Here is a 56,826-nt window from a genome sequence, read left to right as displayed (position 1 = left end):
ACGAGCGATCATCGAAGTCTGGCCAGCACGCAGCCATACGCGCGGGTCATAGTATTTCTTGTTCGGCTGATCTTCGCCTTTCGGGTTGCCCAGCTGACCTTGCAGATACGCTTCGTTTTCTTTGTAGTAGTTCAGAACACCTTCCCAGGTTGCCCATTGGGTATCGGTATCGATGTTCATTTTCACTACGCCGTAGCTTACGGAGTCTTTGATTTCCTGAGCAGTAGAACCGGAACCGCCGTGGAAAACGAAGTTCAGGCTGTTGTGCGGCAGGTTGTGTTTCTTAGAAACATAGTCCTGAGAATCACGCAGAATGGTCGGGGTCAGAACCACGTTACCCGGCTTGTAAACGCCGTGTACGTTACCGAAGGAAGCGGCAATGGTGAAACGCGGGCTGATTTTGCTCAGTTCAGTGTACGCGTAATCAACGTCTTCCGGCTGGGTGTACAGAGCAGAAGCGTCCATGTGGCTGTTGTCCACGCCGTCTTCTTCACCACCGGTGCAACCCAGTTCGATTTCCAGAGTCATGCCAATTTTGGACATGCGCGCCAGGTATTTGGAGCAGATTTCGATGTTTTCGTGCAGAGACTCTTCAGACAGGTCAATCATGTGAGAAGAGAACAGCGGTTTACCGGTAGCCGCGAAGTGTTTTTCACCCGCGTCCAGCAGACCGTCGATCCACGGCAGCAGTTTCTTCGCGCAGTGGTCAGTGTGCAGGATAACCGGCACGCCGTAGTGTTCAGCCATCTGGTGAACGTGATGCGCGCCAGAGATAGCGCCCAGGATTGCCGCGCCCTGAGGTACGTCAGTTTTCACGCCTTTACCCGCGATGAAGGACGCGCCGCCGTTGGAGAACTGAACGATGACCGGTGCTTTAACTTTTGCAGCGGTTTCCAGAACAGCGTTGATGGAATCAGTGCCCACGCAGTTAACTGCCGGCAGAGCAAAATTGTTTTCTTTTGCTACCTGGAACACTTTCTGTACGTCATCACCAGTGATCACGCCTGGTTTTACGAAATCAAAAATTTTAGACATGTTTCGTTGTCCTGTATCGTCGGGCTTTGGGAAAAAACACGGGCCGCCCTGAATGTCAGATCGGCGATAAATCAACGGGCAGGAATCCCTGCCCGTAACGATTACTTCTTAGCGCGCTCTTCGAGCATCGCTACGGCTGGCAGAACTTTACCTTCCACGAATTCGAGGAATGCGCCGCCGCCAGTAGAAATGTAGGAAATTTTGTCAGCAATGCCGAACAGGTCGATTGCCGCCAGGGTGTCGCCGCCGCCAGCGATGGAAAACGCTTCGCTATCAGCGATGGCATTCGCCACGATTTCAGTCCCTTTACGGAAGTTCGGGAACTCAAACACGCCAACCGGGCCGTTCCACAGAATGGTTTTGGCATTCTTGAGGATTTCAGCCAGCTGCTGAGCGGAAGCATCGCCGATATCCAGGATCTGCTCGTCTTCTTTCACGTCGTTAACGGATTTCAGAGTCGCCGGTGCGGTTTCGGAGAACTCGGTGGCAACGCGAACATCGGTCGGAACCGGGATATCGCAAGTGGTCAGCAGACGTTTTGCTTCGTCAACCAGGTCAGCTTCGTACAGGGATTTACCGACGCTGTGGCCCTGAGCGGCAACGAAGGTGTTGGCGATACCGCCGCCGACAATCAGCTGGTCAGCGATTTTAGACAGGGAATCCAGAACGGTCAGTTTGGTAGATACTTTAGAACCACCAACGATAGCCACCATCGGACGAGCCGGTTCTTTCAGCGCTTTACCCAGCGCATCCAGTTCAGCGGCCAGCAGCGGGCCTGCGCACGCAACATCAGCAAATTTGCCGATACCGTGGGTAGAAGCCTGCGCGCGGTGCGCAGTACCAAAGGCGTCCATCACGAATACGTCACACAGGGCGGCGTATTTTTTAGACAGCGCTTCGTCGTCTTTCTTTTCGCCTTTGTTAAAGCGAACGTTTTCCAGAACCACCAGCTCACCTTCGGCCACGTCAACGCCGTCCAGGTAATCTTTGACCAGGCGAACCGGGTTAGACAGTTTGTCTTTCAGGTAGTTAACAACCGGCAGCAGAGAGAATTCTTCGTTGTACTCGCCTTCGGTAGGACGACCCAGGTGGGAAGTTACCATCACTTTCGCGCCCTGTTTCAGAGCCAGTTCGATGGTCGGCAGAGAGGCGCGGATACGCGCGTCGCTGGTCACTTTCCCTTCTTTAACAGGTACGTTCAGATCCGCACGGATAAAAACGCGTTTCCCGGCCAGATCCAGATCGGTCATCTTAATTACAGACATGGTGAATCCTCTCAATGATGCTTAAAGTTTTGTCGACGCTGACGCGTCGAGCCTGAAACCAACTGCGGCCATCGCTAACGTGGTGTCGAGCATCCGGTTAGCAAAGCCCCATTCATTATCGCACCAGACCAGCGTCTTGATCAGGTGGGCGCCACTAACCCGGGTTTGCGTGCCATCAACAATGGCGCTGTGCGGGTCGTGGTTAAAATCTATCGAGACCAACGGTGATTCCGTATAGTCAACTATACCATGAAATGCACCTTGTGCTGCTTTTTGCAGCAACTGGTTGACTTCACTGGCTTTTACTGGTTTTTTCACCGTTACGCTTAAATCGATCGCCGTCACATTAATGGTTGGAACGCGCACGGCAATCGCCTCAAAACGGTCGTTAAACTGCGGGAATATACGCGTAATGCCTGCCGCCAGTTTTGTATCTACCGGGATAATCGACTGGCTGGCCGCGCGCGTGCGCCGCAGATCGGAGTGATACGCGTCGATCACCTGCTGATCGTTCATCGCGGAGTGGATCGTCGTGACGGTACCAGACTCGATGCCGTAAGCATCATCCAACAATTTAATGACGGGAATTATGCAATTCGTGGTACAGGATGCGTTTGAGACAATACGATGTTCCGCACGCAGTTCATTCTGGTTCACGCCAAAAACGACGGTGGCGTCAAGATCGTTGCTGCCCGGATGAGAAAAGAGCACTTTCTTCGCGCCAGCGGCAATATGCGCCTCGCCATGCTCCCGGTTGCCATATACGCCCGTACAATCCAACACGACATCCACGCCCAGTTCGCGCCACGGCAGATCCGCCAGCGTTCGTTCATGCAGAATACGAATGACGTCGTCGCCGACAAAAAGCTGCTCGCGCTCGTGGCGAACCTCCCATGCAAAACGCCCGTGGCTGGTATCGTATTTCAACAAATGCGCCATGCCTGCGGCATCCGCCAGCTCGTTGATGGCCACCACGGTAATTTCCGCGCGACGTCCGGATTCATACAAAGCACGAACCACGTTACGTCCGATGCGACCAAAGCCATTAATCGCTATGCGTACGGTCATAGGTCTCCTGCAAGGCTATCCCGATTCAGATGAGGCTGACAGAGTAATGCAGCTCATCGTCGAGTAAAACCTCACCTGTCGCAAACTGCGACTGATTGGTTAATTGTCGAACATTTAATTAACTGAAACGCTTCAGCTAGAATAAGCGAAACGGGGAATAAAAGGAATGTTTGTCCAGTCGAAGAAGACAGTTATCTGACCTGCATCACATTTCATGGCCGCTTACGCTGCAATTTATTCCATATTTAAGAATCACCAGTACATCCGTCAGATCTTTTCATCGTCGCGTCACAAATACTGATTTATATCAGAAAGCGCTGTCGCCAGCGTCTATATTATCAGCGCCACGTCCGAGTCTCGGAGTCCTGTAACGATGACTGTATCTCACCACAATGCCTCTACAGCGCGCTTTTACGCGCTTCGTCTGCTTCCCGGCCAGGAAGTGTTTTCCCAATTACACGCCTTTGTGCAACAGAACCAATTACATGCCGCCTGGATTGCAGGGTGTACCGGCAGTCTGACCGACGTTGCGCTGCGTTATGCCGGGCAAGAAGCGACCACATCGCTCACCGGCACGTTTGAAGTTATCTCGCTAAACGGCACGCTTGAATTGACCGGCGAGCATCTGCATCTCGCGGTATCGGATCCCTACGGGGCCATGCTCGGCGGCCATATGATGCCAGGGTGTACCGTGCGTACCACGCTGGAACTGGTTATCGGCGAGCTGCCAGCGCTGACGTTCAGCCGTCAACCGTGCGCCATTTCCGGTTATGACGAACTGCATATTTCTTCCCGTTAATTGACGACTCTTTAAGAGGTACTTTATGGCGCGTCGCCCGTTTTCCAGCCAGTCTCTGGTGCTGATTGTCATCGCTATTGCCATCAATATGATTGGCGGACAGCTTATTAGCATGTTGAAGCTGCCTATTTTTCTCGACTCGATCGGCACCTTAATTAGCGCGGTACTGTTAGGGCCGTTCATCGGCATGTTGACTGGGCTTCTGACCAACTTGCTGTGGGGGCTGCTTACCGACCCTATCGCTGCCGCGTTTGCCCCGGTAGCGATGGTTATCGGTCTGGTCGCCGGGTGGCTGGCGCGCGCAGGCTGGTTTCGTACCCTGCCCAAAGTGATCGTCAGCGGGGTCGTCATTACGTTGGCGGTGACGCTGGTCGCCGTACCGCTTCGTACCGCGCTTTTTGGCGGCGTTACCGGTAGCGGCGCTGATTTGTTCGTCGCCTGGATGCATTCAATGGGCCAAAACCTGGTGGAGTCAGTCGCGATTACCGTCATAGGCGCTAATCTGGTCGATAAAATTCTGACGGCGATCATCGTTTGGGTGCTGCTGCGTCAGCTACCGTTACGTACGACACGGCATTTTCCTGCGATGTCAGCCGTACGCTAAATGCATCCGTTTACCTCGTTAACCTTATGGGCGTTGGCGGCCTGCACCACGCTGCTACTCCCTGCGCAGACCGTGCTCCCGGTTTATAGCGCGGCGGCCTTCCTCTGTCTGCTGGCGCTGAAATCAACGCGGCGGCGGGCGAAGTATGTCGCCTGGCTGATGCTGTCTTTAGGGTTTGGGCTATGGCTGGTACATGGCGGTTGGCTAACGGAATGGATAAGCGGGCAGCCTTGCGATCCGCAGCGCTGGATATATGCCGTTACGCTATGGCTACGCCTGCTGGCGATCGTGTCGACGTCGCAGCTATGGATGCAGTATGTGCCGGTTCAGCGGTTTATTCGCGCCCTGTTCGCTTCACGTTTGCCGCCCGGCATCGCTTACCTGTTCGCTGGCCCGCTGCTGGTCGTCGAACAGCTCAAACGACAACTGACGATCGTTCATGAAGCCCAGCGCGCGCGTGGCGTACCGCTAGATGAAGGCTGGTATCAGCGGCTACGGGCAATGCCTGCGCTGATCGTGCCGCTTACGCAAAATGCGCTTAACGATCTGACAATACGCGGCGCGGCGTTGGATATGCGGGGGTTTCGGCTGCATCGAGCCCGAACCACGCTGTGGGCGCCGAAAGATAGCATGTTACAACGGGTTGCGCGGTATGGCATGGTACTGCTAATACTGGCGGAAGCGGGAGTGTGGATATGGTTACGTTAGAGCAGTTTCGTTATCTTCCGTCCGATGCGACACGCCCGCCGGCATGTTTTGATTTCCACTATTCAACACCCGGAATAGTGGCGATAGTCGGCGATAACGGCAGCGGAAAAAGTACGCTGGCGCAACTGATGGCTGGCTGGTATCCGGATTATCTTCCCGGTGATATTGACGGCACAGGCTTACTGCTTGGCGTCCCTATCGGGCAGCTCCCGCTGGTAGAACAGTCGCCCACCATCCAGTTGGTGCAGCAATCGCCTTATTTACAGCTTTCCGGCTGTACCTTTAGCGTAGAGGAAGAGGTGGCGTTTGGCCCGGAGAATCTCGGCCTCCATGAAGCGGAAATTCTACGGCGCATTGACGAGGCGCTGACTCTGACAAACTGCCAGTCGTTACGCCATCGCCATCCCGGCACGCTCTCCGGCGGCGAAACGCAGCGGGTAGTGATTGCCAGCGCGCTTGCCATGCAGCCCAGGCTATTAGTTCTTGATGAAGCCTTCAGTCGGCTGACGTCAGCGGCCACCGGGATGCTGCTGGAACGGCTACAACAGTGGGCGCTGGAACGTCATTCTCTCATTGTGCTTTTTGAGCGTAACCATTTTCCTTTTCTGACGCGATGCCAGCGGGTATGGCAATTGCGCGACGGAGCGCTAACCCCATTATGTTGACGTTAAATCAGGTCGCTTATCGCTGGCCGGATGCCGCAGCCGACTGTTTGCACGCTATCTCGCTTGAACTTCGTGACGGCGAATGGCTGGCGTTGACCGGCGATAACGGCGCGGGAAAATCAACACTGTTACGGATTATGGCCGGCCTGCTTTCCCCCACTTCCGGCTCGGTAACGCTTAATGGAGAGCCGATTGCGCAGCTTAAAAATCGTCAACGCGCCGCCGCTATCGGCGTACTCTTTCAGGAAGCGGAAAACCAGATTTTCCACAGCAATGTCGCGCAAGAGGTCGCTTTTGGGCTGAAACTACAACGCTTATCGGCAGAGGAAATTTCACGGCGCACGCAGGCCGCGCTGCGGTTATGCCAGCTAACGGACGTCGCCGAGGCGCACCCGCTTGATCTGCACGCCGCACCGCGCCGGATGGTGGCGGTCGCCAGTCTGGAGGCGATGGCGCCGCCTGTGTTATTGCTGGATGAACCCAGCCGGGATTTTGACGCCCACTGGCTAACCGTATTTGAACACTGGCTGGCGACATGCCGGGCACGGGGAACCAGCGTCGTGGCGATTAGCCATGACGCTGCGTTTACCCGGCGTCATTTTTCACGGGTGGTACGGCTGGAAAACGGCAGGTTGTCAAAGGGAGAATAAAAAACGGGTCGCCGAAGCGACCCGTTTTATGCCGTATTAAGGATTACAGCAGTGCTTTCGCTTTGGCGATCACGTTGTCCACCGTGAAGCCAAACTCTTCAAACAACAGCTCTGCCGGGGCGGATTCACCGAAGGTGGTCATCCCGACAATAGCGCCGTTCAGGCCGACGTATTTGAACCAGTAGTCAGCGATACCCGCTTCAATCGCTACACGCGCAGAGACGTCCTTCGGCAGCACGGATTCACGGTAAGCCGCATCCTGCTTGTCGAATGCGTCGGTAGACGGCATGGAAACCACGCGCGCCTTCACGCCTTCGGCAGTTAGTTTTTCGTAAGCGGCAACCGCCAGCTCAACCTCTGAACCGGTCGCAATGAAGATAATCTGCGGCTGGCCCGCACAATCTTTCAGTACGTAACCACCGCGGGCGATATTCGCCAGTTGCTCTTCAGTACGTTCCTGCTGCGCCAGGTTCTGACGGGAGAGGATCAGCGCGGTTGGGCCATCCTGACGCTCTACGCCATATTTCCACGCCACCGCGGATTCCACCTGGTCGCACGGACGCCATGTGGACATGTTCGGCGTTACGCGCAGGCTTGCCACCTGCTCGACCGGCTGGTGCGTCGGGCCATCTTCGCCCAGACCGATGGAGTCGTGGGTATAGACCATCACCTGACGCTGTTTCATCAACGCTGCCATACGCACTGCGTTACGGGCATATTCGACGAACATCAGGAAGGTGGAGGTGTACGGCAGGAAACCGCCGTGCAGGGCGATACCGTTGGCGATAGCGGTCATACCGAATTCGCGCACACCGTAATGAATGTAGTTACCTGCGGCATCTTCGTTAATCGCTTTCGAACCGGACCACAGGGTCAGGTTAGAAGGTGCCAGGTCAGCGGAGCCGCCGAGGAATTCCGGCAACAGCGGACCGAAGGCTTCGATGGCATTCTGGGACGCTTTACGGCTGGCGATTTTGGATGGATTCGCCTGCAGTTTAGCGATGAACTCATTCGCTTTCGCATCGAAGTCAGCCGGCATGTCGCCTTTCATACGACGAGTGAATTCAGCAGCTTCCTGCGGGAAGGCTTTCTCATAAGCCGCGAATTTCTCATTCCATGCGGATTCTTTCGCCTGGCCGGCTTCTTTCGCATCCCACTGGGCGTAGATTTCAGACGGGATTTCGAACGGCGCGTATTTCCAGCCCAACTGTTCGCGGGTCAGCGCGATTTCCGCGTCGCCCAGCGGCGCGCCGTGGGAATCGTGGGTACCCTGTTTGTTCGGCGAACCGAAACCGATGATGGTTTTGCACATCAGCAGGGACGGTTTGTCAGTCACGGCGCGAGCTTCTTCCGTGGCGCGTTTAATGGCGTCGGCATCGTGACCGTCAATGCCACGGATAACGTGCCAGCCGTAGGCTTCAAAACGTTTCGCGGTGTCATCGGTGAACCAGCCTTCAACATGACCATCGATAGAGATACCGTTGTCATCATAGAACGCGATCAGTTTGCCCAGTTTCAGAGTACCAGCCAGAGAGCACACTTCGTGAGAAATGCCTTCCATCATGCAGCCGTCGCCCATAAAGACGTAGGTGAAGTGGTCAACGATATCGTGGCCAGGACGATTAAACTGCGCCGCCAGAGTTTTCTCGGCAATCGCCATCCCGACGGCGTTGGCAATACCCTGACCCAGCGGGCCAGTAGTGGTTTCAACGCCAGCGGTGTAGCCCACTTCCGGGTGACCAGGGGTTTTTGAATGTAGCTGACGGAAATTCTGCAGCTCGGACATCGGCAGGTCATAACCGGTGAGGTGCAGCAGGCTGTAAATCAGCATTGAGCCGTGGCCATTGGACAGCACGAAGCGGTCGCGGTCGGCCCAGGACGGGTTGGTCGGGTTGTGGTTCAGGAAATCACGCCACAGGACTTCGGCAATGTCAGCCATACCCATCGGGGCACCCGGGTGACCGGATTTGGCTTTCTGTACTGCGTCCATGCTCAGCGCACGAATAGCATTGGCAAGCTCTTTACGTGAGGACATTTTGACTCCAGATCGGATGTTGAAAGGCCATGCCCGTAACGACTTGACGACAGCGCGTTTTGGGCTACGCCGGAAAATTTGCCAACAATTTACCCCAAGCCGCGCGTCATGTACATGGAACATCCTTTTACCGCTTCAGAAATCTCTGGATCGTGCTCGTATGTTGCGCAATTAGCTAACTTGCCTGCCATGCTTTTCTTTATACTTAACCCAGGCGCTAATTCATCTGCAACGAGCGCATTTCAAAATAATATTAATTCGTATGGAAGAGAAAAATGAAAATTCGCGCTTTACTGCTTGCTTTGGGCATGGCGACGGTGCTGACCGGTTGCCAGAATATGGACTCTAATGGACTGCTTTCTTCGGGCGCTGAAGCTTTTCAGGCCTATACGTTAAGCGATGCGCAGGTAAAAGCGTTGAGCGATCAATCCTGTCAAGAGCTCGACAGCAAAGCGAAAATCGCGCCGGCGAGCAGCGAATACGCTAAACGACTGGCAAAAATTGCCGCTGCGCTGGGGGATAACATTAACGGCCAGCCGGTGAACTATAAGGTTTACGAGACGAAAGACGTCAACGCGTTTGCCATGGCGAACGGTTGTATTCGCGTCTACAGCGGACTGATGGATATGATGACCGACAACGAAGTTGAAGCCGTGATCGGCCATGAAATGGGCCATGTCGCGCTGGGTCATGTAAAGAAAGGGATGCAGGTCGCGCTGGGCACTAACGCCGTGCGCGTCGCGGCGGCATCGGCAGGAGGCGTTGTCGGCAGCCTGTCGCAATCACAGCTTGGCGATCTTGGCGAAAAACTGGTGAACTCGCAGTTCTCCCAGCGTCAGGAGTCCGAAGCGGATGATTATTCTTACGATCTGTTGCGCAAACGCGGTATCAGTCCGGCAGGACTTGCCACCAGCTTTGAGAAACTGGCAAAACTGGAAGCGGGTCGTCAAAGCTCGATGTTCGACGATCACCCGGCGTCCGCCGCACGCGCACAGCATGTGCGCGATCGTATGAGCGCGGACGGGATCAAATAATCCCCGAACAGTGCCGGATGGCGGCGTGGACGCCTTATCCGGCCTACAAGCATCAATCAGCTGTAGGCCGGATAAGCGCAGCGCCATCCGGCAAAACAACTTACTCGCCTTTCTTCGCCGCCTGGATATAGAGCATTTCTAATGCCAGCGTCGCGGCCGCCAGAGCGGTGATCTCCGACTGATCGTAAGCCGGCGCGACTTCCACTACATCCATACCGACAATGTTCAGATCTTTCAGACCGCGTACCAGTTTAATGGCGCGATCGGAGGTCAAACCGCCGATCACCGGCGTACCGGTGCCAGGCGCAAACGCCGGGTCCAGACAGTCGATATCAAAGGTCAGATAGACCGGCATATCGCCGACGATCTGTTTCACCTGAGCGAGAATATCATCCACGCCGCGATCGTTGACCTGGCAGGCATCCAGCACGGTAAAGCCATTGTCTTTGTCAAACTCAGTACGAATACCGATCTGTACCGAATGATGCGGATCGATCAGGCCTTCTTTCGGCGCGGTGTAGAACATCGTGCCGTGATCGAATTCGCAGCCGTTAGCGTAGGTATCGGTATGCGCATCAAAATGTACCAGCGCCATTTTGCCAAAATGTTTCGCGTGGGCGCGCAGCAGCGGCAGCGTGACGAAGTGGTCGCCGCCGAAAGAGAGCATACGCTTGCCTGCAGACAGCAGTTTTTCAGCGTGCGCCTGTAATTTTTCACTCATCTCACGGGCATCGCCAAACGCATACACCAAATCGCCGCAGTCCACGACGTTCAGGCGCTCGCGCATGTCAAAACTCCACGGGAAACGGTGATGTTCCCAGGCGAGGTTGGTCGACACCTGACGGATCGCCGCCGGGCCATGACGGCCGCCAGCGCGACCGGACGTTGCCATATCAAACGGTACGCCAGTGATCACCCAGTCGGCATCGCTGTCATACGGCTGGAAGTTCATTGGCAGACGTAAAAAACCAAACGCATTAGAAACCAGTGAGTTATCGTACTGATGACCTAAGGTGCTCATGGCAAAAACCTCTTCTTAGTCAATATAAAAAAACCCTCCCGCGTCGTTAGGCCCGACGAGGAAGGGTTTGAATTTGTTTACGGCTCAAAGTTTACTCTGACAGACCGCATTATTGAAGTCAGTTTAGCCAGGTACAGTAGACAACGCCCGAAAAAAATATATATCCAGCGCAAATCAGTAGGCTCATACGTCCATCGCGGTCAGTTAAGAGGCCTTAGGGAGTTGCCGCTGTAAAAACTCAAGCACTAATGCGTAAAACAGCGGTGTTTTCCCCGGCGTCTGGAAAATGGCGTGACCGCTACCGGGAATGAGGGTCATCTCCGCCTGAGGCAGCAGCCGGTACAGCTCGGTAACTTCTTCAACGGTGAAAAATTCATCCCGGTCGCCGTCCAGTAATAGCACAGGAATGTGGATTTTTTTCACCTCTTCTTCCGTCAGCGATGTGGGCGTTGTCCACATTGGCCAGACACCTTCGAGAAACGTGCGCCAGTAGTCTTTTTGCTCTGGATGATGCATGTTCTGATAAAATTTAACCATCCCGGGCGCATCCGAAGCCATTTTATCCAGATCTCGATCCGTCAATTGCCCCTAAGGCATTCCTTTACCATAAAAAATTTCCATCCCCTGCATGTAATGGGTCGTAGCAAAGCGATGCGTTGCGCCGCCGACGATAGCAGCGCGCGCTAGATCCGGGTATCGGCTGGTTAACTTCAGAACGACCATGCCGCCATCGCTGTAACCCATCACCAGCGGTTTTTCCAGCTTCAGCGCTTTAACAAAAGCCGCCATATCTTCCGTCATCAGATCATAGCTAAACGTTCCTTGCGGGTTATTGGTTAATCCATGTCCACGACTGTCCGGCATGATGACGCGAAAATATCGAGATGCCTCTTTCGCTAATCCCTGCCAACTTTTCGCCGTCAGACCACCACCGTGAATCAACAGCAGCGGAGGCCCCTCGCCCTCTTCAACGTAATGAATTTTGATACCATTCGCTTCCACAAATTTATCTTTGTCCATCGTTGTTGCTGAAGCATTTATTAAAAATATAATATTGATAATAAAAATAAATGCTAATTTAAAAATATGATTCATAACACCTCGCCAATCACTTTCCGTGTAAAAGACCATATTATTCAGATTGAACAAAAATAACATCAAAATCGATTTGTATCATTTTCACTTATTTACCGGGGAGACCCCGCATCCTCTTTTTACAGAACGTAAAAAGCCTTTCCGCGATTAGCCTCAACGCGAAAAGGCTCTGAAGTCAGAAAAGTGCCACCTTATTCATTCTGGCTGTAATTCAGGATGACTTGAAGGTCTCTTCCTGAATTGCATTTGGCGCTTTCTTTATTCCTTCGTCTGACAGGGCAAGCTTGACTCGCTAAATGCCGTGGCCGGAATTTTCACAATCGCTTTTTTAACCGGCGCAGGTTTACCACGCGTACAAAGCGGACGGTGGATCTGGTTGGGATAAAAAAGCGCGAAATCGCCAGGATTTAATGTAACGAACTGCTCATTAGCGACACATTCAGGAAAGATGATGTCATCAGGAAGATGCTCAAGCTCCTTTATCCTGGTATCAATTTTGTTGGAATAGCCAATCTCCTCATAACCGCTTAGTAAAATCTGAACATCGATATATTTTTTATGAAGTTCAGCTTTGCGGTTTAACGAAGAGTGTGTTTCTCCTTCGCTTATCATAAGAAATGACTCCGGGAAAGAAAGTTCATATCTACCAGCAGGCTGATCTTCAGCTATCTTCACCGCTTCGATGATAAGTTTTTTAATAATGTGGTTAACGTAAGGTAATAAAGTAAGCTGCTCTATATTTCCATATAGCATACTATAGTTATCCTAAATAATGGTCGTGATTATAATTATCAGCCAATCAGGTACTGGTAAATACCTTCAGCCACAGGAATACCTTCTTTTAAACATTTTTCTTTATAGGCGATTTGCGGATCGTTTGGCGCCAGCACTTTATCAACACCGGGCATCGGTTTTACAGCCCTTAGCTCATTGACCATTGTGCTCATTATTGAGGAAAACAGCGGATTGCCCAACATCTGCGGATCAATAACGATAACCAGACTCGCTAACTTGCGCATCTTGTCATAGTCGCCATACATCCGAACAATATGGTTGCTAAAGTTTGCCCCCATCAGGACGCCCGTGAGCGCATCAATCGCCAGGGCAATACCAGAACCTTTGTGTCCGCCAAAGGGCAGCAGATTTTCAATTTTATGCGGATCGGTAGTGATATGTCCCTCTTTATCCAGCGCCAGACCATGACCTATTGGTTTCCCGGTTTCTTTGGCGTGCAGAATTTTACCAAACGCAATGGCGCTGGTCGCCATATCGACGATCATCGGATGGCTGTCTTTAACGGGGAAGCCGAAGGCGATTGGGTTAGTCCCCAGAAAGCGCTCCGCGCCGCCATACGGCGCAACGCAGGTATCCGTTTGCGTCATGGCGATAGCCACCATTCCCTGGCTTGTCGCCTGCTCAATGAACCACGAGAGCGCGCCGCAATGGGACGTATTTTTGACGCTGACGAAGCCCAGCCCCGTCTCTCTCGCCAGACTAATAGCGTGGTCTGTCGCCTTTATCAGCGCGCAGTGCCCCATTCCATCATCAGAGTCCAGAATAGCGACAGAAGGCGAAATCTGTTCGATGCTGAATGTTGCTTTTGGATTGAGCCCGCCTGCGTTCAGGCGGGTACAATAGTGCTCTACGCGAATAACGCCGTGGGAGTGAACGCCGGTAATATCGGCATGAACCAAAACGTCGGCTACCTGCTGCGCCGTTTGCGCGTCAAGGCCCGCCTGGGTGAGTTTATTAAACGCCAGCGCTTTCAATTCATTTTCTTTGACTAATATTGTTGACATAACTATCCCGCTATTAAAATTTGATAACGCCTTTAACCAATTTTTTGTTTTCTACCACGTTCTTCTGGTACTGGTTGCCGAACGTATAGAAATCGAATTCCTGGTTTTTCATCATTGTTTCGCTAATAGCGCCCTGAGCCATTAGCTCAATGACACATTCGAAGTCTTCCCGCGTCGCGTTACGACTGCTCAATAGCGTGGTCTCTTTTTTATGGAAGGTCGGATCGTCAATGACGAGCTCGCCGATATATAGCCCGATGAAGACGATTTTTCCGCCGTGAAGAATCAGATCAACAGCGCGGCTCATGGAGGATTTATTGCCGGTGGCATCAAGCACAATGCCGGCTAATTCACCGGAGAAACAGGCTTTCAGCACATCAATATAGTCGTCTGACGACGGATCGAGCGTTGCAACGCCTACCTTTTCGGCGACCAGACGACGGCGTTCGGCGTCAATATCAGCTACCGCGACGCGAGCGCCTTTGGCTTTTGCTATCGCGGCGGCGGCCAGCCCAATCGGCCCGGCGCCGACCACCACAATGTTTTGCTGCGGCTTCACGTCAGCGCGGCGTACTGCGTGGGCGCTGATGGCGAAACACTCAACCAGCGCGCCCGCGCTGTCGGTGAGGTTATCCGACAGTTCAACCAGATTTTGTTCACGAACGGCCAGATATTCGCTAAAGCCGCCGTCCTGGTGAACGCCATACAGCGAGACGTTCTCACAGCAGTTGGTTTTTCCTTCCCGGCAGGCTGCGCAAGCGCCGCAAGGAATACAGGGAATAACGCTATAGCGTTGGCCGACCTTCGCCGTGCTGCACGATTTACCCAATATTTCCGCCACGCCGCAAATTTCATGACCCAGCACGCGCGGATAGGCAAAAAAGGGCTGGCGACCGGCAAACGCATGGATATCGGTGCCGCAAATACCAACCGCTTTAATTTTTAACAGTACTTCATCGTCTTTTAAATGAGGAATATCTCTTTCAATGTATTCGATATTTCCCGGATTATTACAGATAAGCGTTTTCATACTTAACCCTTTGAAGATAAACGGTGAATGGTGGCCGTGACGCCATGTAACTCAATATGGTTAAAGGCCTGCTGAATGTCGTTTAAAAAGTCTGCGTTGTCGCCGGCCAGCGTTCCAAAGATGCTATTTATCTGCAGCAAAGACAGCGCTTGTTCCCATCGCGTGTTTTTATTTTTAATAGCCGCATTGAAGGTATCATTGAGCGGGTCGGCCACACTCTGCCCCTGAGAGAGTGTATTAATGACGTAATGGAGCCAGCCCGCAATCAGCGTCGCTAACGCCCTGCCCTTAACGCCGCGCGCCTGAAGCGTCAGATAAGGATCGACGGCCCGCTGAGGCAGCTTCTGAGAACCGTCCATCGCAATCTGTCCGGTCTTATGTTTAATGTTCGGGTTGCTGAATCGCTCAATGAGCAACTGCGCATATTGATGTACATCTACCGCCAAATTCGGGCGCAGCGATTTTGCCTGCTCTTCCGTCATTAAATGATGTACGGCGGTTTTAAAAGCGTCGTCTTCCATGCACTGATAGATAAACTCATATCCAGCCAGGCTGCCGTTATAGGCGAGAAACGAATGGCTGCCATTCAGCATACGAAGTTTCATTTCTTCATAGGGAAGCACGTCCGAGACGAACATCGCCCCTGCTTTATCCCAGTCAGGACGACCGGCAACGAAATTATCTTCGATAACCCACTGACGGAAATCCTCGCATACGATGCCGCAGGGATCGGCAAAACCGATCTGGTCTTTAATCATGTCAAATTGCTCTGGCGTCATTGCCGGCACGATGCGATCGACCATGGTGCCAGGAAAGGTGACATGCTTCGCTATCCAGGCCGCCAGTTGCGGATCGAGATTATCGGCAAACGTAACGATCGCCGTTTTGGTCAAATGACCGTTTTCCGGAATGTTATCGCACGACAGTACACTAAACGGGGGAAGCCCTTGCTGGCGGCGTATCCGTAGCGCTTCGACGATCAGTCCGAGTGCTGAGCGGGGATGTTCAGGATCGGCAAGATCGTGTTTGATGAGCGGATGGCTGAGATCGAGCGTTCTGGACCGTGGATCGGTGCAGTAACCTTTTTCCGTTATCGTCAACGAAACAATTTTTACCTGCGGCTCAGTCAGCTTCTCGATCGCCGCCTGAATACCTGACTTCGGCGTATGCAACGCGCCGGTGATGGTACGAACCAGGCGACTATTGATGGCGCTGGCTGACGTTTCCACCACTGAAAACAGCCCCTGTTGCGCATTTAGCGCATCCACCAGCTCCGCATCGCCGAACAGATTCAGTTCAAAAATCCCCCAGCGGTTGCCGGTTATCTCATTCGTGAGATCGTTATAAACCGCCTGATGACCACGGTGAAAGGCGCCAAATCCAATATGTACGATGTTGGCTTCCATTCCCTGACGTGAATAAGTCGTTTTGAATTGGTGCCTTGCGGCGTCTAACTGGCGAGCTATGGTGTCCATGAATTTTTCCCACTCCTGTTTTGTTTACCAATTCTGCTTAAACAGCATACCAAAATCCGTGAATATGATCACACTCACGGCACCGGGTTCTTCACCCTGGTATGCTGACTAATAGCCAATGAATAAAAATAATTTATTTATCAATTGGTTATAAAATACGCTTGTCAGGATAAATTTTACGATTCACAAAAGCGTGATTTTGATTAGAAAAATCGGCCACGAATTGGCATACCACCCACACAACTGCAATCATTAAACACCATGAAAAACAATACCTTATTGAATAGCACGCCCGCTGCGAGCGTATATGTCACGCATGATTGGTTCAATAATTACCCGAAATACAGCAAACCAAATCTGATAATTTGTCTAGTGAATTAATGAACTCAATTTATTATCAGCATCAACGTTAACCTAAGAACATCAGTTACGGTTTTGATCATCCGGGTCGCTGCTAAAGCGATGAGGAGTGAGCCGCCTTTAGACGTAATTGGCAAATTAATCCATTGATTGAACACAGGAAAAAATTGATGAAGACGCAGATTAGGCACGTTGAAACAAAGCTTTCAAAGCCCCTCTGGCCAAGGTCTTAGTTGACGCAAAACATGGCATAATAGCCATTTCGAACTGGTAACCACGACGATTACGCTGGAAGACGGTTCAACTGGCACCGGATATTCCTATACCGGCGGAAAGGGAGGGTATGCAATTAAAGCGATGTTCGACCACGATCTTGCCCCGGTACTGTCAGGGAAAGAGGCGCTGCGATTGACGATATCTATGACTTTATGGAATAGCATATTCACTATGTGGGTCGCGGAGGCATCGCATCGTTTGCGATGGATATCGCTCTTTGGGATTTGAAAGGCAAACGTGAAAAACTGCCGCTGTGGAAAATGGCTGGCTGAAGGCGGCGCGTCTGTCGACGAATGGCGGTCGTTTGGTATGCTCGCTCGGTATGCAGGAATTACACGTCAGACTGGTTTCCGCATTCGAGACTGGCTGACTGGAAGTTCACAGCTTCCCGATCGATCAATATACCAAACATCCGCTGGTGGACGACAATTATCGCGCCGTGGCACCGGACACCTACGGCATTGGCGTAGAGTTTGACTGGGATAAGCTGAGCGTTTACGAAGCCTGATTCCCTCTCTCCGGGCTTGTTTTTGGCGGCAGGCCCGGTTAATCGCTGACAAAAATGTCATCCGCCTGAAAATAGCCGTCAGGTGGCGAAGAAAAAATCATCAAAATCTTCCAGCGAATCATCCTGTTGGAAGATTTTTACCAGCTCATTTTTACTGTTTTCAAGATGGGTCCACGAGGCCTGTCTGGCCTGCTCAGCATCGCGTTTTTGCAATGCAAGGAAGATACTACGGTGATCTTCCACCCATTTCATTCTTAACTCTTTCTTATGTAAATACTTATAGTTTAACTGCTTCCAGCGCGGATTTTCGGTCCTGACAGCCCGCCACAGCTCGGCAGATTGTTTCATTAATACACGATTTTGCGTGGATTCCGCGATGATATTGTGGAACTGACGATCCAGTTCTTCAAATTTGTCGCTGTCGCCGCCAATCTGCTTTTCCTGCTGCTCAATAATACGTTTAAGCTGCTTAAGCTCATTAAATCTTATTTGCGTAGCGGCAAAACCGGTGATGTTACTTTCGATAACCTGCCGGGCCTGTAGCAATTCAAAGGGGCCAATGTCTGAGTAAGGCAAGAGCGCTTTTTGATTGATTTTTTCCAGACTATCAATAAAGTAAGTGCCTGCGCCTTGCTTAACCTCTACCACCCCCTTCAGCTCAAGCATAATAATCGCCTCACGAATCGTCGTGCGGCTGGTTTGAAAACGCTCGCTGAGTTCTCTCTCCGCCGGAAGTCGCTCGCCAGCTTTAAATACCCCTGAATAGAGTAGTTCTTCTATTTGCAGCCCTATATCAAAATAGCGCCGCTTGGTTAAAATTTGTTCCATGCACATACCTATGTAGACAGCAATTGCTCCACTTGAGGGTAGTGTAAACAAATCCTAATGTTTATGGTAAACAATTTCCCTGCCAGAGAGTGGTCGTTTCTTTCCCGCAACCTACGGCTATGCGCGTCACACAGTCCTTCCCCACCAGACTCGGCAGGAAAGGCGCTAATTCCCATAACGCATATTTGACGTTTGATGCCGGGTTTATTTGCGGCAGGGCGGCGGCGCATACCCGTTGTTGTCCGCCGGGAAAGCCTGCGAGGAACAAGGCGGTAGCGTATTTGTTGCTTTACCCTGCAATGCAAAAGCGGCAAAGCCGATGACGCCGATGTTGCGTACATCGCCCTGCGCGGAGTGGGCCGCATAAGCGTCAGCTACGTCGGCGAACTGGAATGCCGCCTCAGTGTGTTTATCTTTGCGAAACCCTTTAATCGCCAGTGAATCGCCGGCGTTAACAATATAGCCATGATGATTCAGCGAGCCTGCTTTTCCGTTCAACACGTCCAGGCCATCAACCGTTGCGACGATTTCGTAATTGGTATCATGACTGTAATTACGAATATATAACTGATAGTTCATCCCTGATCTTGCAGGAATACTATATTGCCATTGTCCCATTGATGCGTTGTAGCGACGAGTAATTGGAATCGAATTAAAATTAGCGTCGCGCACAGCATATTCAAGATCGCTGATACGTATACTATAAACTTTATCGTAACCTGACGGATATTGAGTGGAGTAATTTATTATCACCATTTCGGCAGGTTCTCGCTCGGCACGTTCTACCGAAACGCTTTGTACCGATGAATGCACGTCGCCGCCCCAGGCGGTGCCGACGTCGGATGAAGAGCCATTATTAGATTGCATTCCGCTGGAACAACCGCCTAACAGCAAAAACAAGCCAACAATGACGGCATTAAATTTAAATTTGCTCATACTTAACCCCCTTTTTAATTATTAGGGGGATTGTAGGCCCATAAAATTACATAGAGAAGCGGCACCGCTGATAATTAAGAATTTATAAAATATAAAAGGGTCGATTTAAATAATTAAATCGACCCACAAGCGGAATACTCTTAATTACTCATCTTCAAGATAAGTATAACCGTACAGTCCCGCTTCAAATTCCTCAAGGAACTGCTGCTGCAACGCATCGTCCAGATCCGTCTGTTTTACCTGGTCGCGGAAATGCGTTAACAGCGTTTTTGGATCCAGTTGCACATATTGCAGCATATCCGCAACGGTATCGCCTTCGTCCGACAGCTCAACCTCGACGCTACCATCCGGGAAGACAAACACGTCAACCGCTTCAGTATCGCCAAACAGGTTGTGCATGTTACCGAGGATCTCCTGATAGGCGCCGACCATAAAGAAGCCGAGCATCGGTGGATTCTCTGGATCGTATTCCGGCATCGGCATCGTCGTGGCGATACCGTCGCCATCGATATAGTGGTCAATAGCGCCATCGGAATCACAGGTTATATCCAGCAGCACGGCACGACGTTCCGGTACCTGATCTAACCCTTCCAGCGGCAGCACCGGAAAGAGCTGATCGATTCCCCACGCGTCCGGCATCGACTGGAACAGCGAGAAGTTGACGTACATTTTGTCCGCCATCCGCTCTTGCAGTTCGTCGATAATCGGGCGATGCGCACGGTTTTGCGGGTCCAGTTGCTTCTGCACTTCATGGCACATGCTGAGATAAAGTTGCTCCGCCCAGGCGCGCTCCTGCAAACTAAACGCGCCGGAAGAGTAGCCGATATGAATATCGTGCAGATCCATTTGGCTATCATGCAGCCACTCACGCAGCGAGCGGCGGGTGCCAGGTTTATGCATCTCCTGCCAGGTTTCCCACAGATTTTGCAGCGCGCGCGGCGCATCTTCAGCAGGGGCAGTCGGATCCGTGTATTCGTTACGCTCCACACCGATAATGTTAGAGACCAGTACCGTATGGTGCGCAGTGACGGCGCGGCCAGACTCGGTAATCACCGTCGGATGCGGTAAACCATGCTCTTCGCAGGCATCGCCAATCGCCCAGATGATGTTATTGGCATATTCGTTCAGGCCATAGTTCACCGAACAGTCGGACTGCGAGCGGGTACCTTCATAATCCACGCCCAGACCGCCGCCCACGTCGAAGCACTGGATATTAACGCCCAGCTTATGCAGCTCAACATAGAAACGCGCGGACTCGCGCACGCCGGTCGCGATATCGCGAATGTTCGCCATCTGCGATCCCAGGTGGAAGTGCAACAGTTGCAGACTGTCCAGACGCCCGGCGTCACGCAGGGTCTCCACCAGTTGCAGCACCTGGGTCGCCGCCAGGCCGAATTTTGATTTTTCGCCGCCGGAGGATTGCCACTTACCGGACCCCTGAGAGGCCAGACGCGCACGCACGCCCAGGCGAGGAACCACATTCAGGCGCTCGGCCTCTTCCAGCACAATCGCGATTTCAGACATCTTTTCGATGACCAGATAAACCTTATGGCCCATCTTCTCGCCAATCAGCGCCAGCCGAATGTATTCACGGTCTTTATAACCATTACAGACGATCACGCTACGGGTCATGCCGGCATGCGCCAGCACCGCCATCAATTCCGCTTTTGACCCCGCTTCCAGCCCCAACGGTTCACCGGAATGGATAAGGGACTCGATCACGCGGCGATGCTGATTGACCTTAATCGGATAAACGAGGAAGTAGTCGCCGTTATAACCGTAAGATTCACGCGCACGCTTAAACGCCGCGTTAATTGAACGCAAACGGTGTTGCAGGATCTGCGGGAAGCAGAACAGCGCCGGCAGACGCTGACCTTGCGCTTCGCGCGCTTTCACCAGTTTGGCAAGATCGACACGCGCTTCCGGTACGTCGGGATCGGGGCATACGCTAATATGGCCCAGCTCGTTGACGTCGTAGTAGTTATTGCCCCACCAGGCAATATTGTAAGTGCGCAGCATCTTGCTGGCTTCCTGGGAGCTCATTGCAACCTCCTGCATGGAGCGTAGTACACCCTGTTCGCCTGCTGACGAAGGCGAACCCATAGACATGTCGTCAGACATAGCGAACCTCAATTTTTATTAGCAAGTGTAAAACAGTTGACTACTATCGCAATCCGAAGACGCGATAACAACCCATAGACAAGCGGATTTTCCAGCAGATAGCGCTGATGCTCCGCCTGCGCGACCGGTTTCTTTTTCATATCATTGTAAACACGTAACCGAACTCACAGATAACGGTTCGGCGAAACCACGAGAAAACTCTTGCGTTAACAAGAGCGCCCTTGTTCAGTCTTCAGCGCCATTGCCGGCTCTGGAATCCTGAGAAGCGCCGAGATGGGTATAACATCGGCAGGTATGCAAAGCAGAGATGCAGATTGCGGGGGACATGCGCGCACCAGAACGATGCGACAGATTCAGCAGAATACAACGGTTCATTATCTCGTATCACCTCCACGGCCGCCTCGTAAGACGAACCCACAAGCCAAAGCAACGTTTTAACCCGGCTGGAAGTGGCGACACGAAGAAAACGTCGTGTGCTTTTGTATGAGCCGCGCGTCGCGTTTTATACCCAGAACGCAGAAAAAAAGCAAAGCATAAATGCGCATAATGTCAGCATTATCAGAAACGTTTATCGCCTGATTTTGACCGACATTGCGACGGCCTTCAAAAAAAGCTGGAAATTGGGCGAAGAAGTGACCTAAAATAGCCGTCCAGATGTTAATCCATCCATACTGATTAACACTCAGACTGCCAGTGTCAGCGACCTTCAGACTCATGGTAGAATCTTCTGTCATGACTATTCCGCACAACAGTTTGAGCTAACTAAATTCTCCTTAGGTGAAATTAAATATGGCAAAACACCTTTTTACGTCTGAGTCCGTATCAGAAGGGCATCCTGACAAAATTGCAGACCAAATCTCTGATGCCGTGTTGGACGCTATCCTGCAACAGGATCCGAAAGCACGCGTCGCCTGTGAAACCTACGTTAAAACCGGCATGGTTTTAGTTGGCGGTGAGATCACCACCAGCGCCTGGGTCGATATCGAAGAGATTACCCGTAATACGGTGCGCGAAATTGGCTATGTGCATTCCGACATGGGCTTTGACGCCAACTCTTGCGCGGTACTGAGCGCAATTGGCAAACAGTCTCCGGATATCAACCAGGGCGTTGACCGCGCAGACCCGCTGGAACAAGGCGCGGGCGACCAGGGCCTGATGTTTGGCTACGCGACAAATGAAACCGACGTACTGATGCCTGCGCCAATCACCTACGCGCACCGTCTGGTACAGCGTCAGGCTGAAGTGCGTAAAAATGGCACCCTGCCATGGTTGCGTCCGGATGCAAAAAGCCAGGTCACTTTCCAGTATGACGACGGCAAAATCGTCGGTATCGACGCCGTGGTTCTCTCTACGCAGCACGCAGAAGATATCGACCAAAAATCGCTGCAAGAAGCGGTGATGGAAGAGATCATCAAACCCATTCTGCCGTCTGAATGGTTAAATACGTCCACTAAGTTTTTTATCAACCCAACCGGTCGTTTTGTTATCGGCGGCCCGATGGGCGATTGTGGTCTGACCGGTCGTAAGATCATTGTTGATACCTACGGCGGTATGGCGCGTCACGGCGGCGGCGCCTTCTCCGGTAAAGATCCGTCTAAAGTTGACCGTTCTGCAGCTTACGCTGCGCGTTATGTCGCGAAAAACATCGTGGCGGCAGGTCTGGCGGATCGCTGTGAAATCCAGGTCTCCTACGCTATCGGCGTAGCGGAGCCGACGTCCATCATGGTGGAAACGTTCGGTACTGAAAAAGTGCCTGCTGAACAGTTGATTCTGCTGGTGCGCGAATTCTTCGACCTGCGCCCGTACGGCTTGATTCAGATGCTGGATCTGCTGCACCCGATCTACAAAGAAACTGCGGCTTACGGCCACTTCGGTCGCGAAAACTTCCCATGGGAAAAAACCGACAAAGCGCAACTGCTGCGCGATGCTGCCGGTCTGAAATAATCGCCCGCGCCTGACGCTGTTTTTCAGCCAGGTAAACCATACCGTACTTATCAAGGCCAGCGCCCTGCTGGCCTTTATCATTGCTGATACACGCAACGTTATCAGATATTCCAGCGTGAATTTATACTGACCTTTTTGTGATGCGCAGCACAATCCACTCTCCCCTTTCGTTTCTTCGACTACACTTTTTATCATTCAGTTTCAGTCATCATGAAAGCGGTTACATTCATTTTCATTAAGAACTGACCGCCTCACTATCGGTATGCTAATTCTACGATGAAAATATTACATAATTTTTCAACTTTGTCTGAATACCAGGCGATTGATATGGTTATAAGATTATTAAAACTATTATTTTTCAGATAATTAAATAATCACCGAGATAAATAGTAGTGTAAACGATTACACCATTGTGATTAGCCTCACATCTTTTTACGGCGTACTCACCTACTCTTAACATCGATAAAATTGCTAACCCAACCGGAGGGCATAATGCCTGACAATAAAAAACAAGGGCGTTCCAACAAGGCCATGACATTTTTTGTCTGCTTTCTTGCAGCCCTGGCAGGATTACTTTTTGGCCTGGATATCGGCGTTATCGCCGGTGCTTTACCCTTCATTACCGACGAGTTTCAGATTACCGCACACACTCAGGAATGGGTGGTCAGCTCCATGATGTTTGGCGCGGCCGTCGGCGCTGTCGGCAGCGGCTGGCTCTCCTTTAAGCTGGGTCGTAAAAAAAGCCTGATGATCGGCGCTATCCTGTTCGTCGCCGGTTCGCTGTTCTCCGCTGCGGCGCCTAACGTTGAAGTCCTGATTATTTCTCGCGTGCTGCTGGGTCTGGCCGTCGGCGTCGCTTCCTACACTGCACCGTTGTACCTGTCCGAGATCGCGCCGGAAAAAATTCGCGGCAGTATGATCTCAATGTACCAACTCATGATCACCATCGGGATTCTGGGCGCTTATCTGTCAGATACCGCGTTCAGCTACAGCGGCGCATGGCGCTGGATGCTCGGCGTGATCATCATCCCGGCCATTCTGCTGCTGATCGGCGTCTTCTTCCTGCCGGACAGCCCGCGCTGGTTTGCGGCAAAACGCCGCTTCCATGATGCTGAACGCGTCCTGTTGCGCCTGCGTGACACCAGTGCGGAAGCAAAACGTGAGCTCGATGAAATTCGCGAAAGTTTGCAGGTTAAACAGAGCGGTTGGGCGCTGTTCAAAGAGAACAGCAACTTCCGCCGCGCCGTGTTTCTTGGCATTTTGTTGCAGGTCATGCAGCAATTTACCGGGATGAACGTCATCATGTATTACGCGCCGAAAATCTTCGAACTGGCGGGGTACACGAATACCACGGAGCAGATGTGGGGCACCGTTATTGTTGGTCTGACTAACGTGCTGGCAACCTTCATCGCTATCGGCCTGGTTGACCGCTGGGGCCGCAAGCCGACCCTGACGCTGGGCTTCCTGGTCATGGCGATTGGTATGGGGATTCTGGGTACGATGATGCACATCGGCATCCATTCGCCGTCTGCGCAATACTTCGCTATCGCTATGCTGCTGATGTTCATCATTGGATTTGCGATGAGCGCTGGTCCGCTGATTTGGGTACTGTGCTCCGAAATCCAGCCGCTGAAAGGCCGCGATTTCGGCATCACCTGCTCCACCGCGACCAACTGGATCGCCAATATGATCGTCGGCGCAACGTTCCTGACCATGCTGAACAATCTGGGTAACGCCAACACCTTCTGGGTCTACGCTGGCCTGAACGTGCTGTTTATCCTGCTGACCCTGTGGCTGGTGCCGGAAACCAAACACGTTTCGCTGGAACACATTGAACGTAACCTGATGAAAGGTCGTAAACTGCGCGAAATCGGCGCCCACGACTAATCCCTCCACGCTTCCTCCTGCCACAGGAGGAAGCGTTTTTCTTGCAGTCCCTCTTCCGTCGCACTATTCTCTGCCGCTATGAAAACCCCTCGTCTCCCTATCGCTATCCAGCAGGCCGTGATGCGCCGTCTGCGGGAAAATCTCGCCCAGGCGAACCTCAAGCTCGATAGACATTATCCGGAGCCGAAACTGGTGTATACGCAACGCGGCACCTCGGCGGGCACCGCCTGGCTGGAGAGCTACGAAATCCGCCTCAACCCGGTGTTACTGCTGGAAAACATCGACACCTTTATAGCAGAGGTCGTGCCGCATGAACTGGCGCATCTGTTGGTGTGGAAGCACTTCGGACGCAAGGCTCCGCATGGCAAGGAATGGAAGTGGATGATGGAAAGCGTGCTGGGCGTTCCGGCCAGACGTACTCATCAATTTGCGCTGCAATCCGTACGGCGCAACACCTTTCCCTACCATTGCCAATGCCAGCAACATCAACTCACCGTCCGCCGTCATAATCGGGTAGTACGCGGCGAAGCGGTTTATCGTTGCGTTCACTGCGGCGAACCACTGGTCGCCGGGTAGTTTCCCGAAACGTCCGGGAACTTTCCTGAGCGGACTGATTGCATACAGACACAACTTTCGTTACGTTGCGGGCTCGTTTTGCTATGGAGTGTGCAATGTACCGTAATTTTTCTTTTGCCGCTGCGTTGCTGGCCGCAGCGTTTTCAGGCCAGGCCCTGGCCGATGGCATTAACAATTTTTCTCAGGCCAAAGCGGCGAGCGTCAAAGTCAATGCCGACGCGCCCGGCAGCTTTTACTGCGGGTGCCAAATCCGCTGGCAGGGTAAAAAAGGCGTCGTAGACCTGGAGTCCTGCGGCTATAAGGTGCGTAAAAACGAGAATCGCGCCAGACGCATTGAGTGGGAGCACGTTGTCCCCGCCTGGCAATTCGGTCATCAGCGCCAGTGCTGGCAGGACGGCGGGCGAAAAAACTGCGCTAAAGACCCGGTCTACCGCAAAATGGAAAGCGATATGCATAACCTGCAACCCGCGATTGGCGAAGTGAATGGCGATCGCGGCAACTTTATGTATAGCCAGTGGAACGGCGGCGAAGGTCAGTACGGGCAGTGCGCCATGAAAGTAGATTTCAAAGCGAAGCTCGCCGAGCCGCCCGCCCGCGCCCGTGGCGCAATCGCCCGCACTTATTTTTATATGCGCGACCAATACCAACTGAAACTTTCCCGCCAACAAACGCAGCTTTTTAACGTCTGGGATAAGCAGTACCCCGTTACCGCCTGGGAGTGCGAGCGCGATGCGCGTATCGCGAAGGTCCAGGGTAATCATAATCCCTATGTGCAACGCGCTTGCCAGGCGCGAAAGAGCTAACCTACACTAGCGGGATTCTTGTTAACCCATGCCCTGGATAGCCAAACGCCGGGGCCATGACGCGGATTTTTTTATTATGCGTATTCCCCGCATTTATCACCCTGAATTGTTGACGTCCGGTACGCAGATTTCGTTATGCGAAGATGCGGCCAACCATATTGGTCGTGTACTGCGCATGGGAGCGGGACAAGCGTTACAGCTGTTTGACGGCAGTAATCAGGTATTCGATGCTGAAATCATTAGCGCCAGTAAGAAAAGCGTTGAAGTGCAAGTGATGAAAGGCGAAATCGACGATCGTGAATCGCCGCTACATATCCATCTGGGCCAGGTGATGTCGCGCGGTGAAAAAATGGAATTTACTATCCAGAAATCGATCGAACTAGGTGTAAGCCTCATTACGCCACTGTTCTCTGAGCGCTGCGGCGTTAAACTGGATAATGAACGTCTGAACAAAAAGCGCCAGCAGTGGCAAAAGATCGCCATCGCCGCCTGCGAACAATGCGGGCGTAACCGGGTGCCGGAAATTCGCCCGCCGATGGCGCTGGAAGCCTGGTGCGCCGAGCAAGATTCCGGGCTGAAGCTCAATCTTCATCCGCGCGCCCATGCCAGCATCAACACTCTGCCGCTGCCGGTTGAACGCGTCCGACTGCTGATCGGCCCGGAAGGCGGGCTGTCGGCGGACGAAATCGCGATGACCGCGCGCTATCAGTTTACTGATATTCTGTTAGGACCTCGCGTTCTGCGTACTGAGACAACCGCGCTCACCGCCATTACCGCGCTACAGGTGCGTTTTGGCGACTTAGGATGAAGCGTTAACGGAGAAAATAATGATCAAGCTCGGCATCGTGATGGACCCCATCGCACACATCAACATCAAGAAAGACACCAGTTTCGCTATGCTGCTGGAAGCCCAACGTCGTGGTTATGAACTTCATTATATGGAGATGGCCGACCTTTATCTGATTAACGGCGAAGCCCGCGCCCGCACGCGAACGTTGAGCGTGGAGCAAAATTACGATAAATGGTACGAGTTCGGCAGCGAGCAGGAGATTAAACTCGCCGATCTGGACGTCATTTTGATGCGCAAAGATCCGCCGTTTGATACCGAGTTTATTTATGCGACCTATATTCTGGAACGCGCTGAAGAAGAAGGGACGCTGATCGTCAACAAACCGCAAAGCCTGCGCGACTGTAATGAAAAACTGTATACTGCCTGGTTTGCCGATCTGACGCCGGAAACGCTGGTAACGCGCAATAAAGCGCAGCTCAAAGCGTTTTGGGAAAAGCACGGCGATATCATTATGAAACCGCTGGACGGTATGGGCGGCGCGTCCATTTTCCGCGTTAAGGAAGGCGATCCTAACATAGGCGTTATTGCCGAAACGCTGACCGAGCTGGGCAACCGCTACTGCATGGCACAGAACTATTTGCCCGCGATCAAAGATGGCGATAAGCGCGTCCTGGTCGTCGACGGCGAGCCGGTGCCTTACTGCCTGGCGCGTATTCCGCAGGGCGGCGAAACCCGCGGCAACCTGGCGGCTGGTGGTCGCGGCGAACCCCGTCCGTTGAGCGAAAGCGACTGGGAAATCGCCCGCCGCGTTGGGCCAACGCTTAAAGCCAAAGGGCTTATTTTCGTCGGTCTGGATATTATCGGCGACCGCTTAACGGAAATTAACGTGACCAGCCCAACCTGCGTGCGTGAAATTGAAGCGGAATACCCGATCTCTATCACCGGGATGTTGATGGACGCCATCGAAGCGCGTCTGGCGAAGTAAAGGTTTATTGCCCGGTGGCGTGCGCTTACCGGGCCTGAGCAATCACGCCGCCCCGGTCGGATAAGGCGGCGCATCAGCATCGCCATCCGGCAGTCTATTGCCCGATAAGGCCACCGTCCTTTGGCAAAAGACGGCTTATATGAGTGACAACCGTCCGCTTTCCCCACATACTGAACACTGTCGTTTTTTTGAACCAGGAAACAGAACCTCTGACAATGAATTTACAGCATCACTTTCTTATTGCCATGCCTGCGCTCCAGGACCCGATTTTCCGCCGTTCCGTGGTGTATATTTGCGAGCACAACCAGGACGGCGCTATGGGGATTATTGTTAATAAGCCTTTGGAAAATCTGCAAATTGAAGGGATTCTGGAAAAACTAAAAATTACGCCGGAACCGCGCGATTCGTCAATTCGTCTTGATAAAGCCGTGATGCTCGGCGGCCCGCTGGCGGAAGATCGCGGATTTATTCTCCATACTCCGCCGTCACGTTTCGCCTCCAGCATTCGTATCTCAGACAATACCGTGATTACCACCTCCCGCGATGTGCTGGAAACGTTAGGTACCCAACAACAGCCTTCCGATGTACTGGTCGCGCTGGGCTACGCCTCCTGGGATAAAGGCCAGCTTGAACAAGAGCTGCTTGATAACGCCTGGCTTACCGCGCCCGCCGATCTCAATATTTTGTTCAAAACACCCATTGCCGAGCGCTGGCGCGAAGCGGCAAAACTTATTGGCATTGATATTCTGACCATGCCTGGCGTTGCGGGGCACGCCTGATGAGCGACACCTTACTGGCCTTTGACTTCGGCACAAAAAGCATCGGCGTTGCAATAGGACAACGCATTACCGGCACCGCCCGTCCGCTTCCGGCAATCAAAGCACAGGACGGCACGCCCGACTGGATGCTCATTGAACGTTTGCTGAAAGAGTGGCAGCCGGACGAAATTATTGTCGGGCTACCGCTCAATATGGATGGCACTGAACAGCCGCTGACGGCGCGCGCACGTAAATTCGCCAACCGTATTCATGGGCGTTTCGGGGTAACTGTCACGCTGCACGATGAACGACTCAGCACCGTTGAAGCACGCTCCGGTCTGTTTGAACGAGGTGGGTATCGCGCACTGAACAAAGGCAAAGTGGACTCGGCCTCCGCCGTGATTATCCTCGAAAGCTATTTTGAACAGGGGTATTAAAGCCGTTTTTGTCAGCAGGCGGATAACGCGGTCACGGTTGCCAGGCTTACTGGGCAATAAGCTGGTTTAATGCCTTCAACGCCTGTAAACGCGCAGCCGCCTCCGCCTCATCAATCCGCCACATTCCCGCAAAGGCCAGCGCTGCGGCGTGCTTGCCTAGCGGTTGCGCCATAGAAACTTCACCATCAGCGTGATGCCACAGCACGTATCCCCGCTGGCGCTGCTGCGCCACATGCGGCGCCAGATTACGCCATTGCTCCGGAGTAAAACGCTGCATTAGCGCCTCATCGCTTTCTGCCGCCAGTAACGCCACTCCTGTTACCGACTGCCAGGCCGGGCACATGCGAAACCCCGCCAGCGCCTGACTTCCCTGCGAACCCGGCGTAGAGTGATAAATATAGATAATCTGGTCTTCCCATAGCACGCCTAATGCCACCACGATGTCTTTGGGCGCATGGCGTTCAAGGATAGGCAACGCATGGGAGAACAGCGCTGAACCACGAATCGCCTGCGCCGCCAAAGCATGAATGCCTGGCCCGGGTAAATAGCGTCGGTGCTCATCCTGCATCGTGAGTCCAATAGAGGCCATCGTCATTAACAGGCGATTAACGCGCGTGGTATTAATATCCATCAGCCGGGCAAGCTCGCGACATCCGATAGCACGGTCGCTGGAGACCAGATATTGCAGACAGCGAATGCCATCTATCAGGCTTTGATTCGGTTGTGATGACATCGTTAAATGGCTTCGCTGTGGTTTTAACAAAGCTGCGATTTTAACGCCGGTTCGCCAGGATACAAGCCTGCATGCCGTTCAATCCACCGCGCCAGTCAACACTTTACAACCCCCCTACGCCGCCATCTTCGCTACAGTCGTCCCTGCGCCTGACGCCATTGCGCGCTCTGGGCGAATGTCATCATCCCCTGCTGCTGCCCGGTTTGTATCACGTGGGCCAACTGATGGAGTTTGCCTTCACGGATCAAATTCCCTGTGGCTGGCGTATTAATCAGTAATTCAAACAACGCCACGCGCCCATCCTGTCTGTCGACCTCCAGTTTTTGTGATAGTACGGCGCGCAGACTACCCGCCAGTTGGCTGCGTACCGGTTCTTTTTCCTGCGCCGGAAAACTATCCACTAATCTTTCCACCGCCTGCGCCGCACCGCGAGTATGCAGGGTTGCCAGTACCAGATGCCCCGTTTCCGCCGCCGTCAGCGCCAGGCGAATGGTCTCGCTGTCACGCAGCTCTCCCAGTAAAATGACATCGGGATCTTCACGTAACGCCGCGCGCAGCCCGGCGGCAAAAGTGGCGCAATGCTGGCCGATTTCCCGCTGCTGTATCAGGCAACGCTTGCTGGTGTAACGGTACTCAATAGGATCTTCCAGCGTCAGGATGTGTTTATCGGCATGTTGATTAAGATGTCCCACCATCGCCGCCAGCGTAGTGGATTTCCCGCAGCCAGTAGCGCCAGTGACCAGAATCAGTCCGTTCTCGCTGGCAAGCAGTGCGGGTACTATCGGCGGCGTCTGGATTTCCGCCAGATCAGGACAACGCTCGGGCAATAGCCGTAGCGCCAGCGACGTTCCCTGTTGATGTGTGAACGCACTGGCGCGCAGGCGCCGCGTGCCAGACAGCGAGACGGCGAAATCAAGCTGGCCGTGCGTTCGCCACTGATATTGTTGCGCATCATTAAGCCAATCAAGCAGAAGCCTGTCGACATCAGGCGCGGTAAAAGGCGCGTTCTCCATGCGTCCTTGTTTGCGCCATCGCGCAGGCCAGGCGTTACACAGGTGTAGATCCGAGACGTTATGCTTTACACTAAGCGTCACAATTTCTTCCATATTCATATAAACATCCTCGGAAAATGAAAGATATCGCGCATAACCTGGCATACATCCGGGACAAAATCTCCGCCGCGGCGACGCGTTGCGGCCGCTCTTCAGAAGAAGTTACGTTGCTTGCAGTGAGTAAAACCAAACCTGCGAGCGACATCGCAGAAGCCATTGCCGCCGGACAACGGGCATTTGGTGAAAATTATGTACAAGAGGGGGTGGAAAAAATCCGCCACTTTCAGGAAGCGAAAGTGGAAGGCCTGCACTGGCACTTTATTGGCCCTTTACAGTCCAACAAAAGTCGGCTGGTGGCCGAGCATTTTGACTGGTGTCATACCATCGATCGCCTGCGTATCGCCTCGCGGCTGAGCGAACAGCGTCCGGATAATCTGCCGGCGCTAAATGTTCTGATCCAAATTAATATCAGCGATGAAAACAGCAAATCAGGCATTCCGCTGGCGGAACTGGATGAGCTGGCCGCTGCGGTGGCTACACTGCCGCGTCTGCGGCTTCGCGGACTGATGGCGATCCCGGCGCCAGAGTCAGATTATGTAAGGCAGTTTGAAGTCGCACGTCAAATGGCTGTAGCATTTGCCGGGCTGAAAGCGCGCTACCCTGACGTTGATACCCTATCTCTGGGTATGAGCGACGATATGGAAGCCGCGATTGCGGCAGGTAGCACAATGGTGCGCATCGGCACCGCTATCTTTGGTGCTCGTGATTACACAAAAAATTAAGGAAAACTGAGGAACGCCATGAATACGTTGACCTTCCTGCTCTCAACGGTAATTGAGCTGTATACCATGGTGCTATTATTGCGCGTGTGGATGCAGTGGGCCCGCTGTGACTTTTACAACCCTTTCTCCCAGTTCGTGGTGAAAATTACGCAGCCCATCATCGGACCGCTGCGTCGTATTATCCCGCCAATGGGGCCGATTGACAGCGCTTCCCTGCTAGTGGCGTTTATTCTTAGCGTTATTAAGGCGATAGTGCTGTTTAAGGTCATTACGTTTCAGGCGATTATCTGGATTGCCGCAGTGCTTATCTTGCTTAAAACAATCGGCCTGCTGATCTTCTGGGTGCTGCTGGTCATGGCTATCATGAGCTGGGTGAGCCAGGGTCGTAGCCCGATTGAATATGTATTGATTCAGCTTGCCGAGCCGCTGCTCAGCCCGATTCGCCGTATACTGCCTGCGATGGGCGGCATCGACTTCTCGCCGATGGTTCTGGTGCTGCTGCTGTATGTCGTTAATATGGGGATCGCTGAAGTCTTACAAGCGACAGGCAACATGTTGCTGCCGGGGCTGTGGATGGCGCTATGAGTGCTGTGACTCGCTGCGAAGACGGTCTGGTGTTACGGCTTTATATTCAGCCGAAAGCCAGCCGCGACAGTATTGTGGGCTTACATGGCGACGAGGTGAAAGTCGCCATTACTGCCCCGCCGGTTGACGGTCAGGCAAACAGCCATCTGACCAAGTTTCTTGGTAAACAGTTTCGCGTGGCGAAAAGTCAGATCGTCATCGAAAAAGGCGAGCTGGGCCGTCACAAACAGGTAAAAATTATTCACCCGCAACAGATCCCGCCGGAAATTGCGGCGTTAACTGAGTAGGTATTCCATGCAAAAAGTTGTTCTCGCAACCGGCAACGCCGGTAAAGTGCGCGAGCTCGCGTCGCTGTTAAGCGATTTTGGGCTTGATGTGGTAGCGCAAACGGAACTGGGCGTCGATTCCGCGGAAGAAACCGGCCTGACGTTTATTGAAAACGCGATTCTCAAAGCGCGCCATGCCGCCAAAATGACCGGCCTGCCCGCCATTGCCGATGACTCCGGTCTGGCCGTTGACGTTTTAGGCGGCGCGCCGGGTATCTATTCCGCGCGCTATTCTGGCGAAAACGCGACAGATCAGCAAAATCTGGAAAAACTGCTGCATACTCTACGGGATGTTCCGGACGACAAACGCCAGGCGCGATTCCATTGTGTACTGGTTTATTTGCGTCATGCGGAAGATCCCACACCGATAGTCTGTCACGGTAGCTGGCCTGGCGTCATTACTCGCCAGGCGGCCGGAAATGGCGGATTTGGCTATGATCCCATTTTCTTCGTACCGTCTGAAGGCAAAACCGCCGCAGAACTGACCCGTGAAGAAAAAAGCGCGATTTCCCACCGTGGACAAGCGCTCAAGCTGCTGCTGGATGCGTTACGCAATGGCTAAACTACCGCCGCTCAGTCTTTATATTCATATTCCCTGGTGTGTACAAAAATGTCCATATTGCGACTTCAATTCCCATGCGTTGAAGGGCGAGGTGCCACATGACGACTACGTCCAGCATCTGTTAAACGATCTGGATGCCGACGTCGCTTGGGCGCAAGGGCGTGAAGTAAAGACCATTTTTATTGGCGGCGGTACGCCAAGCCTGCTTTCCGGGCCGGCGATGCAAACGCTGCTGGACGGCGTGCGTGCGCGCCTGAATCTGGCGGCGGATGCGGAAATTACTATGGAAGCGAACCCCGGCACGGTCGAAGCCGACCGCTTCATCGACTATCAGCGCGCCGGCGTAAACCGGATCTCCATTGGCGTGCAGAGCTTTAGTGAGCCTAAGCTGAAACGTCTTGGCCGTATTCACGGTCCACAAGAGGCGATGCGGGCAGCAAGACTGGCAAATGGGCTTGGGCTACGCAGCTTTAACCTCGACTTGATGCATGGATTGCCGGACCAAACGCTGGAAGAGGCGCTGAATGATTTGCGACAGGCAATTGCGCTTAATCCGCCGCATCTCTCATGGTATCAATTGACGATTGAACCCAACACTCTGTTCGGTTCGCGTCCGCCGGTTTTACCGGACGATGACGCTCTGTGGGATATCTTTGAGCAGGGCCACCAGTTATTAACCGCCGCGGGCTATCAGCAATACGAAACGTCGGCCTATGCCAAACCCGGTTATCAGTGCCAGCATAATCTGAACTACTGGCGCTTTGGCGACTATCTGGGGATTGGCTGCGGCGCCCACGGTAAAGTCACCTTCCCGGGCGGCAGGATCCTGCGCACCACCAAAACCCGTCACCCACGCGGTTATATGCAGGGACGTTACCTGGAAAGCCAGCGTGACGTGAGTGATGACGATAAACCCTTTGAGTTCTTTATGAACCGTTTTCGGTTGCTGGAGCGCGCGCCTCGCGCCGAATTTGTCGACTATACCGGGCTTACGGAAGCGGTTATTCGTCAGCCAATCGACGAGGCTATTGCCCAGGGCTACCTGACCGAATGCGAGCAATACTGGCAGATTACCCGGCACGGTAAACTGTTTTTAAACTCTCTTCTTGAGTTGTTTCTCGCGGAATAACAAGGATAAGCCTGTCGCGCCAGCGGGTAAAATACCTGATGGCGCGACGCTTACCGACCTGTGGCGGTTAATGCGCCGCCGGCAAGCGCATTATTTAATAACTCCTTTACGACGCAAATCGTCCGTATCTTTTTTCCAGCGCTCGTAACCGTCATTAATATCCATAATTTTCACACGGATATCACTCTGTTGCATCTGAAGTTTCTGTACCGCTATATTCAGCGGATATTGTCCTTTCTCTAACGTTATCCAGTCATTCTGCGCTTTTCGACGCAGCTCTTCTGATTTCAAAAATACCTGCCGCCGTTGCTCGTGTATGTCTAAATCTCTTTTCTGCTGAATAGCCGCTTCATTGCACGGCTCACTCTGCTTACGGCACGCGTCTAATGCCGGTTGATAGACCTCTTTTTCGTATTTCTCGGCATATACGCTGCTATCGTTGGCTTTTACATAATCATCGCGCTCTTTTAACGTCTTTTTAAACGCCTCAGCGCGGGTCAACGGTTTCCCATCAGCGCCTTTTCCCCAATACGCGTCCGCTTCTTTTTTAGCTACCGCTATTTTCTTATCCAGGGCAGAGAGTTGTTCTTCAAGACCGGGGATCGACGCTTTCTGCGCACGCCAGGAGGCTTCAATGTTGCCAAACCGATAGTTAAAATCATCGCTGTTGACGATCAGGTATTTATCATTCGTTTTAATGTCGTCAATAGCCCGGCCCTGATCGCTGGCTGCCATTTGTAATGAGTAATAGTTCACCGTCCAGCCAGAGGCTGGCGTCCCTTTACTGGTTAACATGGCAGAAAATTTAACGGGACGATCTTTGGTCCAGGTTTTTTCAACAAAATAATAATCCGCCGCCATACCAACGCCGGTATACATATCTTCACGGGAAGAAATATCCCCTTCGGCAGACCAGGTGGCCTGATTGCCCGTCGAATCAAGATTTTTTAAGGTAATGGAATCCAGTTTAAGTATGCCGTGGTACTGCTTACTAAACTGTTCTTTTAAGATGTTATCGGAGGGTTGAGCAACCTCTGCCCAACTATAGCCTGAAATCAGGGCAAACAGCGCTGCGCCAGCAATCCATTGTCGAACCACTTGTGGACCTCCCGTCCAGAGACATGACGCCCACAATTATCATAACCATGATGATAATTAGCAAGATAATAGTGTTGGTTGTGCGAGAGGTCTTCCAAAAATAGCCCCGGCCTTCCGACCGGGGCATTATCATTAATACTGATTGAACATCGTCTGGATCTGTTTTGGATCTTTAGTCTGGGTTAACGCCAGTTGCAGTAAGACACGCGCTTTTTGCGGGTTCAGCGTGCCGGAAGCGACAAAGCCGTATTTTGCATCGTCAACTTCCGCATCCTGCGTGGTTGCGCCAGTCGGCACACGTGAAGAACGCACCACTACCGTACCGTTGTGCGCGGCGGTCGCCAGGGTATCAAAGACCGTTTTATACAGGTTGCCGTTACCCACGCCTGCGCTCACGATCCCGTCATAACCCGCGTCTACCAGCGCTTTTGCCGGCAGATCGGACGCATTCGCATAGTTATAAACGATACCGACTTTCGGCAACGCGGTCAGCTTCGACACGTCGAACGGGGTGGAGGTGGTATGTTTACGCTCTGGCGTACGCTGGTAGTCAATTTTACCGTTGTGGATATAACCCAGCGGGCCGTAGTTAACCGCTTTAAACGTCGCCACGTCAGTCGTATTGGTCTTAGTGACGTCGCGTCCGTCCATGACGGTATCATTCATTACCACCAGCACGCCGCGGTTGGCAGACTGTTTATCAGCCGCTGTTACTACCGCATTATAGAGGTTGAACGGGCCATCTGCGCTCATTGACGTGGAGGGACGCATCGCGCCGACCAGTACCACCGGTTTATTGCATTTCACGGTCAGATCGAGGAAATAAGCGGTCTCTTCCATCGTATCAGTACCGTGGGTGATCACGAAACCGTCGGTGCTGTCGCACTCGGTATTGATTTTTTTCGCCAGCGTGAGCCAGACTTCATCGTTCATATCCTGCGAGCCAATGTTAACGACCTGCTCGCCTTTCACTATCGCAATGTCCTTCAATTGAGGAACGGCATCCACCAGATTTTCGACACCGACTTTACCTGCCGTATAATTTGATTTTGTTGCTGAATCACCGCCGCCAGCGATCGTTCCGCCGGTCGCTAAGATGGTGATATTCGGTAAAGCGAACGCTGCGCCGCTGAAACCCATTACCAGAGCAGCTAATGCCGTTTTCCTGAAAAACTCCATGTTATATCTCCAGTTATGTCAACTGGTCGCATTATCTCTATATTGCAGACGAATAATGTGACGCCATACGATTAACCAGCGATATATATCCGACAGAGAGTATTTTTTAGAGATGGATAACAAAATGCAGGAAAAAACAGAATAAAAAGGCGCAGATACGATCTGCGCCATTGTTTAAAAAGGAAAGATTACTTCAGGCTGCCAACCAGCGCTTTGCGGCTATCTTCTAAGGTCACTACGCGGCTACAGACATCTTTGCCAAACTGCTGGAAATCTTTCTCCTGGTTTTTCCATTCGTTCTGGATAGCGGTTTGCAAACCACCGAGGCTGCCCATCACACCCTGTAAAGGATTGCCGCCGCCTTTAAGCACTACTTTGGCGCCCATTTCGTTAATGCTGTCCTGCAAAATACCGCCCATCGCCTGATTCACCAACTGCTGACCGTCGGCACGCACCTGGTCGATAGCCTTATAGTGGAACGTCAGGCCGTCCGTACGATGTTCAATAATGCGGTTCATTTGCGCTTTTAATTGCGCATCAAGCTTCGTCAGACGGCTACGCATGTTGCTGCTTTCGCCCACCTCTTTAGCGATGATTTTATCCAGCGCCACGCGGCCTTTTTCGACGCGCGATCGGGCGCCCTCATCAATCCACGGCAGCGCGCTTCGCAGTTCCGCCTGGTAATCTTTCGCTTGCTCGCGTTGCGCGGCGCTAAGGGTGTACTGCTTACCGTTGTACATCACATTGCCGTCCGGCGTGATCACCAGGTTGCCGTTTTCACCTTTCACCTGCACCGTTTGTGGACTCAGGATCACATCGTCACGCGGCGTGACGCTGCATTTGTAATCTGCATGAGCGGCCATCGCCGTAAACGTTAGCACTGCCGCCAGCAGCGTTTTGCGCATCATAACTTTCCCTCAAGACAAAGCGGGCCGGCATTTGCCGACCCTGTACTTATTAGTCCCACCAAACGTCGAAAAGTTCGCTGGTTCGGACTTCTTCAAGGTTGCGCGCTTCCAGCCACTTACGCACAATCGCCTGATGTTCTTCGGTACATTTACCGATTTCCTGCATACAAATCAGCCCTTCCCAGGCCAGGTAGCCGCTGCCGTCAAACGCCAGTTTATTAGGCTCAATAACGTCATTAATAAAGTCATCGACAGTCTTATCGACCTGCTCTTCAGATGTACCTTCCGGAAAACGCCATGCCACCGAAAATCCTAATTCCTGGAATTCGTCAATGTGCATTTTTTTACGCAGACGACGACTACGGTTCTTTGCCATTATTTCACCCTCTCGAACATTAAGTCCCATACGCCATGACCAAGACGATGGCCACGTTGTTCAAATTTCGTTACCGGGCGCGATTCCGGGCGCGGTACATAATCATTGCTCTCTGACAGATTTTTGTACCCGTCGATAGAAGACATGACTTCAAGCATGTGTTCCGCATACGCTTCCCAATCGGTCGCCATATGGAAAACGCCGCCCAATTTCAGCTTGCTCAATACCAGTTCAGCAAACGGCACCTGAACGATACGGCGTTTATTATGACGCGCTTTATGCCACGGGTCAGGGAAAAAGAGCTGAACCATCGATAAAGAATTGTCAGGAATCATTTTATGCAACACTTCTACCGCGTCGTGGCACATGACGCGCAGGTTTTCAACGCCCTCTTCATGAGCGGATGCCAGACACGCGCCGACACCGGGTGAATGCACTTCAATGCCGAGGAAATTCTGCTCCGGGCGCGCTTTCGCCATCGCCACGAGAGACGCCCCCATGCCAAAACCAATCTCCAGCGTCACCGGCGCTTCGCGACCAAACAACGTGGCGAAATCTACCGGCGCTTCGCTGAACTCGACGCCCATCACCGGCCAGTAGTTTTCCAGCGCGTGTTCTTGCCCCTTTGTCAGTCGCCCCTGGCGACGAACAAAACTACGAATACGGCGCAGCGGGCGACCGTTTTCATCAAATTCCGGTGAAATGACGTCGTTTTTCATAAAAGTGTAGTCTGCTGTGTTTGAGTTCTGAAAACGGGCATTATCCAAAGTTAGTTGCCGGATGCAAGCATGAAGCGCACTGCGGAAAGTTCCGGTTTACACCCTGCGGCCTCTGTGCTGCAATCTTGCCCCCGGCAATAATGAATGAGTTTCCATGCAAGCGTCTCAATTTTCAGCCCAGGTTCTGGACTGGTACGACAAATACGGGCGGAAAACGCTGCCCTGGCAAATTAACAAGACGCCTTACAAAGTATGGCTCTCGGAAGTCATGTTGCAACAAACGCAGGTGACGACGGTGATTCCTTACTTTGAGCGATTTATGGCGCGCTTTCCGACGGTAACGGATTTAGCGAATGCGCCGCTGGATGAAGTACTCCATTTATGGACCGGGCTCGGCTATTACGCCCGCGCACGTAATTTGCATAAAGCGGCGCAACAGGTGGCGACGCTTCACGGTGGAGAATTCCCGCAAACTTTTGCCGAAATCGCCGCGCTCCCCGGCGTCGGACGTTCAACCGCCGGCGCAATTCTCTCCCTCGCGTTAGGTAAACATTATCCGATTCTTGATGGAAACGTTAAACGTGTGCTGGCTCGCTGTTATGCTGTTAGCGGCTGGCCTGGAAAAAAAGAGGTGGAGAATACGCTGTGGACGTTGAGCGAGCAAGTGACGCCCGCACGCGGCGTGGAGCGTTTTAATCAGGCGATGATGGATCTGGGCGCGATGGTTTGTACGCGTTCAAAGCCAAAGTGCACCCTGTGTCCGCTGCAAAACGGTTGTATCGCCGCTGCGCATGAAAGCTGGTCATGCTATCCGGGTAAGAAACCGAAACAGACGTTGCCGGAGCGGACGGGTTACTTTTTATTGTTACAGCATAATCAGGAGATTTTCCTGGCGCAGCGCCCTCCCAGCGGTTTATGGGGCGGACTCTACTGCTTTCCGCAGTTCGCCAGCGAAGATGAATTACGTGAATGGCTGGCGCAACGGCATGTTAACGCTGATAATTTGACCCAGCTTAACGCGTTTCGCCACACATTTAGCCATTTCCACCTGGATATTGTGCCTATGTGGCTTCCCGTGTCGTCACTGGACGCCTGCATGGATGAAGGCAGCGCGCTCTGGTATAACTTAGCGCAACCGCCGTCAGTCGGACTGGCGGCCCCCGTGGAGCGCTTGTTACAGCAGTTACGTACCGGAGCGCCAGTTTAACGCCCCGGTCGATGAAGAGGATGACTTATGAGCAGAACGATTTTTTGTACTTACCTGCAACGCGACGCTGAAGGGCAAGATTTTCAGCTCTACCCTGGCGAACTGGGAAAACGTATCTATAACGAGATCTCTAAGGACGCGTGGGCGCAGTGGCAGCATAAGCAGACCATGTTGATTAACGAGAAAAAGCTCAACATGATGAACGCCGAGCACCGTAAGCTGCTGGAACAGGAGATGGTGAGCTTCCTGTTCGAAGGCAAAGACGTTCATATCGAAGGTTATACGCCGGAAGATAAAAAATAGGCCCGTTGCTGAATGACGCTGCGCTTATTCGGCCTGTGAGTTATGCCGGATAAGCCCTTAGCGCCGCTGCCCGGCAACATGGCATAACGACAACACAACATGCACTCCCGGAATGATGAAAAAATTACTCGCGCTTGCTGTTATTGCGCCGTTGCTCATCTCCTGCTCCAGTTCGACCAAAAAAGGCGAGACGTATAATGAAGCCTGGGTCAAGGATACCAACGGCTTTGATATTTTGATGGGGCAATTTGCCAACAATATTGAAAATCTGTGGGGATATAAGGAAGTCCTGATTGCCGGGCCGAAAGACTACGTCAAATATACCGATCAGTTCCAGACCCGTAGCCACATCAACTTTGATGATGGGACCATTACCGTTGAAACCATCGCCGGGACGGAACCTACCGCACATCTGCGCCGGGCTATTATTAAAACGTTGCTCATGGGTGACGACCCAACCTCCGTCGATCTTTACTCCGATGTCGATGACATAAAAATTTCTAAAGAACCCTTCCTGTATGGTCAGGTCCTCGACAATACCGGCCAGCCTATTCGCTGGGAAGGCCGCGCCACGACATTCGCGGATTACTTGCTGAAAACGCGGCTCAAAAGCCGCAGTAACGGCCTGCGTATTATTTACAGCGTCACCATTAATCTGGTGCCGAACCACCTTGATAAACGCGCGCATAAATACATTGGCATGGTACGCCAGGCCTCCCGTAAATACGGCGTTGACGAGTCGCTGATTCTGGCGATTATGCAAACGGAGTCCTCGTTTAACCCGTATGCGGTCAGCCACGCGGATGCGCTGGGCCTGATGCAGGTGGTGCAACACAGCGCCGGGAAAGATGTTTTCCGTTCTCAGGGTAAGTCCGGCACGCCAAGCCGTAACTTCCTGTTCGACCCCGCCAGCAATATCGATACCGGCACAGCGTATCTGGCGATGTTGAATAATGTCTATCTGAGCGGTATCGAGAATCCGACGTCGCGGCGCTATGCGGTCATTACTGCCTATAATGGCGGCGCAGGCAGCGTATTACGCGTATTCTCGAACGATAAGATTCAGGCCGCGAATATGATTAACCGCATGTCGCCGGGGGATGTGTACCAGATATTAACCACCCGACATCCATCTGCGGAGTCGCGCCGCTATCTGTATAAGGTGAATTCCGCCCAGCGATCGTATCGCCGCCGATAAACCATCGCATCCCGCCTCTGGCCAGCAAATGACAGAGGCGGGAAAGGCAAAAGTGTTAACTCCGTCACCCTTTTGCTTTGCAATCAGAAATTGTTTGCAAATATTTGTCACAGGTAACAAAAAAAGCCCGCCTCTCATTGATAGAATCACACCAAATCACAACGGCAAATGTGCCTTTTAAAACATTCATCCGCTCTCAGGTGTGAGGAAATTAACATGAATCTTAAGCTGCAGCTTAAAATACTCTCTTTTCTGCAGTTCTGTCTGTGGGGAAGCTGGCTCACTACCCTGGGCTCGTATATGTTCGTCACCTTAAAATTTGACGGCGCATCTATTGGCGCAGTTTATAGTTCACTGGGGATTGCCGCCGTCTTTATGCCGACCTTGTTAGGCATTGTGGCTGACAAATGGCTGAGCGCGAAATGGGTCTATGCCCTGTGTCATGTCGTCGCGCCATCACGCTATTCATGGCCGCGGAAGTCACTACGCCTGGGGCGATGTTCTTTGTGATCCTGCTTAACTCGTTGGCCTATATGCCGACGTTGGGCTTGATCAATACCATATCGTATTACCGCCTGCAGTCTGCCGGCATGGATATCGTGACTGACTTCCCGCCTATCCGTATCTGGGGCACCATTGGCTTTATTCTGGCGATGTGGGGCGTGAGTTTCTCCGGTTTCGAGCTGAGCCATATGCAGCTTTATATCGGCGCGACGCTTTCCGTTCTGCTGGTACTGTTTACCTTTACCCTGCCGCACATTCCGGTGGCGAACCAACAGAAAAACCAGAGCTGGACATCAATGCTGGGCCTTGACGCTTTTGCGCTGTTTAAAAATAAGCGGATGGCGATTTTCTTCATCTTCTCCATGATGCTGGGCGCGGAACTGCAGATCACCAACATGTTTGGCAACACCTTCCTGCATAGCTTTGATAAAGATCCGCTATTCGCCAGTAGCTTTATCGTGCAGCACGCCTCGGTGATGATGTCGATTTCGCAGATTTCTGAGACGTTATTCATCCTGACCATTCCGTTCTTCCTGAGCCGTTATGGTATTAAGAACGTTATGCTTATCAGTATTGTGGCGTGGATGCTGCGTTTCGGCCTGTTCGCTTATGGCGACCCGACGCCGTTCGGTACCGTTCTGCTGGTACTGTCGATGATTGTGTACGGCTGCGCCTTCGACTTCTTCAACATTTCTGGCTCGGTGTTTGTCGAAAAAGAAGTACGCCCGGAAATCCGCGCCAGCGCGCAGGGGATGTTCCTGATGATGACCAATGGCTTCGGCTGTATCCTGGGCGGCATTGTGAGCGGTAAAGTGGTGGAGTATTACACTCAAAACGGCATTACCGACTGGCAGACCGTGTGGCTCATCTTCGCAGGCTACTCGCTGGTGCTGGCCTTCGCGTTCGTAGCCTTGTTCAAATACAAACACGTTCGCGTTCCGGCAAGTTCGCAACCCGTTGCACATTAATCCTTGCCCTGTTTCGCAGGCCGGATAAGGTGTAAATGCCTTATCCGGCCTGCAGGCAACGTTACTTTAAAACATATCCGTACAAGCGTTGAATTCCATCGGCATCGGTCTCGCTATATACCCCCTGCAATTCCGGCGAAAAACCGGGCAACAGATTGATGCCCTCTTCCAGCGCCAAAAAATAACGCTGCGCCGCGCCGCCCCAAATCTCCCCGGGCACCACGCACAGTACGCCCGGCGGGTATGGCAATGCCCCCTCGGCAGCAATACGCCCGCCCGCCTCGCTGATACGCACCAGTTCTACATCGCCGCGAATAAAGGCGCTGTTGGCGTCCTGTGGGTTCATCGCCACATGCGGCAGGCTTTCTTTGCGGAACATCGCTTTTTGCAGATCCTTAACGTCAAAGCTAACGTACAGATTGTGCATCTCCTGACATAGCTCACGCAGGGTGTAATCGCGGTAGCGCACCGGGTATTTCTGAAAAACCGTCGGCAATACATCCGCAAGCGGCGTATCGTCTTCAATGTGCCGTTCAAATTGCGCCAGCATCGCGACCAGCCGCGCCAGTTTCTCTTCGCTCTCGGCGGGTGTCAGCAAGAACAGAATCGAGTTGAGATCGCACTTCTCAGGCACAATACCGTTCTCACGCAGATAGTGGGCGAGAATGGTCGCCGGGATGCCGAATTCGGTGTACTGCCCGCTATCGGCATCAATACCTGGCGTGGTCAGTAACAGTTTACAGGGGTCGACAAAATACTGGTCATCCGCATAACCCTCAAAGCCATGCCATTTCGCCCCGGGCTCAAAACTGAAGAAACGACGATTGCTGGCAATGGTCTCCGTCGGATATGCCTGCCACGGCTTGCCGTCAACCACCAGTGGGATAAAGGGCTGAAGCAGTTTGCAACGGGCGAGAATGGCTTTACGCGCGTCAATGCCCAGCGCAACGCACTCCGCCCACAGGCGGCGACCGCTCTCCCCTTCGTGGATTTTGGCATTGACATCCAGCGCCGCAAACAGCGGGTAGAACGGACTGGTTGAAGCATGCAACATGAAGGCGTTGTTCAGGCGTTTGTGCGGGCAAAAACGCGCCTGGCCGCGAATATGGTTATCTTTTTTGTGGATCTGCGAGGTTTGTGAGAACCCCGCCTGTTGCTTATGTACCGATTGGGTCACAAAGATCCCTGGGTCGTTTTCATTAAGCTCCAGCCGCAACGGCGAGGTATCCGCCATCATATTGATAAACTGCTCATAGCCTACCCACGCGGAGTCAAACAGAATGTAATCGCAGAGATGCCCGATTTTATCCACCACCTGACGGGCGTTGTAAATAGTGCCGTCATAGGTACCCAGCTGAATGATCGCCAGGCGGAACGGACGCAGCGCATCGGCGCTTTCCGGCATCACGTCACGAATCTGGTCGCGCAGGTACGTTTCATCAAAACAGTGCGCATCAATACCACCGATAAAACCAAACGGGTTACGCGCCGCTTCAAGATAGACCGGCGTCGCCCCGGCCTGAATCAGGGCGCCGTGGTGGTTGGATTTGTGATTATTACGATCAAACAGCACCAGATCGCCGCGCGTCAGCAGGGCGTTGGTGACCACTTTATTCGCCGCCGAAGTCCCATTCAGCACAAAGTAGGTTTTATCCGCATTAAACACTTTTGCCGCAAATTTCTGCGCGTGTTTGGCAGAACCTTCATGTATTAGCAGATCGCCAAGTTTCACATCGGCGTTACACATATCCGCACGAAACAGGTTTTCACCAAAAAAGTCATAAAAATGGCGGCCTGCGGGATGTTTTCTAAAAAACTCGCCATGCTGGTGCCCCGGACAAGCAAAGGTACTATTCCCCATGTCGACATATTGGGTCAGGGTGTCATAAAAGGGCGGCAGAAGTTCCGCTTCGTAGCGACTGGCGGCGTTTTCCAACTCCAGCCATTCCTGCGCGTTCCCGCCGATTACCGCCGTAACGCCGACAGGCGCGCTGACGGGTTCATCCGCAAGCATAAACACCGGCAGGTGAAAACCGGTGCGTTTAAGCAACGCCAGAATACCGCTACGGCTGTCGGCAGTGGTAATGACGACTGCGGCCACATCGGTAAAGTCGGTACTGTCCAGCGCCACTACGTTTCGGTGGGTGGATAGACGGGGGATGAGTTCACCGCTGGCGGCAATATTCATTGATTTCATAAGCGCAAATACCCGTTTCGGGAGTAGAGTAACCCCAGACAAGGCCCGATGCCTTGCCCAACGAGATGCCGGGTCAAACTGGATACCAGCTCCGACCGCCAGACATCAGTAAAAACAGACTGTTTCTGATTTTACTGTTGTCCTGCAGTGAGCGTGCGCTGCCCTCACCGCATAGCGGGGATGACAAAAAAAGGAAAGAAAGGGGCAAACCTCGCGCAGTCAGGCGACAGTGAAGACAATATAAAGGCGCTATGTTCATCCCGGCGAGCCCCATGCTGGCAGGAGAAATTTCGCGCAATCATGGCACCTTTCACCAGGCGGCGCAAGGTAAAATCAGCGCTCTATACGTCACAGATAATCAAGCTATTAACAGCTTAATCGCGTGATAATAAGGCAATTTGAAAGACAAATAACAGGAGTCATTGTGGTAATTGGACCTTTTATTAACGCTGGCGCAATTTTATTCGGCGGCGTTATTGGCGCGCTGTTAAGTCAGCGTCTGCCAGAACGGATTCGCGTCTCAATGACGTCTATTTTTGGTCTGTGCTCTCTGGGAATTGGCATTCTGCTGGTGATGAAGTGCGCTAATCTTCCGGTGATGGTGCTGGCGACGCTGGTCGGCGCGCTTATCGGCGAGTTTTGTTTGCTGGAAAAAGGCATTAATGGCGCAGTCGCGAAAATCCAACAATTATTTATGGCATCGGGTAAGAAGCCGACACACGACTCATTTATTCAAAGTTACGTCGCTATCATTGTACTTTTTTGCGCCAGCGGCACCGGTATTTTCGGCGCGATGCATGAAGGGATGACCGGCGATCCAAACATTTTGATCGCTAAATCTTTTCTGGATTTTTTCACTGCCATTATTTTCGCCTGTTCGCTTGGCATCGCCGTTTCGGCGATTTGCGCGCCGATGTTGATTATCCAGTTAACGCTTGCCGCCTGCGCCACCCTCATTCTTCCACTGACCACGCCGGCAATGATGGGCGACTTTAGCGCCGTGGGTGGACTGCTGCTGGTGGCTACCGGCTTGCGTGTATGTGGAATCAAAATGTTTCCGGTAGTGAATATGCTCCCGGCGCTGTTGCTGGCGATGCCGATCTCCGCCGCATGGGCGATGTTTTTTGCCTGATTCTGCGTGCAATAACAACAAAGTGGTGATAGATTGTGCAGTCTACGTTGATTTGAAGAAATTTCATTGACGAAGCGAGGCGATTACGGTTTAATGCGCCTCGTTGCCCGGATAGCTCAGTCGGTAGAGCAGGGGATTGAAAATCCCCGTGTCCTTGGTTCGATTCCGAGTCCGGGCACCACCTTTCCTTTTTTATGCTTTCTTATGAATACCTCGATGTCTTCAAGTCAATAAGTTTGAACATAGACTCTTTCCAGAAATTATTGCCATATGATCTCCATTAGACCAATATAAACGGATGCGTGATCATAATAAAGGCAGTAATAGTAAGTTTTAACATTAAACATACTGCGAAATTTCAATTAAGTTTCCATCAGGGTCCCTGATGTAGATAGACATTATCTCGCCTGTGGCTCCAGTTCTCTCAACCGGGCCTTCAACAATGGGAATGCCTGCCTGTAAGATCTCAGACACAACATCATTTATCGGTGTCGATGTAATAAAACATAAATCGGCAGATCCCGGCGTTGGTCTACTCGCTTTTGGTTCGAACTCCATTTCTTGCTGATGGAGGTTAATTTTTTGCGCTCCAAATATTAACGCTTTTCTGTTTTGTTTAAATGTTACCGCAGAAAAACCAAGTACCTCTTCGTAGAATCTTATTGTGGTTGATATATCAGATACCGTTAATACAAGGTGATCAATTCTGTCAATTATCATTTGAATAGACTCATGATGTTTATATTTTAGGGATGCTACATTAAAAAATAGCATTAACCTACTTTTAAATCAGATGCATTTTTTTTGCATCTACTCTAAGTTGCTGCCGAAAATTGGGATGTGCCAATTCAATGATGCTGAGCGCACGCTCGGTTGAAGAGAGCCCCTTCAGGTTTACGGAGCCAAATTCAGTGACTATCCAGTGCGTATCCGTTCGTGGGGTTGTTACAGGCCCCTCAAGGCGGGGAACAATACGAGAAATCGTATCATTCGCGGCCGTTGAGCGGGTCGTAATAATGGAACGACCTCCTTTAGATGCATATGCGCCTCTGACAAAATCCAATTGCCCTCCTGAAGCGCTGTACTGGTGTCCAAGCAAATATTCAGAGTTACAGGCACCAGTGAGATCGATTTGTAAGGTAGCGTTAATGGAGACAACATTCTCATTTTGCGCAATGATCCCCGGATCGTTAACATAATCGACAGGCCGACTAAAAAAAGAGGGGTTGTCGTTGAGATAGTCATACATATCCTTTTGTCCCATAGCAAAAGTAAATACAGACATTCCCCGGTCGATATTTTTACGCTGATTGGTAACGACGCCTTGTTGAATCAAACTTACCAACCCCGGATTCAGCGCCTCTGTATGGACCCCCAGATCATTATGTTCCTTGAGCGCATTACAGATGAGCTCCGGTAATGCGCCGACCCCCATCTGGAGACAAGCGCCATCTGGCACAAGAGAAGCGATAATCTGACTGATAGCAATATCTTCGGCTACGGCAGTACGTATTGGTAGTTCAATTAAAGGGACATGGTTTTCAACAATGGCGTCAATTTCTGAAATATGGATTGCAGCACCTTCTCCATGAACGCGCGGCATATATTTGTTAACTTCGACAATAAGCTTTTTAGCTGTCCTCGCAATCCGGGTGGAATAATCGTTTCCAGTTCCAAAATTAAAATAGCCATACTTATCCATAGGGGACACGGTGTGAATAAAGGTATCAATACCAATATCATCAGCTAGTAATCGCGTCGCCTGATGAAAATTTGAAGGTACATAGTTAACTATTTTTCGCCCGGAACTCTCAATCCCCTGACGTATTAAAGCCCGTTCAATACCGGTAATAAACATACTGTAGAGATGAATATAGTCACTTAGCTCATAACGGAAAATAGTGTTCCCGGCAATGCTGGCTGTTTCATAACAGTAAACCCGCAGATCGTTGATTTCTCCCCTTTTCGCTCGCTTTGCCAGCGCATTCAGCAAAGCTGGAGGCTCTGCTGCAAACATTCCCATAGAGAGGTGACTGCCGGAGGTAATTAAAGTAACCGCCTCGTCAGGCGTCACGCATTTTTCGGCATACACTGCATTAACATTCATCATGACTCTAAACCTCAGGGCGATTTCTCAATAAGCGGCGTCTTCTTCAGGCGAACATCCACAGCAATAAACTAACATTGTTCGTTCGAAGCGCATGACCTCTACACCATTCTGGTTAATACCACATGTCCGAACGGTAACGATGCCTTGTCCCGGGCGACTATTTGACAGGCGTTTGCTGAGTACAGTGCTTTCAGCATAAAGTGTATCCCCTGCGAAAACCGGATGGACGGCTTGTACCTTATCCCAGCCAAGATTGGCCACGACCTTGGCGCTGACAGTACGCACGCTCATACCGGTTAAAAGCGCCAGAGTGAACGTTGAATCAACCAGTAACTTTTTCCATTCCGTTTTGCTGGCGTAAGCCGCATCGAAATGGACCGGCTGCACATTGAGAGTGAGCAGGGTAAACCACACATTATCGGCGTCCAGAACCGTCCGGCCGGGACGATGTTCAAAAACATCACCGGGATGAAAATCCTCCCAGTAAAGACCCGAAATTTCTCGGTAGCGCCCCTCGCTAATGGTTTTATAAGCGGGTAATAACGTGTTCATAATCAATTCCTCTGTTAATAAAATCAGGAAAAGATCCCTGCCCGGGCGAGTAATCTCCGGGCCTGACGGGCAACGGCTGCATCTATCATCATGCCGCTAACGATCCCGACGCCTTTGGCATTCTCTGTCAGTACTGCACGAGCATGATTAATTTCTGCCGTTGTAGGAGTAAATGCGGCGTTGATTACACTAATCTGAGCGGGGTGAATAGCCGATTTTGCAGAAAAACCAAAACTGAGCGCCTGCAGCGTTTCCTCTTTCAGACCTGAAAAATCGCCTATATCAAAGAAGGGAGCATCTATTGCAAGAAGCCCTTTCATAGCGCAGGCAGCCACTATTCTGGCCCGCGCCAGCGCAAGAGGCTCCCAGGCGGGTGTCGCGCCAATGTCAGCCGCCATATCTGCGGCGCCAAACATCAACCCGCAGAGTCTGGGGGTGGCGTCCGCAATAGACTCTACGGCATTAAGCCCAACAACTGACTCAATAATGCCAATAAGGCGAGTATCAGAACCAGCCATCATGATAAGACTATCCACGATTTGCAGGTGCGCGGCTGACTCTGTTTTCGGAAGAATAATGTAATCAGGAAAAAAACGGCATTCCAGTAACATATGCAGGTCTTCAATGCCAGCATGAGTATTCATTCCATTAATTCTTAATGCTATTTTCAGCGATGAGTTTGGTCGGGATGAAAGGAACTGCATCGCAATTTTCCGGGCCTGCGCCTTGTCATTCGGGGTGACGGAATCTTCAAGATCGATAATAGAAATATCCGCCGCACTTTCAACTGCTTTTATGAAACGTTCTGGTCGAATTGCTGGGGTAAAAAGCCAGCTACGTGTCGGTGTATGAGAAATATCGGGCATATTGCACCTCCTGTTAACCTCACTATGCGCTCGCTGGTTTCATTCTTCCAATATATGATGGTGCCATTCTTAATTGCTTTTGGAGATGAGGATGGAACTGCGCCATATTCGCTATTTTCTCGCCGTCGCTGAAGAGCGGCATTTCACGCGGGCTGCGACAAAATTAGGCATAGGTCAGCCGCCGCTAAGCCAACAGATTAAGGATCTGGAAAGAGAGCTGGGAGCGCAGCTATTCCGGAGAGTGCCTCATGGCGCGGAATTAACCGAGGCTGGAAAAGCATTTTATGATGTTGTTAAAGGGATGCCTGCTACCGCGACAAGAGCCGTGCTGGCGGCGCAGCGTGTTGCCAGGGGGGAATCGGGCGTGTTAAGGGTGGGTTTTACTGCCTCTGCGGCATTTAACAGTGTGGTGCCCGGCGCAATCCGTACTTTCAAGCGGGCTTATCCTGACGTTCGTTTGCAGCTTGAGGAAGGAAATACAACTCAACTGGCTGATGAATTGAATGAAGGATCGCTGGATGTTGCCTTTCTGAGACCCGGTTTTACAGGCAATGAACGGTTCCAGCTCAGGTTACTGTCTGAAGAGCCAATGGTTATTGTGCTGGCAGAAACGCATCCTGCTGCGGCGTGTAAACAGATTGCACTCTCGATTCTCAAAGATGAGTTTTTTTTACTCTTCCCACGTGAAATCGGCCTGTCGCTTTATGACGCAGTGATCAAGGCCTGCGGTAAAGCGGGCTTTGAACCGAAAATTGGTCAACTCGTGCCGCAAATTTCGTCAGTCATTAACCTTGTGTCGGCAGAGATGGGCGTGTCGATGGTTCCAGATTCAATGAGACAGGTTAATGTCAAGGGAGTAGTATACCGCCCCGTTGCAGACCAGATGCCCGTCGCAAAGCTGGCTCTGGCATACCGGCGCGGCGATACATCGCCAACGCTGAGAAACTTCATCCTGAAAGTCACTGGCTGAATGCGGTTATGTGAGCGTTGAATAATCATTTGAAACGTAACCAATAATTATTGGTCCGATTTTGTGTCTAAAGGAATCGCTAACGGAGCAGGAACTGGCTGCAATGTCTGTGGATCGACAGCCAGATAACGCCCGGTTTTACTGTCGATACCCACATAATCGATAAGCTTGCCTTTGGCATAAAGCACCATTGTCTGTTTTGCAAATGCCTCATATGCACTGCTCAGTATTTTCACTTTATCCACATAATCTGCTGCGAGATTATGCGTTTCCAGGGGGTCACGTTGCAGGTTGAATAATTCCCATGGAGCATTACCCGCCTGTGGGAATACTGTGACAAGACGACGCAATTTCCATTCCCCATCTATCCAGGCCGCCTGATTATGGAGTTCAACACCATATTGTGTGCGAGGCGCGTGCAGACTTTCACCGGTCAGATAGCGTTTAAAACTCACGCCGATCATTGGCAGTGTCGGTCTTTCAGATAATGATTTACTGGCATCAATACCTGCAAATTCATAGAGCGTGGGCGCAACATCATACGCCGCCATCGTGGCGTTATCTATGGCGCCATGATGGATGATACCAGGACCGGAAATCATAAAACTGGTATTAATTCCCCCCTGACCGCTGGTCGTTTTGTGATAGCGACCATAAGGCGCATTGCTGACATCAGCCCAGTGGGGACCATAAGAGATAAATGAATTTTTACGACCAATATTTTCGTAACGATTATCGAATTGCTTCCAAAAATCTGGTTCAGATTCATAGTGAAAGCCCTCTGCCGGATTCACCCCATTATCACTTAAGAAGACCAGAATCGTGTTTTTATCGCGCCCGGTCTTTTTTAATGTCTCAATAACGGTGCCAATCTGTGCATCCATATTGGCGATCATAGCAGCGTAAACCTGCATCACCTTCGCCGTATATTTCTGCTGTTCCGGGGTCATTGCCTGCCATTCTTTATCAAGTTCCAGTCCTGGCAGAGGTATGTCATCACGCAGGAAACCCAGTTTCTTCAAACGAGCAATACGCTGACGATAGACGTTTGCATAGCCCTGTTCATACTGACGTTTAAAACGACTAATCCATTCATCCGGCGCCTGCAGAGGATCATGTGGCGCAGTAAAGGCCAACCACGCGAAGATAGGTTGTTCCCGTGGCGTCTCGCTGATCCAGCGATTAATCTGGCTGGCATAGGCTTCGCTGGAGTAAAAACTAGAGGGCAGTGAAATGCGCTGATTGTCACGGGTATAATAGGTATGAAATATCTCCACGGTTCCCAGCGGCACGGCATCATCAAAGTGACTGGCGCCTCCCCCCATCAAGGCGAAAGAATGACGAAAGCCCCGATCTTTTGGCGTCGAGCCTGGCGTAAAACCAAGATGCCATTTACCCGCCATCAGCGTATTGTAACCAGCATCTTTAAAGCGTTCAGCCATGGTCGTCACCCGATCAGTCAGGCGCAATTCATAGCCTTCCTTACCTATGGTATTTTCATACCACCACATACCGCCTATACCCGCTTGCTGACTGGTGTTCCCGGTTAATAGCATCGCACGGGCGGGAGCAGACATGGGAGACGTGTAATATTGACTCATCCGCACGCCGTTCTCAGCCATCGCCTGCAAATTAGGCGTTGGGATTTCCCCACCGAAGGGAGTGATATCAGAATATCCCATATCATCAGCGATAATCACGATAATATCAGGACGTTCGTTTTGCGTACTGTGCGCCGTACCGGAGAAGATAATGCTGAGTGTGGCAAGTGTTACTTCTTTTTTCACGGCTTATTCTCCATTTCAGACTACGGATGTTGTACAAGAGCGGCGGGCAAATGCGGCAAGAGGAACCATCAGCCCGAAAATCTACCCATAACGTCAGCACGCCAGGCTTTCAGTCCATTCAGATCCCGGGGCCAGGCGCGTAGCGGAGCCAGAATCTCCGTGAAAAAAGAGTAATAGCCGCTACAAAGTCGGTTGTAGCCGGCACTGTTGATATGTGCGGGGCAGCCTCCCTGGCAGACTATTTTCACAGAACACCGTTGACACTCCCGGCGCTGGCTTTTCTTAATACCAAAGGGAAGCCGGGTTGCGGAATCTACGGCTGGCGCTAACGTATTATTAGCAAGCTGTCCCAGGTAATGCTGGCTATTAATCAGATGATCGCAGGCATAGAGTTTGCCGTCCGGCTCCATGACCAGATTCGTTCCGCAGCGGGCGGAATGGACACAGGTGGCGCTGATATGCGTAAAATATTGTGCCCATGCCTGTTCAATGTTGATCACAAAAACCCGTCCCATATCGCCGCGTTTGCGCCATTGACGCCAGATATCAATCATGAAACGTCCCCAGTTATCCGCACTCAATTGGTAACGTTGCTGTAGGGCGTTGCCTTCGTTCATCAGTGGCTGAAATTGCAGATAACGAGCGCCAAGGCTAACAACATGATCGTAGATGGCTGCCGCATGGCGAGCCATGTCATCATGCACGACAATCAGTACATTAAAATCGACTCGATAGTGTTGTAACAATGTGATTCCCCGCAACACCGCCGGATAGCTGGCCTCGCCGCGTTTGCCCGGACGATGATGATTTTGCAAGTCTTCACTGCCCTCAAGACTGATGCCAATAGTAAAATTATTGTCGCGAAACAGACGGCACCAGGCATCGTTTAACAACGTCGCATTCGTTTGCAGACTATTACTGATCGTCACGCCGTCAGGCGCATATCGTTGTTGAAGCGCTATTACCTTTTTATAAAAACCGATTCCGGCTAAAAGCGGTTCACCGCCTTGCCAGACAAAATTAATTTCACGCGCACTGGCAGGTTGCGCCGCAATATAGCGACAAATAAAAACCTCCAGCGTTGATTCATTCATTTTTTCTACGGGCGTTTCGCCCTGTGGGTAATAACAATAGCGGCAGGCCAGATTACATGCAGGGCCTATGGGTTTTGCCAGAATATGAAAGGGTATCTGCGCGCGATATTCCGTCATTACGGGGATTTGTTGTTGCCGTAATGTGTTGAGATTCAACATTATTCTGTCCTGTAGTTATCATTTCTGATGCGGAGACATGACTCACATTTCGCAATAGCGTTCGTCTGGCGCTGCGGGCAGAATGCCGAGAGCAGGCTGTATCTATTGATACGCCGGTTTTCTGCATAGCGCATGACGCTATTGAAATGTTATTTAGCAAATCCTGTCTGAGCCAGAAATTAAGTCTCTGTTAACCTGCGCTATTACAGAAAATCATAGAACAGGCGTCTCAAAAGAATATCGTCCTGAAGGACGAGAACTCACGGCATTTTCAGGAGATGAGTCAACCGCGACAGAAAAAATTATATTAATAATTTTAAATTATTTTTTAGAATAACCAGACAGGATTTAAATTAAAATCATTTATTTTCAATATGTTATAAAAAATACCGCAACATACGTCACATTATTAACATGTGAATGATTGTGTTAACCGAATGTAAATTGTATGTTTCAACATACCACTATTTTACTGCGCCCCGACGCGCTCATCCGGATGGAAGGAGATAACATGTCAGCCTTATCAACTACTGGCCATAATGACGGGATCACTCTCCATTGCTTACAGAGCATTGCGCAACTCATTCCTCTGTCGTCGGCGGTTTTTTATCGTGTTAATGCTTATTTAAAGCCGGAAGCCTATGTTTTACATAATATTTCTAATAGCACACACCAACAATATCTGGAGCATTTTCAACCATTAGACCCGCTATCGCCTTCCCGATTCGGCCAACAGGTTATTACAGTAGCGACGATGACGCCCGGCATCTGTGCTCGTCATCGCCATTATTATCATGAATTTATGCTACCTAATCATGTGTGCGACATGATTGAGATCTTTATTCGTCGGGGCCATCGTATTATCGCGGGCATTTCATTAATGCGCGATATACCTTTTTCCAGCGAAGAGCGTTTGCGAGCCCAGGCAGTACAACCATTACTGGGACTGGCAATTCATGATTCTCTTCAGGAAGACAACGATCTGGCGTCAATATTGACCGCCAAAGAGCGTGAAATTGTGGGAATGGTCTGCGAAGGGGCCAGCAACAAATTGATTGCCCGTCAGTTGAATATTTCTCTCTCAACAGTGAAAACGCATTTACGTAATATTTTTGCTAAAACAGAAGTGATAAATCGCACGGAACTGGTTTCCCGAACCAGAATGTCTTCGGTACAACATTCACAGCATATGTGAAAGCGTGCTTTTTAACCCGCGTCAATTGCGGGTCTTTTCCCCATTGTCATATATGCCTGAATTAATACCACTCTCTGAGCTGATGCCTCAATAAAATGTCATATTATCTGGCGTCGGTATCCTGTTGCAGCCATTGATTCATGGCCTGATTGATCATATTTATCACACTAAGCAGAAGAACACGCTGGTGCCGCTCAAGCCGCAGATAACGGCGCAGCGGCGGCATTTTACAAACCACTTCGCTAGCAGCCCATAGCTCAATGCCGCAATACCATTCCTTATGATGTAAAACCAGCGTAAACCGACGATAATCCAGTTCACTCAGTGCCTGTTGTAAATTGGGGAAACAATTAAGATAGTTAATCAGCCCGGCGGTACTTTTGCTGCCAGTAAAAATGACGGGATAACGTTTCAGCCATCCGGGCTGATGAACGCGAATTTTGCCCTGCAAAGGATAATTGATTGTGCCTTTCACCCTGAATTCACAACTGTGAATACTGGCCATGAATAACCGTTTTTGCTGAACATGGCAGATAACCTGGGTAAATGCATTCAGATGCAGCACGGCGCTATGTTCGGTCAATTTTTCACAACGCCAGCCGCTCAAATCACGTAACACCATATTCATTAATGCGTTCTTAAACCAGGGGACGGAGGACATCTGGCGTCATCTCTTCATTGTTTCGCTTTTCATAATTGCCCATAGCCCGTTCCACGACCTCTTCTACCGGAAGCGGGAGGAAAGGATTAACCCGTTGCACACATAATGTCCAGAATAAGGCATAGGCGGCAGTCAATCCAAGCATAATACCGAATGGTATAAGTACATCCCGACTGTTCATTCCTGGAGGCGCGATATTAATAATGGCGATAATAATACCCACGCTCGAAATAATCTGAGGTAAGGGAAACCAGGGGGCCCGGTAAGCGCGTGGTAAATCGGGGCGCCGAATACGTAAGATAACGACCGATAACGTTACCAGCAGATAAGCTACTCCCCAGGCGCAGACCGCAGCGAGGATCAGCGGAACAATGTGGTCGATATCACCGTTCAGATACCAGGCATGTAAACAGGGAATCGCAACACCGAATGCGATGGCGATGACCGGTGTTTTAAAGCGGGGGTGCAACCAGGTCAGAAACCGCGGCAAAGCGCCGTCCAGCGCCATGCCGTATATAATACGCGGTACTGCCGCCATTAGCGTATTAATCGTCGCACATCCCGCTAACAACAACCCCACGCCCAGCCAGTATTGCCCGACATGTCCCATGACACGATTGGCAAAGGCGGGAATAGCCATCGGCGTATCCAGTAAAAAGATATGGTTTGCCGCATCGACCACCACATTATTTACCTGCCGGTTAATCGCAGCGCCATAGAGGAACATACAACCTGCCACCGCTAAAAGGCCAAGCGCCATCGCTCTGGGAATCGTACGATGCGCTTTTTTAATTTCCGGCGCCATTGGCGTGACCAGTTCACAACCGACGAACATAAACATCGCCATGCCAATATAACCAAACAGACCAGAAAGATTACTGACATCAAGCGGTGCGCCAAACCACCCGGAATGATGAGTGACCGGGGATAACAGGATCCCGCATAAACCGAAGATGGTCAGGGTAGTCCACATACCGAATGT

At 51.6% G+C, this 56,826-nt stretch carries 56 protein-coding genes, 1 tRNA gene and 2 pseudogenes (2 of these 59 cut by a window edge); 27 read left to right on the top strand and 32 right to left on the bottom strand.

Annotation, left to right across the window (positions count from 1 at the left end):
* From fbaA to epd, 3 genes are all read right to left on the bottom strand, one after another.
* Positions 1-1,035, bottom strand: partial view of a class II fructose-bisphosphate aldolase gene (fbaA, locus tag J1G48_RS03860; protein WP_000034386.1) — the 5' portion only. Its footprint begins 45 nt before the window's first position; the window shows 1,035 of its 1,080 coding nt (coding positions 1-1,035); it begins with the start codon at positions 1,033-1,035; its stop codon lies beyond the left edge, outside the window.
* A 101-nt stretch (positions 1,036-1,136) separates the two neighbouring features.
* Positions 1,137-2,300, bottom strand: a complete 1,164-nt coding sequence (gene pgk / locus J1G48_RS03855; RefSeq protein ID WP_000111274.1) for a phosphoglycerate kinase — start codon at positions 2,298-2,300, stop codon at positions 1,137-1,139.
* 21 nt (positions 2,301-2,321) lie between these two features.
* On the bottom strand, positions 2,322-3,368 hold the full coding sequence (gene epd, locus J1G48_RS03850) for an erythrose-4-phosphate dehydrogenase (RefSeq protein ID WP_000218333.1): 1,047 nt from the start codon (positions 3,366-3,368) through the stop codon (positions 2,322-2,324).
* 373 nt (positions 3,369-3,741) lie between these two features.
* Here epd and J1G48_RS03845 point away from each other — a divergent pair, with 373 nt between their 5' ends.
* Genes J1G48_RS03845 through J1G48_RS03825 form a run of 5 tightly spaced genes read left to right on the top strand, consistent with a single transcriptional unit; the run spans position 3,742 to position 6,794 of the window.
* A complete protein-coding gene (locus tag J1G48_RS03845) occupies positions 3,742-4,167 on the top strand; it encodes a PPC domain-containing DNA-binding protein (protein ID WP_000218564.1) in 426 nt (141 codons plus the stop codon).
* Between the two features lie 25 nt (positions 4,168-4,192).
* Positions 4,193-4,771: an ECF transporter S component gene (locus J1G48_RS03840; RefSeq protein WP_000124001.1), complete on the top strand. Its 579-nt coding sequence runs from the start codon at positions 4,193-4,195 to the stop codon at positions 4,769-4,771.
* Complete coding sequence (locus J1G48_RS03835; RefSeq protein WP_000553259.1) at positions 4,772-5,479, top strand: energy-coupling factor transporter transmembrane component T; 708 nt, start codon at positions 4,772-4,774, stop codon at positions 5,477-5,479.
* Positions 5,467-6,144 (top strand): energy-coupling factor ABC transporter ATP-binding protein, encoded by a 678-nt coding sequence (locus tag J1G48_RS03830; protein ID WP_001676772.1) that lies wholly within the window; start codon positions 5,467-5,469, stop codon positions 6,142-6,144. The genes J1G48_RS03835 and J1G48_RS03830 overlap by 13 nt, the downstream gene beginning before the upstream one ends.
* Entirely contained in the window at positions 6,138-6,794 is a 657-nt protein-coding gene (locus J1G48_RS03825; protein WP_000956921.1) for an ATP-binding cassette domain-containing protein, read from the top strand. The genes J1G48_RS03830 and J1G48_RS03825 overlap by 7 nt, the downstream gene beginning before the upstream one ends.
* Before the next feature lie 43 nt (positions 6,795-6,837).
* Here the strand turns inward: J1G48_RS03825 and tkt are convergent, their stop codons facing one another.
* Positions 6,838-8,829 (bottom strand): transketolase, encoded by a 1,992-nt coding sequence (gene tkt / locus J1G48_RS03820; RefSeq protein WP_000098652.1) that lies wholly within the window; start codon positions 8,827-8,829, stop codon positions 6,838-6,840.
* A gap of 275 nt (positions 8,830-9,104) precedes the next feature.
* On the opposite strand from tkt, the gene J1G48_RS03815 reads away from it, so the two are divergent.
* Entirely contained in the window at positions 9,105-9,863 is a 759-nt protein-coding gene (locus J1G48_RS03815) for a M48 family metallopeptidase (RefSeq protein ID WP_000701824.1), read from the top strand.
* A 100-nt stretch (positions 9,864-9,963) separates the two neighbouring features.
* Here the strand turns inward: J1G48_RS03815 and speB are convergent, their stop codons facing one another.
* The 12 genes and pseudogenes from speB to J1G48_RS03750 form a co-directional block, all read right to left on the bottom strand.
* Complete coding sequence (gene speB / locus J1G48_RS03810) at positions 9,964-10,884, bottom strand: agmatinase (protein WP_000105553.1); 921 nt, start codon at positions 10,882-10,884, stop codon at positions 9,964-9,966.
* A gap of 204 nt (positions 10,885-11,088) precedes the next feature.
* Positions 11,089-12,045 (bottom strand): annotated as a pseudogene (locus J1G48_RS03805) (alpha/beta hydrolase).
* A 192-nt stretch (positions 12,046-12,237) separates the two neighbouring features.
* Positions 12,238-12,732, bottom strand: a complete 495-nt coding sequence (locus J1G48_RS03800) for a YhcH/YjgK/YiaL family protein (RefSeq protein WP_000965537.1) — start codon at positions 12,730-12,732, stop codon at positions 12,238-12,240.
* A gap of 38 nt (positions 12,733-12,770) precedes the next feature.
* A complete protein-coding gene (locus J1G48_RS03795; protein WP_000104231.1) occupies positions 12,771-13,778 on the bottom strand; it encodes an Ldh family oxidoreductase in 1,008 nt (335 codons plus the stop codon).
* A 13-nt stretch (positions 13,779-13,791) separates the two neighbouring features.
* Complete coding sequence (locus tag J1G48_RS03790; RefSeq protein WP_000853908.1) at positions 13,792-14,808, bottom strand: zinc-binding alcohol dehydrogenase family protein; 1,017 nt, start codon at positions 14,806-14,808, stop codon at positions 13,792-13,794.
* 2 nt (positions 14,809-14,810) lie between these two features.
* Positions 14,811-16,283, bottom strand: a complete 1,473-nt coding sequence (locus J1G48_RS03785; protein WP_000379526.1) for a mannitol dehydrogenase family protein — start codon at positions 16,281-16,283, stop codon at positions 14,811-14,813.
* A gap of 1,222 nt (positions 16,284-17,505) precedes the next feature.
* On the bottom strand, positions 17,506-18,306 hold the full coding sequence (locus tag J1G48_RS03775) for a FadR/GntR family transcriptional regulator (protein WP_001576357.1): 801 nt from the start codon (positions 18,304-18,306) through the stop codon (positions 17,506-17,508).
* Between the two features lie 153 nt (positions 18,307-18,459).
* Positions 18,460-19,191 (bottom strand): hypothetical protein, encoded by a 732-nt coding sequence (locus J1G48_RS03770; protein ID WP_058662141.1) that lies wholly within the window; start codon positions 19,189-19,191, stop codon positions 18,460-18,462.
* 144 nt (positions 19,192-19,335) lie between these two features.
* Complete coding sequence (speA, locus tag J1G48_RS03765) at positions 19,336-21,312, bottom strand: biosynthetic arginine decarboxylase (protein WP_001278580.1); 1,977 nt, start codon at positions 21,310-21,312, stop codon at positions 19,336-19,338.
* Between the two features lie 8 nt (positions 21,313-21,320).
* The gene (gene yqgB / locus J1G48_RS03760; protein ID WP_000729109.1) at positions 21,321-21,452 is read right to left on the bottom strand and encodes an acid stress response protein YqgB; all 132 of its coding nucleotides are present in this window, start codon (positions 21,450-21,452) and stop codon (positions 21,321-21,323) included.
* A gap of 85 nt (positions 21,453-21,537) precedes the next feature.
* Positions 21,538-21,687 (bottom strand): hypothetical protein, encoded by a 150-nt coding sequence (locus tag J1G48_RS23515; protein WP_001751809.1) that lies wholly within the window; start codon positions 21,685-21,687, stop codon positions 21,538-21,540.
* 59 nt (positions 21,688-21,746) lie between these two features.
* Complete coding sequence (locus J1G48_RS03750; RefSeq protein ID WP_001576358.1) at positions 21,747-22,046, bottom strand: hypothetical protein; 300 nt, start codon at positions 22,044-22,046, stop codon at positions 21,747-21,749.
* Between the two features lie 55 nt (positions 22,047-22,101).
* Here J1G48_RS03750 and metK point away from each other — a divergent pair, with 55 nt between their 5' ends.
* The 8 genes from metK (at position 22,102) to ruvX (ending at position 29,492) form a co-directional block, all read left to right on the top strand.
* Positions 22,102-23,256, top strand: coding sequence for a methionine adenosyltransferase (metK, locus tag J1G48_RS03745; protein WP_001062140.1), 1,155 nt, complete (start codon positions 22,102-22,104; stop codon positions 23,254-23,256).
* 492 nt (positions 23,257-23,748) lie between these two features.
* Positions 23,749-25,143 (top strand): galactose/proton symporter, encoded by a 1,395-nt coding sequence (gene galP, locus J1G48_RS03740; protein ID WP_001113171.1) that lies wholly within the window; start codon positions 23,749-23,751, stop codon positions 25,141-25,143.
* A gap of 78 nt (positions 25,144-25,221) precedes the next feature.
* On the top strand, positions 25,222-25,719 hold the full coding sequence (locus tag J1G48_RS03735) for a SprT family zinc-dependent metalloprotease (RefSeq protein WP_000856775.1): 498 nt from the start codon (positions 25,222-25,224) through the stop codon (positions 25,717-25,719).
* Between the two features lie 95 nt (positions 25,720-25,814).
* Positions 25,815-26,522 carry a deoxyribonuclease I gene (gene endA, locus J1G48_RS03730; RefSeq protein ID WP_000286124.1) on the top strand — a complete coding sequence of 236 codons (708 nt, stop codon included), beginning with the start codon at positions 25,815-25,817 and terminating at the stop codon, positions 26,520-26,522.
* A gap of 76 nt (positions 26,523-26,598) precedes the next feature.
* Positions 26,599-27,330, top strand: a complete 732-nt coding sequence (rsmE, locus tag J1G48_RS03725; RefSeq protein WP_001675718.1) for a 16S rRNA (uracil(1498)-N(3))-methyltransferase — start codon at positions 26,599-26,601, stop codon at positions 27,328-27,330.
* Positions 27,331-27,349: 19 nt separating this feature from the next.
* Positions 27,350-28,297 (top strand): glutathione synthase, encoded by a 948-nt coding sequence (gene gshB / locus J1G48_RS03720; protein WP_000593248.1) that lies wholly within the window; start codon positions 27,350-27,352, stop codon positions 28,295-28,297.
* 215 nt (positions 28,298-28,512) lie between these two features.
* A complete protein-coding gene (locus tag J1G48_RS03715; protein ID WP_001053173.1) occupies positions 28,513-29,076 on the top strand; it encodes a YqgE/AlgH family protein in 564 nt (187 codons plus the stop codon).
* Positions 29,076-29,492: a Holliday junction resolvase RuvX gene (gene ruvX, locus J1G48_RS03710; protein WP_001285490.1), complete on the top strand. Its 417-nt coding sequence runs from the start codon at positions 29,076-29,078 to the stop codon at positions 29,490-29,492. The genes J1G48_RS03715 and ruvX overlap by 1 nt, the downstream gene beginning before the upstream one ends.
* Positions 29,493-29,538: 46 nt before the next feature.
* Here the strand turns inward: ruvX and J1G48_RS03705 are convergent, their stop codons facing one another.
* Both J1G48_RS03705 and J1G48_RS03700 read right to left on the bottom strand, forming a co-directional pair.
* Positions 29,539-30,225, bottom strand: a complete 687-nt coding sequence (locus J1G48_RS03705) for an IclR family transcriptional regulator (protein WP_000098325.1) — start codon at positions 30,223-30,225, stop codon at positions 29,539-29,541.
* A gap of 131 nt (positions 30,226-30,356) precedes the next feature.
* Complete coding sequence (locus J1G48_RS03700; RefSeq protein WP_001055642.1) at positions 30,357-31,337, bottom strand: type IV pilus twitching motility protein PilT; 981 nt, start codon at positions 31,335-31,337, stop codon at positions 30,357-30,359.
* A 17-nt stretch (positions 31,338-31,354) separates the two neighbouring features.
* On the opposite strand from J1G48_RS03700, the gene J1G48_RS03695 reads away from it, so the two are divergent.
* From J1G48_RS03695 to hemW, 5 genes are read left to right on the top strand one after another with little or no spacing between them, the layout of a single operon-like run.
* Positions 31,355-32,059: a YggS family pyridoxal phosphate-dependent enzyme gene (locus J1G48_RS03695; protein WP_000651540.1), complete on the top strand. Its 705-nt coding sequence runs from the start codon at positions 31,355-31,357 to the stop codon at positions 32,057-32,059.
* A gap of 18 nt (positions 32,060-32,077) precedes the next feature.
* Positions 32,078-32,644 carry a YggT family protein gene (locus J1G48_RS03690; RefSeq protein WP_001094848.1) on the top strand — a complete coding sequence of 189 codons (567 nt, stop codon included), beginning with the start codon at positions 32,078-32,080 and terminating at the stop codon, positions 32,642-32,644.
* The gene (gene yggU / locus J1G48_RS03685; RefSeq protein ID WP_001277205.1) at positions 32,641-32,931 is read left to right on the top strand and encodes a DUF167 family protein YggU; all 291 of its coding nucleotides are present in this window, start codon (positions 32,641-32,643) and stop codon (positions 32,929-32,931) included. Before J1G48_RS03690 ends, yggU begins: the two co-directional genes overlap by 4 nt.
* 7 nt (positions 32,932-32,938) lie before the next feature.
* Positions 32,939-33,532 (top strand): XTP/dITP diphosphatase, encoded by a 594-nt coding sequence (locus J1G48_RS03680; RefSeq protein ID WP_001174769.1) that lies wholly within the window; start codon positions 32,939-32,941, stop codon positions 33,530-33,532.
* Positions 33,525-34,661 carry a radical SAM family heme chaperone HemW gene (gene hemW / locus J1G48_RS03675; RefSeq protein ID WP_001096521.1) on the top strand — a complete coding sequence of 379 codons (1,137 nt, stop codon included), beginning with the start codon at positions 33,525-33,527 and terminating at the stop codon, positions 34,659-34,661. Before J1G48_RS03680 ends, hemW begins: the two co-directional genes overlap by 8 nt.
* A gap of 90 nt (positions 34,662-34,751) precedes the next feature.
* Here the strand turns inward: hemW and J1G48_RS03670 are convergent, their stop codons facing one another.
* The 5 genes from J1G48_RS03670 to trmB all read right to left on the bottom strand — a co-directional run bounded on the left by J1G48_RS03670 (position 34,752) and on the right by trmB (position 38,941).
* Positions 34,752-35,759, bottom strand: a complete 1,008-nt coding sequence (locus tag J1G48_RS03670; RefSeq protein ID WP_000252197.1) for a DUF1202 domain-containing protein — start codon at positions 35,757-35,759, stop codon at positions 34,752-34,754.
* Between the two features lie 132 nt (positions 35,760-35,891).
* A complete protein-coding gene (gene ansB / locus J1G48_RS03665; protein ID WP_000394184.1) occupies positions 35,892-36,938 on the bottom strand; it encodes an L-asparaginase 2 in 1,047 nt (348 codons plus the stop codon).
* 188 nt (positions 36,939-37,126) lie between these two features.
* On the bottom strand, positions 37,127-37,846 hold the full coding sequence (locus J1G48_RS03660; RefSeq protein WP_000984829.1) for a DUF2884 domain-containing protein: 720 nt from the start codon (positions 37,844-37,846) through the stop codon (positions 37,127-37,129).
* 49 nt (positions 37,847-37,895) lie between these two features.
* The gene (locus tag J1G48_RS03655) at positions 37,896-38,222 is read right to left on the bottom strand and encodes a YggL family protein (protein ID WP_001107574.1); all 327 of its coding nucleotides are present in this window, start codon (positions 38,220-38,222) and stop codon (positions 37,896-37,898) included.
* Positions 38,222-38,941: a tRNA (guanosine(46)-N7)-methyltransferase TrmB gene (gene trmB / locus J1G48_RS03650; protein WP_000786890.1), complete on the bottom strand. Its 720-nt coding sequence runs from the start codon at positions 38,939-38,941 to the stop codon at positions 38,222-38,224. Before trmB ends, J1G48_RS03655 begins: the two co-directional genes overlap by 1 nt.
* A gap of 154 nt (positions 38,942-39,095) precedes the next feature.
* On the opposite strand from trmB, the gene mutY reads away from it, so the two are divergent.
* The 4 genes and pseudogenes from mutY (at position 39,096) to J1G48_RS03630 (ending at position 43,121) form a co-directional block, all read left to right on the top strand.
* Entirely contained in the window at positions 39,096-40,148 is a 1,053-nt protein-coding gene (gene mutY, locus J1G48_RS03645; protein WP_001148955.1) for an A/G-specific adenine glycosylase, read from the top strand.
* 27 nt (positions 40,149-40,175) lie between these two features.
* Positions 40,176-40,451, top strand: coding sequence for an oxidative damage protection protein (locus tag J1G48_RS03640; RefSeq protein ID WP_000091706.1), 276 nt, complete (start codon positions 40,176-40,178; stop codon positions 40,449-40,451).
* A gap of 112 nt (positions 40,452-40,563) precedes the next feature.
* Positions 40,564-41,649, top strand: coding sequence for a membrane-bound lytic murein transglycosylase MltC (mltC, locus tag J1G48_RS03635; protein WP_000976289.1), 1,086 nt, complete (start codon positions 40,564-40,566; stop codon positions 41,647-41,649).
* Between the two features lie 216 nt (positions 41,650-41,865).
* Positions 41,866-43,121 (top strand): annotated as a pseudogene (locus tag J1G48_RS03630) (nucleoside permease).
* A gap of 61 nt (positions 43,122-43,182) precedes the next feature.
* Here J1G48_RS03630 and J1G48_RS03625 read toward each other — a convergent pair.
* The gene (locus tag J1G48_RS03625; RefSeq protein WP_000839732.1) at positions 43,183-45,318 is read right to left on the bottom strand and encodes an ornithine decarboxylase; all 2,136 of its coding nucleotides are present in this window, start codon (positions 45,316-45,318) and stop codon (positions 43,183-43,185) included.
* A gap of 424 nt (positions 45,319-45,742) precedes the next feature.
* On the opposite strand from J1G48_RS03625, the gene J1G48_RS03620 reads away from it, so the two are divergent.
* A complete protein-coding gene (locus J1G48_RS03620) occupies positions 45,743-46,450 on the top strand; it encodes a DUF554 domain-containing protein (protein ID WP_000234466.1) in 708 nt (235 codons plus the stop codon).
* 105 nt (positions 46,451-46,555) lie between these two features.
* A tRNA-Phe gene (locus J1G48_RS03615) sits at positions 46,556-46,631 on the top strand.
* Positions 46,632-46,789: 158 nt separating this feature from the next.
* Here the strand turns inward: J1G48_RS03615 and J1G48_RS03610 are convergent.
* From J1G48_RS03610 to ripC, 4 genes are all read right to left on the bottom strand, one after another.
* Positions 46,790-47,170, bottom strand: a complete 381-nt coding sequence (locus J1G48_RS03610) for a VOC family protein (protein WP_000582672.1) — start codon at positions 47,168-47,170, stop codon at positions 46,790-46,792.
* 64 nt (positions 47,171-47,234) lie between these two features.
* Positions 47,235-48,560: an itaconate CoA-transferase RipA/Ict gene (gene ripA, locus J1G48_RS03605; RefSeq protein ID WP_000982337.1), complete on the bottom strand. Its 1,326-nt coding sequence runs from the start codon at positions 48,558-48,560 to the stop codon at positions 47,235-47,237.
* 24 nt (positions 48,561-48,584) lie between these two features.
* Positions 48,585-49,112, bottom strand: a complete 528-nt coding sequence (gene ripB, locus J1G48_RS03600; protein WP_001094307.1) for a (R)-specific enoyl-CoA hydratase RipB/Ich — start codon at positions 49,110-49,112, stop codon at positions 48,585-48,587.
* Positions 49,113-49,135: 23 nt separating this feature from the next.
* Positions 49,136-49,978: an itaconate degradation C-C-lyase RipC gene (gene ripC, locus J1G48_RS03595; RefSeq protein WP_001112897.1), complete on the bottom strand. Its 843-nt coding sequence runs from the start codon at positions 49,976-49,978 to the stop codon at positions 49,136-49,138.
* Positions 49,979-50,069: 91 nt separating this feature from the next.
* On the opposite strand from ripC, the gene ripR reads away from it, so the two are divergent.
* Positions 50,070-50,948: an itaconate degradation transcriptional regulator RipR gene (ripR, locus tag J1G48_RS03590; RefSeq protein WP_000423170.1), complete on the top strand. Its 879-nt coding sequence runs from the start codon at positions 50,070-50,072 to the stop codon at positions 50,946-50,948.
* Positions 50,949-50,995: 47 nt separating this feature from the next.
* On the opposite strand, the gene J1G48_RS03585 is transcribed toward ripR, so the two are convergent.
* Together J1G48_RS03585 and J1G48_RS03580 are read right to left on the bottom strand one after the other, a co-directional pair.
* Positions 50,996-52,735 carry an arylsulfatase gene (locus J1G48_RS03585; protein WP_000712455.1) on the bottom strand — a complete coding sequence of 580 codons (1,740 nt, stop codon included), beginning with the start codon at positions 52,733-52,735 and terminating at the stop codon, positions 50,996-50,998.
* Positions 52,736-52,803: 68 nt separating this feature from the next.
* Positions 52,804-53,988: an anaerobic sulfatase maturase gene (locus J1G48_RS03580; RefSeq protein WP_000933440.1), complete on the bottom strand. Its 1,185-nt coding sequence runs from the start codon at positions 53,986-53,988 to the stop codon at positions 52,804-52,806.
* 511 nt (positions 53,989-54,499) lie between these two features.
* Between J1G48_RS03580 and J1G48_RS03575 the strand changes: the two genes are divergently transcribed.
* On the top strand, positions 54,500-55,183 hold the full coding sequence (locus J1G48_RS03575) for a LuxR family transcriptional regulator (protein WP_001275355.1): 684 nt from the start codon (positions 54,500-54,502) through the stop codon (positions 55,181-55,183).
* A gap of 103 nt (positions 55,184-55,286) precedes the next feature.
* Here the strand turns inward: J1G48_RS03575 and J1G48_RS03570 are convergent, their stop codons facing one another.
* Positions 55,287-55,844 carry a DUF3156 family protein gene (locus J1G48_RS03570; RefSeq protein WP_000100099.1) on the bottom strand — a complete coding sequence of 186 codons (558 nt, stop codon included), beginning with the start codon at positions 55,842-55,844 and terminating at the stop codon, positions 55,287-55,289.
* Positions 55,822-56,826, bottom strand: partial view of an APC family permease gene (locus J1G48_RS03565; protein ID WP_000475960.1) — the 3' portion only. Its footprint extends 495 nt past the window's final position; 1,005 of the gene's 1,500 nt are visible here — the last part of the coding sequence; its start codon lies beyond the right edge, outside the window; the stop codon is at positions 55,822-55,824. The genes J1G48_RS03570 and J1G48_RS03565 overlap by 23 nt, the downstream gene beginning before the upstream one ends.

It is taken from the genome of Salmonella sp. SAL-020 (genome assembly GCF_017372215.1).
In the GTDB taxonomy this organism is placed as follows: Bacteria; Pseudomonadota; Gammaproteobacteria; order Enterobacterales; family Enterobacteriaceae; genus Salmonella; species Salmonella enterica.
This window is presented reverse-complemented; position numbering and strand designations above follow the sequence as displayed.

What these genes read in the sequence shown, in the direction of transcription:
- pgk (WP_000111274.1), bottom strand. Translation starts at nt 2,300, where the DNA reads ATGTCTGTAATTAAGATGACCGATCTGGATCTGGCCGGGAAACGCGTT.
- epd (WP_000218333.1), bottom strand. Translation starts at nt 3,368, where the DNA reads ATGACCGTACGCATAGCGATTAATGGCTTTGGTCGCATCGGACGTAAC.
- J1G48_RS03845 (WP_000218564.1), top strand. Translation starts at nt 3,742, where the DNA reads ATGACTGTATCTCACCACAATGCCTCTACAGCGCGCTTTTACGCGCTT.
- J1G48_RS03840 (WP_000124001.1), top strand. Translation starts at nt 4,193, where the DNA reads ATGGCGCGTCGCCCGTTTTCCAGCCAGTCTCTGGTGCTGATTGTCATC.
- J1G48_RS03835 (WP_000553259.1), top strand. Translation starts at nt 4,772, where the DNA reads ATGCATCCGTTTACCTCGTTAACCTTATGGGCGTTGGCGGCCTGCACC.
- J1G48_RS03830 (WP_001676772.1), top strand. Translation starts at nt 5,467, where the DNA reads ATGGTTACGTTAGAGCAGTTTCGTTATCTTCCGTCCGATGCGACACGC.
- J1G48_RS03825 (WP_000956921.1), top strand. Translation starts at nt 6,138, where the DNA reads ATGTTGACGTTAAATCAGGTCGCTTATCGCTGGCCGGATGCCGCAGCC.
- tkt (WP_000098652.1), bottom strand. Translation starts at nt 8,829, where the DNA reads ATGTCCTCACGTAAAGAGCTTGCCAATGCTATTCGTGCGCTGAGCATG.
- J1G48_RS03815 (WP_000701824.1), top strand. Translation starts at nt 9,105, where the DNA reads ATGAAAATTCGCGCTTTACTGCTTGCTTTGGGCATGGCGACGGTGCTG.
- speB (WP_000105553.1), bottom strand. Translation starts at nt 10,884, where the DNA reads ATGAGCACCTTAGGTCATCAGTACGATAACTCACTGGTTTCTAATGCG.
- J1G48_RS03800 (WP_000965537.1), bottom strand. Translation starts at nt 12,732, where the DNA reads ATGCTATATGGAAATATAGAGCAGCTTACTTTATTACCTTACGTTAAC.
- J1G48_RS03795 (WP_000104231.1), bottom strand. Translation starts at nt 13,778, where the DNA reads ATGTCAACAATATTAGTCAAAGAAAATGAATTGAAAGCGCTGGCGTTT.
- J1G48_RS03790 (WP_000853908.1), bottom strand. Translation starts at nt 14,808, where the DNA reads ATGAAAACGCTTATCTGTAATAATCCGGGAAATATCGAATACATTGAA.
- J1G48_RS03785 (WP_000379526.1), bottom strand. Translation starts at nt 16,283, where the DNA reads ATGGACACCATAGCTCGCCAGTTAGACGCCGCAAGGCACCAATTCAAA.
- J1G48_RS03770 (WP_058662141.1), bottom strand. Translation starts at nt 19,191, where the DNA reads ATGAGCAAATTTAAATTTAATGCCGTCATTGTTGGCTTGTTTTTGCTG.
- speA (WP_001278580.1), bottom strand. Translation starts at nt 21,312, where the DNA reads ATGTCTGACGACATGTCTATGGGTTCGCCTTCGTCAGCAGGCGAACAG.
- yqgB (WP_000729109.1), bottom strand. Translation starts at nt 21,452, where the DNA reads ATGAAAAAGAAACCGGTCGCGCAGGCGGAGCATCAGCGCTATCTGCTG.
- J1G48_RS23515 (WP_001751809.1), bottom strand. Translation starts at nt 21,687, where the DNA reads ATGAACCGTTGTATTCTGCTGAATCTGTCGCATCGTTCTGGTGCGCGC.
- J1G48_RS03750 (WP_001576358.1), bottom strand. Translation starts at nt 22,046, where the DNA reads ATGACAGAAGATTCTACCATGAGTCTGAAGGTCGCTGACACTGGCAGT.
- metK (WP_001062140.1), top strand. Translation starts at nt 22,102, where the DNA reads ATGGCAAAACACCTTTTTACGTCTGAGTCCGTATCAGAAGGGCATCCT.
- galP (WP_001113171.1), top strand. Translation starts at nt 23,749, where the DNA reads ATGCCTGACAATAAAAAACAAGGGCGTTCCAACAAGGCCATGACATTT.
- J1G48_RS03735 (WP_000856775.1), top strand. Translation starts at nt 25,222, where the DNA reads ATGAAAACCCCTCGTCTCCCTATCGCTATCCAGCAGGCCGTGATGCGC.
- endA (WP_000286124.1), top strand. Translation starts at nt 25,815, where the DNA reads ATGTACCGTAATTTTTCTTTTGCCGCTGCGTTGCTGGCCGCAGCGTTT.
- rsmE (WP_001675718.1), top strand. Translation starts at nt 26,599, where the DNA reads ATGCGTATTCCCCGCATTTATCACCCTGAATTGTTGACGTCCGGTACG.
- gshB (WP_000593248.1), top strand. Translation starts at nt 27,350, where the DNA reads ATGATCAAGCTCGGCATCGTGATGGACCCCATCGCACACATCAACATC.
- J1G48_RS03715 (WP_001053173.1), top strand. Translation starts at nt 28,513, where the DNA reads ATGAATTTACAGCATCACTTTCTTATTGCCATGCCTGCGCTCCAGGAC.
- ruvX (WP_001285490.1), top strand. Translation starts at nt 29,076, where the DNA reads ATGAGCGACACCTTACTGGCCTTTGACTTCGGCACAAAAAGCATCGGC.
- J1G48_RS03705 (WP_000098325.1), bottom strand. Translation starts at nt 30,225, where the DNA reads ATGTCATCACAACCGAATCAAAGCCTGATAGATGGCATTCGCTGTCTG.
- J1G48_RS03700 (WP_001055642.1), bottom strand. Translation starts at nt 31,337, where the DNA reads ATGAATATGGAAGAAATTGTGACGCTTAGTGTAAAGCATAACGTCTCG.
- J1G48_RS03695 (WP_000651540.1), top strand. Translation starts at nt 31,355, where the DNA reads ATGAAAGATATCGCGCATAACCTGGCATACATCCGGGACAAAATCTCC.
- J1G48_RS03690 (WP_001094848.1), top strand. Translation starts at nt 32,078, where the DNA reads ATGAATACGTTGACCTTCCTGCTCTCAACGGTAATTGAGCTGTATACC.
- yggU (WP_001277205.1), top strand. Translation starts at nt 32,641, where the DNA reads ATGAGTGCTGTGACTCGCTGCGAAGACGGTCTGGTGTTACGGCTTTAT.
- J1G48_RS03680 (WP_001174769.1), top strand. Translation starts at nt 32,939, where the DNA reads ATGCAAAAAGTTGTTCTCGCAACCGGCAACGCCGGTAAAGTGCGCGAG.
- hemW (WP_001096521.1), top strand. Translation starts at nt 33,525, where the DNA reads ATGGCTAAACTACCGCCGCTCAGTCTTTATATTCATATTCCCTGGTGT.
- ansB (WP_000394184.1), bottom strand. Translation starts at nt 36,938, where the DNA reads ATGGAGTTTTTCAGGAAAACGGCATTAGCTGCTCTGGTAATGGGTTTC.
- J1G48_RS03660 (WP_000984829.1), bottom strand. Translation starts at nt 37,846, where the DNA reads ATGATGCGCAAAACGCTGCTGGCGGCAGTGCTAACGTTTACGGCGATG.
- J1G48_RS03655 (WP_001107574.1), bottom strand. Translation starts at nt 38,222, where the DNA reads ATGGCAAAGAACCGTAGTCGTCGTCTGCGTAAAAAAATGCACATTGAC.
- trmB (WP_000786890.1), bottom strand. Translation starts at nt 38,941, where the DNA reads ATGAAAAACGACGTCATTTCACCGGAATTTGATGAAAACGGTCGCCCG.
- mutY (WP_001148955.1), top strand. Translation starts at nt 39,096, where the DNA reads ATGCAAGCGTCTCAATTTTCAGCCCAGGTTCTGGACTGGTACGACAAA.
- J1G48_RS03640 (WP_000091706.1), top strand. Translation starts at nt 40,176, where the DNA reads ATGAGCAGAACGATTTTTTGTACTTACCTGCAACGCGACGCTGAAGGG.
- mltC (WP_000976289.1), top strand. Translation starts at nt 40,564, where the DNA reads ATGATGAAAAAATTACTCGCGCTTGCTGTTATTGCGCCGTTGCTCATC.
- J1G48_RS03625 (WP_000839732.1), bottom strand. Translation starts at nt 45,318, where the DNA reads ATGAAATCAATGAATATTGCCGCCAGCGGTGAACTCATCCCCCGTCTA.
- J1G48_RS03610 (WP_000582672.1), bottom strand. Translation starts at nt 47,170, where the DNA reads ATGATAATTGACAGAATTGATCACCTTGTATTAACGGTATCTGATATA.
- ripA (WP_000982337.1), bottom strand. Translation starts at nt 48,560, where the DNA reads ATGATGAATGTTAATGCAGTGTATGCCGAAAAATGCGTGACGCCTGAC.
- ripB (WP_001094307.1), bottom strand. Translation starts at nt 49,112, where the DNA reads ATGAACACGTTATTACCCGCTTATAAAACCATTAGCGAGGGGCGCTAC.
- ripC (WP_001112897.1), bottom strand. Translation starts at nt 49,978, where the DNA reads ATGCCCGATATTTCTCATACACCGACACGTAGCTGGCTTTTTACCCCA.
- ripR (WP_000423170.1), top strand. Translation starts at nt 50,070, where the DNA reads ATGGAACTGCGCCATATTCGCTATTTTCTCGCCGTCGCTGAAGAGCGG.
- J1G48_RS03580 (WP_000933440.1), bottom strand. Translation starts at nt 53,988, where the DNA reads ATGTTGAATCTCAACACATTACGGCAACAACAAATCCCCGTAATGACG.
- J1G48_RS03575 (WP_001275355.1), top strand. Translation starts at nt 54,500, where the DNA reads ATGTCAGCCTTATCAACTACTGGCCATAATGACGGGATCACTCTCCAT.
- J1G48_RS03570 (WP_000100099.1), bottom strand. Translation starts at nt 55,844, where the DNA reads ATGTCCTCCGTCCCCTGGTTTAAGAACGCATTAATGAATATGGTGTTA.